The 57,671-nt window shown below is 62.7% G+C and carries 49 protein-coding genes and 2 tRNA genes (2 of these 51 only partly in view); 19 read left to right on the top strand and 32 right to left on the bottom strand.

Going from position 1 to position 57,671, the window contains the following annotated elements:
* From ABAC460_RS43035 to ABAC460_RS43025, 3 genes are all read right to left on the bottom strand, one after another.
* Positions 1-580 carry the 5' portion of a hypothetical protein gene (locus tag ABAC460_RS43035; RefSeq protein ID WP_023455032.1) on the bottom strand. 47 nt of this gene lie to the left of the window's left edge, so 580 of the gene's 627 nt are visible here — the first part of the coding sequence; it begins with the start codon at positions 578-580; its stop codon lies beyond the left edge, outside the window.
* A gap of 51 nt (positions 581-631) precedes the next feature.
* Complete coding sequence (locus ABAC460_RS43030) at positions 632-1,264, bottom strand: GyrI-like domain-containing protein (RefSeq protein WP_023455031.1); 633 nt, start codon at positions 1,262-1,264, stop codon at positions 632-634.
* Positions 1,265-1,329: 65 nt separating this feature from the next.
* Positions 1,330-2,469, bottom strand: coding sequence for a PQQ-dependent sugar dehydrogenase (locus ABAC460_RS43025; RefSeq protein WP_023455030.1), 1,140 nt, complete (start codon positions 2,467-2,469; stop codon positions 1,330-1,332).
* 263 nt (positions 2,470-2,732) lie between these two features.
* On the opposite strand from ABAC460_RS43025, the gene ileS reads away from it, so the two are divergent.
* The 5 genes from ileS (at position 2,733) to mutL (ending at position 9,869) form a co-directional block, all read left to right on the top strand.
* Positions 2,733-5,714, top strand: a complete 2,982-nt coding sequence (gene ileS / locus ABAC460_RS43020) for an isoleucine--tRNA ligase (protein WP_023455029.1) — start codon at positions 2,733-2,735, stop codon at positions 5,712-5,714.
* Positions 5,707-6,240 carry a signal peptidase II gene (gene lspA / locus ABAC460_RS43015; RefSeq protein WP_052012803.1) on the top strand — a complete coding sequence of 178 codons (534 nt, stop codon included), beginning with the start codon at positions 5,707-5,709 and terminating at the stop codon, positions 6,238-6,240. Before ileS ends, lspA begins: the two co-directional genes overlap by 8 nt.
* 95 nt (positions 6,241-6,335) lie before the next feature.
* Positions 6,336-6,893 (top strand): DUF3035 domain-containing protein, encoded by a 558-nt coding sequence (locus ABAC460_RS43010; RefSeq protein WP_023455027.1) that lies wholly within the window; start codon positions 6,336-6,338, stop codon positions 6,891-6,893.
* A gap of 85 nt (positions 6,894-6,978) precedes the next feature.
* Positions 6,979-7,743 (top strand): methyltransferase domain-containing protein, encoded by a 765-nt coding sequence (locus ABAC460_RS43005; protein ID WP_023455026.1) that lies wholly within the window; start codon positions 6,979-6,981, stop codon positions 7,741-7,743.
* Positions 7,744-8,012: 269 nt separating this feature from the next.
* Complete coding sequence (mutL, locus tag ABAC460_RS43000) at positions 8,013-9,869, top strand: DNA mismatch repair endonuclease MutL (protein WP_023455025.1); 1,857 nt, start codon at positions 8,013-8,015, stop codon at positions 9,867-9,869.
* Positions 9,870-10,180: 311 nt separating this feature from the next.
* Here mutL and ABAC460_RS50525 read toward each other — a convergent pair whose 3' ends face one another.
* The 3 genes from ABAC460_RS50525 to ABAC460_RS51230 all read right to left on the bottom strand — a co-directional run bounded on the left by ABAC460_RS50525 (position 10,181) and on the right by ABAC460_RS51230 (position 13,259).
* Positions 10,181-10,330, bottom strand: coding sequence for a hypothetical protein (locus ABAC460_RS50525; RefSeq protein ID WP_006274742.1), 150 nt, complete (start codon positions 10,328-10,330; stop codon positions 10,181-10,183).
* Between the two features lie 194 nt (positions 10,331-10,524).
* On the bottom strand, positions 10,525-11,100 hold the full coding sequence (gene rsmD, locus ABAC460_RS42995) for a 16S rRNA (guanine(966)-N(2))-methyltransferase RsmD (RefSeq protein WP_023455024.1): 576 nt from the start codon (positions 11,098-11,100) through the stop codon (positions 10,525-10,527).
* A 5-nt stretch (positions 11,101-11,105) separates the two neighbouring features.
* Entirely contained in the window at positions 11,106-13,259 is a 2,154-nt protein-coding gene (locus ABAC460_RS51230; RefSeq protein WP_369794127.1) for a pseudouridine synthase, read from the bottom strand.
* A gap of 57 nt (positions 13,260-13,316) precedes the next feature.
* On the opposite strand from ABAC460_RS51230, the gene ABAC460_RS42985 reads away from it, so the two are divergent.
* From ABAC460_RS42985 to ABAC460_RS42970, 4 genes are all read left to right on the top strand, one after another.
* The gene (locus tag ABAC460_RS42985; protein WP_023455022.1) at positions 13,317-13,781 is read left to right on the top strand and encodes a nucleoside deaminase; all 465 of its coding nucleotides are present in this window, start codon (positions 13,317-13,319) and stop codon (positions 13,779-13,781) included.
* Entirely contained in the window at positions 13,778-14,605 is an 828-nt protein-coding gene (locus ABAC460_RS42980; protein ID WP_023455021.1) for a mechanosensitive ion channel family protein, read from the top strand. Before ABAC460_RS42985 ends, ABAC460_RS42980 begins: the two co-directional genes overlap by 4 nt.
* A gap of 91 nt (positions 14,606-14,696) precedes the next feature.
* A complete protein-coding gene (locus ABAC460_RS42975) occupies positions 14,697-17,084 on the top strand; it encodes a M1 family metallopeptidase (RefSeq protein ID WP_023455020.1) in 2,388 nt (795 codons plus the stop codon).
* An 8-nt stretch (positions 17,085-17,092) separates the two neighbouring features.
* Entirely contained in the window at positions 17,093-17,569 is a 477-nt protein-coding gene (locus ABAC460_RS42970) for a DUF6702 family protein (protein ID WP_023455019.1), read from the top strand.
* 98 nt (positions 17,570-17,667) lie between these two features.
* On the opposite strand, the gene ABAC460_RS48595 is transcribed toward ABAC460_RS42970, so the two are convergent.
* From ABAC460_RS48595 to ABAC460_RS42960, 4 genes are all read right to left on the bottom strand, one after another.
* Positions 17,668-18,330 (bottom strand): hypothetical protein, encoded by a 663-nt coding sequence (locus tag ABAC460_RS48595; RefSeq protein WP_023455018.1) that lies wholly within the window; start codon positions 18,328-18,330, stop codon positions 17,668-17,670.
* Between the two features lie 98 nt (positions 18,331-18,428).
* Positions 18,429-19,037, bottom strand: a complete 609-nt coding sequence (locus ABAC460_RS48590) for a DUF4328 domain-containing protein (RefSeq protein WP_023455017.1) — start codon at positions 19,035-19,037, stop codon at positions 18,429-18,431.
* 19 nt (positions 19,038-19,056) lie between these two features.
* The gene (locus ABAC460_RS42965) at positions 19,057-20,016 is read right to left on the bottom strand and encodes an acetyl-CoA carboxylase carboxyltransferase subunit alpha (protein ID WP_155914725.1); all 960 of its coding nucleotides are present in this window, start codon (positions 20,014-20,016) and stop codon (positions 19,057-19,059) included.
* Positions 20,017-20,132: 116 nt separating this feature from the next.
* The gene (locus tag ABAC460_RS42960) at positions 20,133-21,044 is read right to left on the bottom strand and encodes a site-specific tyrosine recombinase XerD (protein ID WP_023455015.1); all 912 of its coding nucleotides are present in this window, start codon (positions 21,042-21,044) and stop codon (positions 20,133-20,135) included.
* A 101-nt stretch (positions 21,045-21,145) separates the two neighbouring features.
* Between ABAC460_RS42960 and ABAC460_RS42955 the strand changes: the two genes are divergently transcribed.
* From ABAC460_RS42955 to ABAC460_RS42940, 4 genes are read left to right on the top strand one after another with little or no spacing between them, the layout of a single operon-like run.
* Positions 21,146-21,727: a shikimate kinase gene (locus ABAC460_RS42955; protein ID WP_023455014.1), complete on the top strand. Its 582-nt coding sequence runs from the start codon at positions 21,146-21,148 to the stop codon at positions 21,725-21,727.
* A complete protein-coding gene (aroB, locus tag ABAC460_RS42950) occupies positions 21,724-22,851 on the top strand; it encodes a 3-dehydroquinate synthase (protein ID WP_023455013.1) in 1,128 nt (375 codons plus the stop codon). The genes ABAC460_RS42955 and aroB overlap by 4 nt, the downstream gene beginning before the upstream one ends.
* Before the next feature lies 1 nt (position 22,852).
* On the top strand, positions 22,853-24,136 hold the full coding sequence (locus ABAC460_RS42945; protein WP_023455012.1) for an HlyC/CorC family transporter: 1,284 nt from the start codon (positions 22,853-22,855) through the stop codon (positions 24,134-24,136).
* A gap of 48 nt (positions 24,137-24,184) precedes the next feature.
* Positions 24,185-24,688, top strand: coding sequence for a hypothetical protein (locus ABAC460_RS42940; RefSeq protein WP_023455011.1), 504 nt, complete (start codon positions 24,185-24,187; stop codon positions 24,686-24,688).
* A 52-nt stretch (positions 24,689-24,740) separates the two neighbouring features.
* Here ABAC460_RS42940 and ABAC460_RS50930 read toward each other — a convergent pair whose 3' ends face one another.
* Both ABAC460_RS50930 and ABAC460_RS42935 read right to left on the bottom strand, forming a co-directional pair.
* A complete protein-coding gene (locus ABAC460_RS50930) occupies positions 24,741-28,280 on the bottom strand; it encodes an efflux RND transporter permease subunit (RefSeq protein ID WP_023455010.1) in 3,540 nt (1,179 codons plus the stop codon).
* Between the two features lies 1 nt (position 28,281).
* Positions 28,282-29,376, bottom strand: coding sequence for an efflux RND transporter periplasmic adaptor subunit (locus ABAC460_RS42935; protein ID WP_031237311.1), 1,095 nt, complete (start codon positions 29,374-29,376; stop codon positions 28,282-28,284).
* A 292-nt stretch (positions 29,377-29,668) separates the two neighbouring features.
* Here ABAC460_RS42935 and ypfJ point away from each other — a divergent pair, with 292 nt between their 5' ends.
* Together ypfJ and ABAC460_RS42925 are read left to right on the top strand one after the other, a co-directional pair.
* Positions 29,669-30,508 carry a KPN_02809 family neutral zinc metallopeptidase gene (gene ypfJ / locus ABAC460_RS42930; RefSeq protein ID WP_031237310.1) on the top strand — a complete coding sequence of 280 codons (840 nt, stop codon included), beginning with the start codon at positions 29,669-29,671 and terminating at the stop codon, positions 30,506-30,508.
* A 233-nt stretch (positions 30,509-30,741) separates the two neighbouring features.
* Positions 30,742-31,125 carry a hypothetical protein gene (locus ABAC460_RS42925; protein WP_023455007.1) on the top strand — a complete coding sequence of 128 codons (384 nt, stop codon included), beginning with the start codon at positions 30,742-30,744 and terminating at the stop codon, positions 31,123-31,125.
* Here the strand turns inward: ABAC460_RS42925 and ABAC460_RS42920 are convergent.
* Positions 31,109-32,503: a hypothetical protein gene (locus tag ABAC460_RS42920; RefSeq protein WP_023455006.1), complete on the bottom strand. Its 1,395-nt coding sequence runs from the start codon at positions 32,501-32,503 to the stop codon at positions 31,109-31,111. The genes ABAC460_RS42925 and ABAC460_RS42920 overlap by 17 nt on opposite strands.
* A gap of 244 nt (positions 32,504-32,747) precedes the next feature.
* Here ABAC460_RS42920 and ABAC460_RS42915 point away from each other — a divergent pair, with 244 nt between their 5' ends.
* From ABAC460_RS42915 to ABAC460_RS42905, 3 genes are all read left to right on the top strand, one after another.
* Positions 32,748-33,569: a DUF2336 domain-containing protein gene (locus ABAC460_RS42915; RefSeq protein WP_023455005.1), complete on the top strand. Its 822-nt coding sequence runs from the start codon at positions 32,748-32,750 to the stop codon at positions 33,567-33,569.
* Between the two features lie 47 nt (positions 33,570-33,616).
* Entirely contained in the window at positions 33,617-34,375 is a 759-nt protein-coding gene (locus ABAC460_RS42910) for an NAD kinase (protein WP_023455004.1), read from the top strand.
* A 91-nt stretch (positions 34,376-34,466) separates the two neighbouring features.
* Positions 34,467-34,958, top strand: coding sequence for a histidine phosphotransferase (locus ABAC460_RS42905; protein ID WP_023455003.1), 492 nt, complete (start codon positions 34,467-34,469; stop codon positions 34,956-34,958).
* Between the two features lie 71 nt (positions 34,959-35,029).
* Here the strand turns inward: ABAC460_RS42905 and ABAC460_RS42900 are convergent, their stop codons facing one another.
* Positions 35,030-36,232, bottom strand: coding sequence for a DUF2336 domain-containing protein (locus tag ABAC460_RS42900; protein WP_031237309.1), 1,203 nt, complete (start codon positions 36,230-36,232; stop codon positions 35,030-35,032).
* A 184-nt stretch (positions 36,233-36,416) separates the two neighbouring features.
* Between ABAC460_RS42900 and ABAC460_RS42895 the strand changes: the two genes are divergently transcribed.
* Positions 36,417-38,219: a hybrid sensor histidine kinase/response regulator gene (locus tag ABAC460_RS42895; RefSeq protein ID WP_023455001.1), complete on the top strand. Its 1,803-nt coding sequence runs from the start codon at positions 36,417-36,419 to the stop codon at positions 38,217-38,219.
* Here ABAC460_RS42895 and ABAC460_RS42890 read toward each other — a convergent pair.
* From ABAC460_RS42890 to murA, 18 genes are all read right to left on the bottom strand, one after another.
* A complete protein-coding gene (locus ABAC460_RS42890) occupies positions 38,216-39,151 on the bottom strand; it encodes a transglycosylase SLT domain-containing protein (protein WP_023455000.1) in 936 nt (311 codons plus the stop codon). The genes ABAC460_RS42895 and ABAC460_RS42890 overlap by 4 nt on opposite strands.
* 71 nt (positions 39,152-39,222) lie before the next feature.
* Positions 39,223-40,278, bottom strand: coding sequence for an NAD(P)/FAD-dependent oxidoreductase (locus ABAC460_RS42885; RefSeq protein ID WP_023454999.1), 1,056 nt, complete (start codon positions 40,276-40,278; stop codon positions 39,223-39,225).
* A 68-nt stretch (positions 40,279-40,346) separates the two neighbouring features.
* Positions 40,347-40,422: transfer RNA gene (locus ABAC460_RS42880), tRNA-His, on the bottom strand.
* Positions 40,423-40,517: 95 nt separating this feature from the next.
* Positions 40,518-41,279 (bottom strand): M48 family metallopeptidase, encoded by a 762-nt coding sequence (locus ABAC460_RS42875; protein ID WP_023454998.1) that lies wholly within the window; start codon positions 41,277-41,279, stop codon positions 40,518-40,520.
* Between the two features lie 117 nt (positions 41,280-41,396).
* Entirely contained in the window at positions 41,397-42,104 is a 708-nt protein-coding gene (locus ABAC460_RS48580) for a hypothetical protein (RefSeq protein WP_023454997.1), read from the bottom strand.
* A gap of 282 nt (positions 42,105-42,386) precedes the next feature.
* Positions 42,387-43,079: a hypothetical protein gene (locus tag ABAC460_RS42870; RefSeq protein ID WP_031237306.1), complete on the bottom strand. Its 693-nt coding sequence runs from the start codon at positions 43,077-43,079 to the stop codon at positions 42,387-42,389.
* 18 nt (positions 43,080-43,097) lie between these two features.
* Positions 43,098-43,535 carry a biopolymer transporter ExbD gene (locus ABAC460_RS42865; protein WP_023454995.1) on the bottom strand — a complete coding sequence of 146 codons (438 nt, stop codon included), beginning with the start codon at positions 43,533-43,535 and terminating at the stop codon, positions 43,098-43,100.
* Between the two features lie 5 nt (positions 43,536-43,540).
* Positions 43,541-44,404 carry a MotA/TolQ/ExbB proton channel family protein gene (locus ABAC460_RS42860; protein WP_023454994.1) on the bottom strand — a complete coding sequence of 288 codons (864 nt, stop codon included), beginning with the start codon at positions 44,402-44,404 and terminating at the stop codon, positions 43,541-43,543.
* A gap of 932 nt (positions 44,405-45,336) precedes the next feature.
* Positions 45,337-52,011, bottom strand: coding sequence for a calcium-binding protein (locus tag ABAC460_RS51150; RefSeq protein WP_023454993.1), 6,675 nt, complete (start codon positions 52,009-52,011; stop codon positions 45,337-45,339).
* A gap of 225 nt (positions 52,012-52,236) precedes the next feature.
* Positions 52,237-52,312: transfer RNA gene (locus ABAC460_RS42850), tRNA-Phe, on the bottom strand.
* A gap of 84 nt (positions 52,313-52,396) precedes the next feature.
* Positions 52,397-52,630, bottom strand: coding sequence for a DNA gyrase inhibitor YacG (locus ABAC460_RS42845; protein ID WP_023454992.1), 234 nt, complete (start codon positions 52,628-52,630; stop codon positions 52,397-52,399).
* The gene (locus ABAC460_RS42840) at positions 52,627-53,646 is read right to left on the bottom strand and encodes a ribonuclease E/G (RefSeq protein ID WP_023454991.1); all 1,020 of its coding nucleotides are present in this window, start codon (positions 53,644-53,646) and stop codon (positions 52,627-52,629) included. Before ABAC460_RS42840 ends, ABAC460_RS42845 begins: the two co-directional genes overlap by 4 nt.
* Positions 53,640-54,248 carry a Maf family protein gene (locus ABAC460_RS42835; RefSeq protein WP_023454990.1) on the bottom strand — a complete coding sequence of 203 codons (609 nt, stop codon included), beginning with the start codon at positions 54,246-54,248 and terminating at the stop codon, positions 53,640-53,642. The genes ABAC460_RS42840 and ABAC460_RS42835 overlap by 7 nt, the downstream gene beginning before the upstream one ends.
* Positions 54,249-54,261: 13 nt before the next feature.
* Positions 54,262-54,483, bottom strand: coding sequence for a translation initiation factor IF-1 (gene infA / locus ABAC460_RS42830; protein WP_018081608.1), 222 nt, complete (start codon positions 54,481-54,483; stop codon positions 54,262-54,264).
* A 182-nt stretch (positions 54,484-54,665) separates the two neighbouring features.
* Positions 54,666-55,187, bottom strand: coding sequence for a porin family protein (locus tag ABAC460_RS42825; protein WP_023454989.1), 522 nt, complete (start codon positions 55,185-55,187; stop codon positions 54,666-54,668).
* Positions 55,188-55,682: 495 nt separating this feature from the next.
* The gene (locus ABAC460_RS42820) at positions 55,683-56,150 is read right to left on the bottom strand and encodes a UPF0262 family protein (RefSeq protein WP_023454988.1); all 468 of its coding nucleotides are present in this window, start codon (positions 56,148-56,150) and stop codon (positions 55,683-55,685) included.
* A 100-nt stretch (positions 56,151-56,250) separates the two neighbouring features.
* Positions 56,251-56,694, bottom strand: coding sequence for a DUF2948 family protein (locus ABAC460_RS42815; RefSeq protein WP_023454987.1), 444 nt, complete (start codon positions 56,692-56,694; stop codon positions 56,251-56,253).
* On the bottom strand, positions 56,694-57,671 hold the 3' portion of the coding sequence (gene murA, locus ABAC460_RS42810) for a UDP-N-acetylglucosamine 1-carboxyvinyltransferase (protein WP_023454986.1). Its footprint extends 315 nt past the window's final position; only the last 978 of its 1,293 coding nucleotides appear in the window; its start codon lies off the right edge, out of view — the gene reads right to left on this strand; it ends in the stop codon at positions 56,694-56,696. The genes ABAC460_RS42815 and murA overlap by 1 nt, the downstream gene beginning before the upstream one ends.

Genomic DNA, 57,671 nt, shown 5'->3' with positions numbered 1-57,671 from the left:
CGCTGCCGTAGTTGATATAGACCACCCGGGTCGGATCGTCCGGCATCACTTCGAAGACCTGGTTGCCGGCAAAGGCCACGCCAAGATCGCCGCAGGGCGGTGTCGGGTCTTCGCCGGTCCCGACATTTTTGTCCCAGCGTGCCTTGGCGTCGCCGGTCGGCGCCAGTTCGTAGAGCTTGCGCGACGACGGATCGGCGGTCGGGTCTTGGGCCAGCACGAGAGCACATGTCGCAGTGTCCTTGCCCGGCGACAGGGTCTGGATCTGCGGCAGGATCGACTCGATCGGCGCGTCGGCCGCCTTGGTAAAGGTGCGGATGACCGGCTGGATCACCGTGCTGCCGGATTCGCCATCCATCTTCAGGCTGAAACCCGGCAGGCTGTCATCGGCGACCAGACGGATGCCGCCGAAGCTGGGACCGCAGGCATAGGACCAGATCGACAGCGTCTTGCCTTTAACCTCCTGCCATTCGCAGCCCGTGAAGGTCTCGGCAGCCGCCTGGGAAGGTTTCGGCGCTTCCGTCTTCGGCGCGGCTGAACAACCGGCCAGGGCCGCCAAGACCAGGATGACAGGGATACGCATAAAAACCTCCGCTTTTACCGGACAGTGTCAAAGCGGAAGACTAGACGCAAGTCAGAGTTTGCGCACCGGCTGGCGCAGGATGGTCTTCAACTTGGCCGGTTCGACCTTCCGGGGATCGCTGAGGTAGATTTCGTGGTGCTTGCCGCGTTCCGTCAGGCCGTTCTGCGGCAGCCATTCGCTATGCAAACGCGCCAGGGTCGGCGCCTCGTCGGCATAGGATCCGATGTGCAATATCTGGGCGGACAAGCGCTCATCCAGGGTTTCCAGCCGTACCGTTTCTACCCCCGGCAGGCCCTTCTTCATCAGAACTTCGGCCTTGGCGGCATCGAGGTGGCCGGCCTCAATCCAGTCGGGCTGCAGGATCATCATGGTCCAACTCCACTCGTCGCGCCGGCCGGAATGGGTGTAGGCGCCGTAGTCGTCGGCCCACCACAATCCTTCCAGGGGACCGACGACATAGTCGCGGCCGAAGGCGCGTTTGCTCATGAACTTGAGCGTATAGGACAGGGAGTAGAGCGCCTCGACGGCGTGTTGATAGACGGGCGCGGTATTCGGGTCACCGCAGCCGTCGAACATCAGATAGGGCAATGGCGGCACTTCAACGAGGACAAAGTCCTTCTGGGGCGGGCCGTACAGGGTCTTGTACTCGGTTTTGAAATCGATCTTTTCAGCCGTCTGGGACATGGCGATACTCCCTACAATAGGTAAGGGAATATCGCCGGGTACTGTCAAAATATGCCAGTAGCCAATCAGCCCTTCGGCGTAAGCCGCAGCAGACGGCCGCCGGGGTCGCCGGAACCGTCTTCCAGCAACCAGATATCGCCGTCAGGCCCCTGCTCGACCTCACGGACACGCGTCTCCATATCCCAGCGGTCGACCTTGGTCGCCTTATCGCCGTCCAGGTCAACGCGGATCAGAGACTGGCCGGACAAGGCGGTGATGAACATGTCGCCCTTCCATTGCGGGAATTTCGAGCCGCTGTAGATCAACATGCTGGACGGCGAGATCGACGGGTTCCACCACAGTTTCGGGGCTTCGAACTCCGGACGAGTCGGATGATCGGGAATCTCCCGGCCGTCATAGTGGTCGCCGTTCGACACGATCGGATAGCCGTAGTTCCTGCCTTCGACGATCAGATTGACCTCATCGCCGCCTTGGGGGCCCATTTCGTGCTCCCACAGCCGGCCGTCCTTGTCGAACGCCAGGCCATAGAGGTTGCGGTGGCCGTAGCTCCAGACCTGGTCGGAATTGCCGCCTTTCCCGGCGAAGGGATTGCCCGGCGCCGGCGTGCCGTCGGGTAGCAGACGCAGGACCTTGCCCAGGTTCAGCTTCAGGTCCTGGGCGGGATCGAACTTTTGACGTTCGCCTGAGGTGACGAACAGATATTTGCCATCCGGCGAAAAGGCGAGGCGCTGCGAGAAATGGCCGTCGCCGTCGACCTTATCCTGCCGCCAGATCACATTCAGCCCTTCCAGGTGCGGCGCGCCGTCCAGTACCAGTTTGGCGCGCCCGACAACACCGCCGCTGTTGCCGCCGCTGCCGGCTTCGATCCAGCTGAGATAGACGGTGTTGGAGGCGGCGTAGTCCGGCGCCAGCACAACGTCGGCAAGCCCGCCCTGGCCGTCATCCTTTACCGCGGGGACGCCGGCGACGTCCCTGGCCGCGCCGTTCGCCCACCATTTCAGCTTGCCGGACTTTTCGGTGACCAGCAGGCTGCGGTCCGGCAAAAAGGTCATGGCCCAGGGCGAGTCGAACCGCGCCACTTCCGTGACGGTGAACGGCGCCTCGCCTTCGCTATAGGGGCCTTCGCCGCCCGGAGCGGACTGGGATTGGCAGGCGCCGGCGGCAAAGGCCATGGCGGCAACGCAGACTAAGGACATGAACTTCATGGCGATCCCTCTCTTTGTGGATGAGCCCCGGCAGCTTTAACGCGCCGGGCCAGAAAACCGTTCGCCGGGGACCGTCCTTCCGCTGCGACACACATGTGACTTAAGTCTTCCTTTCCCGCTAGGCAAGGCCGGAGCGCTCTGTTAAAGCCCTTCGCATGTCGATGTTTGGGGCCGTCATACGAATTTGACGCCCGGTGCGGAAAAGCCGCGCCGGGAGTAAGCCCCTGCCCTATTGCCGACACACTCATACCTGACGAAAAGCCATGCCCGATACCGATCCCAATCCGACACGCGATTACCGCGACACCGTCTTCCTGCCCGAGACCGAATTTCCCATGCGCGCCGGCCTGCCCAAGGCCGAGCCCGAAATGCTGAAAAAGTGGGCGGAAGCCGACCTGTATCACGCCGTCCGCAAGGCCCGCAAAGACGCCGGTGCGCCGCTGTTCGTGCTGCACGACGGCCCGCCCTATGCCAACGGCAATATCCATATCGGCCACGCGCTGAACAAGATCCTGAAGGACTTCGTCGTCCGGTCGCGCTTCCTGCTGGGCTATGATGTCGACTACGTTCCGGGTTGGGACTGCCACGGCCTGCCGATCGAATGGAAGATCGAGGAAGCCTTCCGCGCCAAGGGCCGCAAGAAAGACGAGGTCCCCGCCGCCGAGTTCCGCAAGGCGTGCCGCGAATATGCCCTGCAATGGATCGACGTCCAACGCGAGGAGTTCAAGCGCCTGGGCGTTCTGGGCGAATGGGACCAGCGTTACGCCACCATGGACTTCGACACCGAAGCCAAGGTGACCGCCGAGTTCCACAAGTTCCTGATGTCGGGCCAGCTCTATCGCGGTTCCAAGCCGGTGATGTGGTCGCCGGTCGAACGCACCGCTCTGGCCGATGCCGAGGTCGAATACCATCCGCATGTGTCGCCGACCGTGTGGGTGCGTTTCCCGGTGACCAATACCGCCACCTCCCAGGTCTTCGGCGACACGGCCGAAGAGGCCGATGAGCTCAACGAACAGCTGGCCAACGCCCATGTCGTCATCTGGACGACCACTCCGTGGACCATCCCCGCCAACCGCGCCGTCAGCTTCAACCCCAAGGTCGCCTATTCGGTCTATGAGATCACCGGCATGAAGACCGAGGCTGAGCTGGGCTTCGCGCCGTGGGCCAAGCCGGGCGACAAGCTGATCCTGGCCGACAAGCTGGCCGAAGGCGTCTTGGTCGCCGCCAACGCGTCGGCCTGGAACAAGGTCGTAGATGTCCCGGCCCATGTCATGTCGGGCTTTGTCCTGGCCCATCCGCTGGCGACGCTGGATGCCGGTTATGGTTTCGAGGTGCCGATGCTGGCCGGTGACCATGTCACCGACGACGCCGGTACGGGCTTCGTGCACACGGCGCCAGGTCACGGTACGGACGACTACCTGGTGTGGCTGAAGTCGGGCCGCTCGCTCGATTCCATCCCCGACACGGTCAATCCCGACGGCGCCTACTATCCGCACGTGCCGCTGTTCGGCGGGCTGCAGGTGCTGGAGGTCGAGGGCAAGAAGGCCGGCAAGTTCGGCCCCGCCAATGGCGCCGTCATGGACAAGCTGATCGAGGCTGGTCTGCTGCTGGCGCGCGGCCGGGTCGAGCACTCGTACCCGCATTCGTGGCGCTCCAAGGCGCCGGTCATCTTCCGCAACACCCCCCAGTGGTTTATCCGCATGGATGGTGAGGACGGTGACAGCCTGCGCACCAAGGCGTTGCGCGGCATCCATGCCACCCAGTTCTATCCCGACTCGGGCCGCAACCGCATCGGCGGCATGGTCGAAACGCGTCCGGACTGGCTGATCAGCCGTCAGCGCAACTGGGGTACGCCGCTGGCCATGTATGTCGACAAGGCGACCGGCGAGCCACTGCGCGATGAAGCCGTCAATGCCCGCATCATCAAGCTGATCGCGGCCGAAGGCGCTGACGCCTGGTTCACCCGGCCGGACGCCGACTTCCTCGGCAACGGCTACGATCCGGAGAACTTCGAAAAGGTCACCGACATCCTCGATGTCTGGTTCGACTCAGGTTCGACCCATGCCTTCACCCTGGAAGGGCGCGGCGATACCGCCTGGCCGGCCGACCTCTATCTCGAAGGCTCGGACCAGCACCGCGGCTGGTTCCAGTCGTCGCTGCTCGAATCCTGCGGCACGCGCGGGGTCGCCCCGTTCAAGGGCGTGCTGACCCATGGCTTCGTGCTCGACGAGAAGGGCATGAAGATGTCCAAGTCGCTGGGCAATGTCGTCGCGCCGCAGGACATCGCCAAAGAATCAGGCGTCGAAATCCTGCGCCTGTGGGTCGCGCTCTCCGACTATTCTGAAGACCTCCGTATCGGCAAGCAGATCATCCAGACCACGGTCGATGCCTATCGCAAGCTGCGCAACACGATGCGTTACCTGCTGGGGGCGTTGAACGGCTATGACGCCGCCGAAGCGGTCGAATACCAGGACCTGCCGTCGCTGGAGCGCTATATCCTGCACGAGGTGCACGCCCTGGATCAGAAGGTGCGCGCCGCCTACGAGGTCTATGACTTCGCGGCCGTCATCCGTCCCGTCAGCGAGTTCTGTTCGCAGACCCTGTCGACCCTGTATTTCGACGTCCGCAAGGACAGCCTCTATTGCGACCAGCCGACAGAAATCCGCCGCCGCGCCTGCCGCACCGTGCTGAACATCCTGTTCGAACGGCTGACGGCTTGGCTGGGACCGATCATGACCTTCACCGCCGAAGAGGCCTGGGCGTCGCGCTTCCCGAAGGAGACGGCCAACCTGTTCCGCGTTCTCGAAGCGGTGCCGGAACGCTGGGCCAATCCTTCGGAGGCCGTACGCTGGGGCAAGATCGAAACCGTCCTGTCGGTGGTCACCGCCGCCCTGGAGGAAAAGCGTCGCGACAAGGTCATCGGTTCGGCCCTGGAAGCCGCGCCTGTGGTCCACATCGCTGATATCGCTTTGTACGAAGCCTTTGCCGACAATTCCGGCGACTTGATCGACGCCGCCGAGGTCTTCCGCACCTCGCAGGCGACGCTGAGCCTGGAGGCGGCGCCGGACGAGGCCTTCCGCCTGGACGGCGTCAACACGGTCGCCGTGGTCTTCCAACCCGCCGAAGGGAAAAAGTGCCAGAGGTCGTGGCGTATCCTGCCCGAAGTCGGCAGCGACGCCCGGTATCCGGACCTGTCTGTACGCGATGCGGAAGCCGTCGCCGCCTGGGATGCCGCCCATGCGTGAGGATTTCGAGAAGCTGAAGAGCTATTTCCGCGAACCGGTGACCGGACTCGGCATCAAACTGGCTTGGATCGTGGTCGTCATCGTACTGATCGACCAGGCGACGAAAGAATGGGTTTTGTCAGGGCTGAAACTGGAATTGGGTCAGAGCGCCCTGAATTTGCCTTTCTTTAGAATAAGCATGGTGCACAACGAAGGGATCAGTTTCGGGCTGCTCGGCTCCGGCGGATTGATGCGCTGGGTGCTGACCCTGTTCCAACTGGTCGTGGCGGGACTTCTGACCTGGATTGTCTTCCGGGTCCGTCGGCCATTGCTGGGGGTTGCCTTCGGGCTGATCGCCGGCGGGGCTATCGGTAATGCCATCGACCGGATCCGCTTCGGCTATGTCGTCGACTTTGTGGACTTCTCACCGATTTTTCCGTGGGTCTTCAATGTTGCCGACAGCGCGATCTGCATCGGCATAGCACTTCTGGCCTGGTTTCTCTATCAGTCCGAGCGCGAGGCCAAGGCCGCTCCGCCCCAGGCGTAACCGTTCGGTTAACCCCTTGGCAGACGGCCATAAACCAAGTATCACTCCCTGTCCGGGCGGTTGCGTCCGCGACGGGGGCAAATGGAGCTTACTACATGAAGTCGCTTAAGGTCGCGGCCGGATTGGTGTTTTTGGCAGGACTGGGCCTGACGGGCTGTGAGTCCACCAAGAGTGCACTGGGCCTCAACAAGGTCGTTCCGGACGAATTCCGCGTCGTCACCAAGGCGCCCCTGGTGGTTCCGCCGGACTATGCCCTGCGTCCGCCGTCACCGGGTGAGCCCCGTCCGCAGGAACTGCAGCCGGAAAGCGCTGCCCGCCAGGCCTTGCTGGGCCAGCGCGACGCCGTGAACCGCACCCAGGGTGAACAGTTGTTCGTGGCGCAAGCCGGTGCCGAAAAGGCCGACCCGCTCGCGCGCTATGTCGTCGACGATGAGTTCGGCGACCTGACCTACAAGGATGCCAGCTTCGCCGATACGGTGCTGTTCTGGCGCAAAAAGGACACCACGGTGGCCGGTTCGAACACCGCCATCGGCGCCGAAGTCGCCCAGGTCGATGCCGTCGCCGAAGCTGAGCGCGTCAAGGCGCTGACCGGCGAGCAGCCGATCGTCATCGCCCAAAAGAAAGACAAGAAGTTCAAGCTTCCGGGCCTGTGATTGCAAAAATTCACTTGTGACATTCTGGAAAAGGGCGTTCCGTCGGGACGCCTTTTTTCATTGGTGGACCTCACAGGAGAAAACCATGGTATCGCTGCGTTCGCTGTCACTTGCCCTTATTCTTAGCCTCAGTGCGGTGCCGGCCCTGGCCAGCCCGGACTGCGCCATCGATGCCTCGCTCGATACCCGTGTCTCCGCGGCGGTGGCCCGGGCCGACCGCCCCGCCGACCAGCGTGAACGCGATGCCGTCCGCAAGGCCGAGGTCGATTTCCTGCTCGGCCATGTCAAGCCGGGCGATCATGTGCTGGATATCGGCGCCGGCCAGGGCTATGCCTCCTATCTCCTGTCGGCGGCGGTCTGCGACGGCAAGGTCGTGTCGCAGAATCCGCAGAGCTGGGTCGACTTCTACAAGATGGGCCCGGCGCGCGACGCCATGGTGGCGGCGCGGTCAAATATCAGCCTGATGACAGCGGATTTCACCGCCATGCCGGCGCCGGCGACGCCCTACGACGTCATCTTCCTGGGCATGGTCTATCACGATACCTATAACCACCAGCCGGCGGACTATAATGTCCAGACCTTCCTTGGCCTGCTGAAGTCGCAATTGAAGCCGGGTGGCGTGGTGATCATCACCGACCACGACACGGCAGCCGGGGTGGGCATCGACCAGACCAACACCCTACACCGCATCGAAAAGGCGCGTGTCCTGGCCGATTTCAAGGCAGCCGGCTTCGAACTCGCCGAGGACAGCCCGGTGCTGGAAACCGACGAAGATCACAGCAAGAACGTGTTCGATCCGACGGTTCGCGGACATACGGACCGGATGGCTCTGGTGTTCAAACGCCCTTAGCCTGAGAGGGACGGCCGTTTGTAAGGCTTTACCACGGAAGCCACTTAAACGCCGCTGCGCGGCGGCACGGAAGACGCTGAATTCCGGTTATTGAATCTCCCGCGCGAAGCGCTTTTTTGCTGTGATTGTGGTGGAAGGCGCTTCGCGCGGGTCAGCGCTGAATTTCTGTGTCTTTCCGTGTCGCCGGCCAACGGCCGGCGTTTCCGTGCCTTCCGTGGTTCCCCACTTCCTTTCTTAACAACCGCCTCGACTCCCGCTAATATGAACGGATGTCGAACATTCAGCGTCTGCCCCAGGATACCATCAACCGCATCGCCGCCGGTGAGGTGGTCGAACGCCCTGCCTCGGCGGTCAAGGAGCTGGTCGAAAACGCCATCGACGCCGGCGCGCGTCATATCGATATCCGCGCCGAACAGGGCGGCCTCAGCCGCATCCTGATCGAAGACAACGGCTCCGGCATGTCCGGCGAAGATCTGCAACTCGCCGTCGAACGCCATGCCACCTCCAAGCTGAAACCCCAGGCCGACGGATCCTGGGACCTGCTCCATATCCAGACCCTGGGTTTTCGCGGTGAAGCCCTCCCGTCCATGGGTTCGGTCGCCCGGCTCAACATCGTCTCAAAGCCCAGAGGCGGTGAGGCCTTGGCCATCCAGGTCGATGGCGGCGCCATGTCCGGCCTCAAGCCTGCCGCCTTCGGCGGTGACCACGGCACCCGCATCGACCTGCGCGACCTGTTCTACGCCACGCCGGCGCGGTTGAAGTTCATGAAATCCGAACGATCGGAAAACATGGCTATCGCCGAAGAGGTCAAGCGTCAGGCCATGGCGCACGAAGACGTCGGCTTCTCGCTGGAGCTGGATGGCAAGCGCGTGCTGAAACTCTATGCCGAACAACCGGGCTTCGAAGGCCGGCTGCGCCGGCTGGCCGCTCTGCTGGGCAGCGATTTCGGCGACAATGCCCTGCTGATCGACCAGGCCCGAGAAGGCGTGCGCCTGACAGGTTATGCCGGATTGCCGACTTTTTCGCGCGGCAATGCCATGCACCAGTACCTGTTCGTTAACAACCGGCCGGTGCGCGACAAATTGCTGTCCGGGGCGCTACGCGCCGCCTATGCCGATTTCCTGGCGCGCGATCGCCACCCGCTGGCCGCGCTGTTCGTCGAGATCGATCCGCAGGACCTCGATGTCAACGTCCATCCGGCCAAGGCCGAGGTCCGCTTCCGCGATCCCAACCTGGTGCGCGGCCTGATCATCGGCGCGTTGAAGCACGGCCTGGCCTCGGCCGGCCACCGCGCCGCCACGACGGTGGCGCAAACCGCCCTCACCGGCTTTCGGATCGAAAGCGTCCAGCCGTTGCTGAACCTCAACAGGCCGACGCCCTCGCAGATCGCTGCCGTGCGTCCCTATATTGCGCCGGAACCGTTCGCGCCGACGGCCCGTTTCGAACCGGTTACGGCCTATGATCCGCCGGCCTACGCTCAGGGCGTATCGGAAGCCCCCGTGATGGAACGCCCGCTCGACGTGACGGCGCCTCCCGTGGCCGATACCTTTCCGCTGGGCGCCGCCCGGGCGCAGATCCACGAGACTTACATCATCGCCCAGACGGCCGATGGCCTGGTCATTGTCGACCAGCATGCCGCCCATGAGCGTCTGGTCTATGAAGAGATGAAGGTGGCGATGGCTCACGGCCATGTTCAGAGCCAGAGCCTGCTGATTCCGGAAATCGTCGACCTCGAACGCGAGGAAGTTACCCGCCTGATCGCCCGGCGCGACGACCTGGCGGCCATGGGCCTCGAGGTCGAAGCCTTCGGCCCGACCAGCGTCCTGGTCCGCGATATTCCGGCCCTGATGGGCGACTGCGACATCGCCGGTCTGGTCCGCGATCTGGTCGACGACCTGACCGAGCACGGCGAGCTGCTGGCCTTGAAAGAGCGTATGGCGGAAATCTGCGGCGACCATGCCTGCCGGCACAGTGTCCGGTCGGGGCGGCGCCTGAATGCCAACGAGATGAACGCCCTGCTGCGCCAGATGGAGGCCACGCCGCATTCCGGCCAGTGCAATCACGGCCGCCCGACCTATGTCGAGCTGAAGCTCAAGGATATAGAGAAGCTCTTCGGCCGACGCTGAGAGACTGTTTGCAAATGGGTGAGGCTGGCCTGCAAAGGGCCGTTTTCTGCGCTTCCGGTGCTCACGTACTTAAGTACGCTCCGCTCCGGTTCTCGAAACCAGCACTTTTCGACTCAGCCCCACCCATTTTCATAACAGTCTCTACTTCGCGTCTTCGCAAATCGGATCGTATATGGATAGCGGATACAAAAAAGCCGCCCTGCGGCGGCGCTTGAAAAGGGATGCGGCGACCGCATCCCTTTCTTTATTTCCGACATAAGGATTTCATAAAAAAACCCGCGGACCAAACGGTGCGCAGGGCGAATACGAAATCAGTGAGTCAGGTTCAGAATGATGAGGCCCAGCCCCATCACGACACCCCAGGCCTGGACGCTAAGTCCCGCAATCAGCAGGAGTTTCAGCGCGTCCGGACGACGCTTTGATACCTTGGTCTTGACAGCATGCGCCGCTTGATAGTCCATCTCATCACCCCTAGTTTTTTAGTGATACTCTACCAGGCGTCGTAGCAAGTTTTATGCCCTGCTTATCATTTACGCCTTGTTAAGGTCATATTGTGGATAAGACGGGCGACCCGTCAATACAAAATCTGGCGCCTTGCGCCAAAAATACCACTCGCAGGCGCGATAACGATATTATTTTTATAAAATTCAATAACTTATTTAATGTAAATTTTTTGTTTAATAAACAAAACCTGTGCTGCGCCGTAGATTTTAGTGTTGATTATTTCCCACACCTCTGTGACAAAATCGTCCTCATCGGCGCCGCGCTCGAAGACGATTATGGCATTTTCGGACAGCCAGTTACCGCTAACAAGGGCGTCCAAAGCCTTTTCCCCCAAGCCTTTGTGATAGGGTGGATCGAGAAAAACGAGGTCGAAAGCTTCGCTTTTCGGACCGGGTCGCACACCCAATTGAGTGGCGTCCCGGCGATGGACACGGGTCGTGCCAAAAAGACCGAAGGTTTCGACATTGTCCCGAATCGCACCACGCGCGGCCTCGTCGGTTTCGATGAACAGGCAAAAACTCGCGCCGCGCGACAGGGCCTCAAAGCCCAGGGCGCCCGATCCAGCGAACACGTCCATCACCCGCGCGCCATCCATGTCCGGGGCCCATTCGGCATGGGCCAGGACATTGAAGATGGCCTCGCGGGCACGGTCCGAGGTCGGGCGTGTGTTACGCCCGTCCGGAGTCGTGAGGCTGCGCCCCTTGAACTCGCCGCCGACGATCCGCATGACGCCTACTGGTCGCGGGGGGGCTTACGGCCGAAGGACGGCTTACCGCCCGGGCGCGGACCACCGGGACGGGGACCATCGGAACGGGGGCCACCCGGACGCGGGCCACGAGGACCGTCCGAGCGAGGACCGCCACCCGGCTTACCGCCGAAGCCACCGGTACGTGGGCGATCGCCCCGAGGCCTATCGTCCCGAGGCCGGTCACCGAAGCTCTTGCGACCTTCGCCGCCCTCTTCACGTCCCTTATAGGCGGGACGATCGCCAGCCGGTCGAAACGGCTTGGCATAAGAACGCTCACCACCGCCCTCGCCGTCGCGCGGCGGTCCCTTGCGGACAAACGGTTTCTTATAGCCACCGCCCGCACCACCTTCACGGTCGGGACGCGGTGCAAAATCACGTTTGAAGCCACCGCCGCCTCCGGAGTCCGAACGCGCGCCATAGGGCTTCTTGTAGCCCTCTCCGGCCGGACGGTCGCCACGCGGCTTACCGTCATAAGGCTTCTTGGCGTAGGGCTTTTGGGCATCACCACCGCCACGATCCGGGCGCGGCGTGTAGCTCGAACGCGTATCGTCACCTGCCGGCCGGTCGAACCGCGGCTTGGAGCGGTCCGGGGCCCCGAATTCGCGCTTGGCGCGGTCATAGGCGCCGGCTTCGCCCTGGGCCGGACGCGGTGCATAGGACTTCTTGGCGTACGGCTTGGAAGCGTAAGGTTTTTGGGCGTCGCCCCCGCCACGATCCGGACGCGGCGTATAGCTGGAACGCGTATCGTCACCGGCCGGTCGGTCAAACCGCGGCTTAGAACGGTCTGGGGCTCCAAATTCGCGCTTGGCACGCTCGTAAGCACCGGCTTCGCCCTGGGCAGGACGATCGCCATAGGGCTTCTTGTCGAACGGCTTGCGGTCATTACCGGCGCCGCGGTCCGGGCGTGGCGTGTAGCTCGATCGGGCGTCGCCGCCGTCACGGGCGCCGTAAGGCTTGCGCTCTCCATAGGGCTTGCGCTCAAAGGGGCGTTCCGGCTTGCGGTCGCGCGCCTCGCCGTCGCCTTCGAAGCGCGGGCGCTGGTCGAAGTCGCGTTCCTTGAACTCACGCTTTTCGGTAAACTCGGGCCTTGGACGGGCCGGCTTGCGGTCGCCGCCAAAACGATCGCCACCCGGGCGGTCGCTCTTGTCGAAACGGTCGCCACCGCCACGACGGCCGGCAGGGGCGTCGCCGCGGGCCGGACGTTCGCGCGGAGCGTCGCGGGTTTGCGACGCGCCTTCCGGCGGCAGGTTCTTCAGCGGCACGACATCAGCCAGCAGTTCGCGGATGACGCGCGGACCGACTTCCTCGACCTCACCCGTTTCCAGGTTACCGAGCTGGAACGGGCCATAGGCCAGGCGGATCAGGCGATTGACCTTCAGGCCGATCGATTCCAGCACCTTACGGACTTCGCGGTTCTTGCCTTCGGTGATCGCGACCGTCAGCCAGACATTGGCGCGGCCATCGGCCTTTTCGGCCACCTTGTCGATCGTGGCTTCCATCGGGCCGTAGATGACACCGTCGACCGTGGTGCCGTCCTTCAGCGAGTCAAGGCGCGATTGGCTGGCATGGCCCAGGGCGCGGACGCGATAGCGGCGCACCCAGCCCGAAGACGGCTTTTCCAGCGACCGCGCCAGCTCACCGTCATTGGTCAGCAGCAGCAGGCCTTCGGAATTGAGGTCGAGACGGCCGACCGAGATGACGCGCGGCAGGTGACCCGGCAATTGCTCGAACAAGGTCGGACGGCCTTGCGGATCCGAATGGGTGGTGATCAGGCCGACGGGCTTGTGATAGCGCCAGACGCGGGTCGGTTCGGCCTTGCCGATGACCTGGCCCTCGACGGTGATGACGTCGACCGACGACACCAGCACGGCCGGGGTCTCCAGGATGCGGCCGTTGACGGCGATCTTGCCCAGACCGATCAGGCGCTCGACTTCGCGGCGCGACGCCAGGCCGGCACGGGCCAGGACCTTGGCAATCCGCTCGGTGGCCTTGGGCGGCGGCTTGCCATCCTTGCCACCATCCTTCTTGAAGCCGTCCTTCTTGGCAAACGGCTTCTTGGTAAAGGTCTTTTCGGGCGTTTGGGGCGCTTCGTTCGGTTGCGAAACGTCACGCTCTCCAGCGTTACTCTCGTCGGTCACGGTCATATCCTTGAATTGTACTTGACGCCGGAGCCGGACCCGTCTTTGAAAACGCTTATGCAAAGCGAAGACGAAACCTTGATGCAGGCGGCGCTGGACCTGGCCCATGAAGCGGCCCGGTCCGGTGAGGTGCCGATAGGCGCTCTAATCTTCGATCCGTCAAGTAAAACTGTTGTGGCGACGGCCAGAAATTCGCCGATTAGTCTTAACGACCCGTGCGCGCACGCTGAAATCCTGGCTTTGCGCGCCGCCGGACAGGCCATCGGCAATTATAGACTTGGCGGGTTGTGGCTCTATGTCACACTGGAACCCTGCGCCATGTGCGCCGGCGCCATTTCGCACGCCCGCATCGCGCGGGTGATCTACGGCGCCCCCGATCCCAAAGGCGGCGCGGTCGCCCATGGCCCGAAATTCTTCGCCCAGCCAACCTGTCACTGGCGCCCTGAGGTCAGCGACGGGGTCTTAGGCCAGGACAGTTCCACCCTGCTGAAAAGCTTCTTCAAGGAAAGGCGCAAGGCATGACGGCGAAACCCGCCGCCCCGGATATTCTCGACCGCGTGCTCAGCCATCCCGATATCCTGGGCAATATCGCCGTCGCCTGCATCATCTTGCTGATCACGCTGTGGGTGTCGAAATGGCTGGCCGACGCCGCCAAGAAGCTGTTCCGCCGCTTCGTACAGAACGATGCCGACCGCACCCTGCCGGAATTCCTGTCGCAGGTGATCCGCTGGTTGCTGCTGACGGTCGGCCTGGTGGCGGCGTTGAACCGGCTGGGGGTCGAAACCACCTCATTCATCGCCGTGCTGGGCGCGGCCTCCCTGGCCATCGGCCTGGCGCTGCAGGGCACCTTGGGGAATGTCGCCGCCGGGCTGATGATCCTGTTCAACCGGCCCTACCGTATCGGCGACAGCGTCAAGATCGGCGAGGTCGCGGGCAATGTCCATCGCCTGGGGCTGTTCGCCACCGAGATCAATACGGGCGAGAATATCCGCGTCTTCGTGCCCAATACCAAGATTTTCTCCAACGAGATCAGCAACCTGACCACGAATGGCGCTGTCAGGGTTGAGGTCAGGTTCGATGTCGGCATGGCGACCGACCTGCCCGCCTGCCTGGCCTTGTTGCTGCAGGTCGCCAAGGACCAGCCCGGGCGTATGGAGGCGCCCGAACCCTGGGTCGCCCTGCAGGACTTCGCCCAGAGCGGCATGACCGTCCGCGTGGCCATCTTCGTGCCGTCCGGCGCCACTCAGGGCGCGCGGACGCGCCTCGTGCTGGACATCAAATCGGCGCTGGATGCGGCGGGCATCGATATTCCCTATCCCCATCAGGTCTCCGTCGACGCGGGTTAATAAATCAGGCTGAATTGTGACGTTTTCGCTTGCGTCCGGGGCGCCGGTTGGTTTCAATACATACCAGTTACACGAAGCCTAAGGAGCGACCGTGAAGCGTTTTGTATTGGGAATAGCGCTGCTGGTAGTACCGGCCGTGGCCTGTGCCGACCCTGTCGATCAGAGCAAGGGCAAGTTCGAGGACAAGTTTCGTCAGTTGGAAGGTGAAGCCTGGCCGACCCCGACCGATTACCGCAACGCCGCCGGCGAACCCGGCTATCGCTACTGGCAGCAAAAGGTCGACTACCGGATTCGCGCCAGCCTGGATGAGGCCGGCCGTTCCCTGACCGGTAGCGAGACCATCACCTATGCCAACAACTCGCCCGACAGCCTGCGCTATCTGTGGCTGGCGCTGGACCACAACAATTACAAGCGCAACTCGGCCGCCGAGCTGACCCGTACGACGGCGGGCAAGGACCTGTCGGTCGGCGGCATACGCCGCGCCAAGCGCATGCAGACCTGGGAAGGCGGCTTCAACGACCTGCGCGTCACCGACGCCAATGGCGCCCCCCTGCCCTTCACCGTGGTCGACAGCCTGTTGCGCGTCGACCTTCCCCAACCTCTGAAGAGTGGCGAGGCGCTGGATTTCTCGATCAGCTGGAGCCTTCCGATCCCGGAGACGAAGGTGGTCGGCGGCCGTTCCGGCTATGAATGTTTCACCAAGCCCGGCGAGGATGGCAACTGCATCTTCCTGGGAGCGCAATGGTTTCCGCGCCTGGCAGTCTACTCCGATTACGAAGGCTGGCACAACAAGGCCTTCCTCGGCGCCGGCGAATTCACCCTCGAATTCGGCGACTATGATGTCGAACTGACCGTACCGGCCGACCACGTCGTCTCGGCGACTGGCGCCTTGCAGAACCCGCAGGCCGTGCTGACGGCGACGCAGCAGGATCGTTTTACCCAGGCGAAGACGGCGGCGCAGCCGGTCTATATCGTCACGCCGCAGGAGGCTGCGGCCGCGGAGGGCGGCAAGCCGGCTGGCACCAAGACCTGGCATTTTTCGGCGACCAATGTCCGCGACTTTGCCTTTGCCTCGTCGCGCAAATTCATCTGGGACGCCCAGGGCGTGAAGAATGCCGACCCGGCCCAGCCGGTCGTCATGGCCATGTCCTTTTATCCCAAGGAGGCCCGCCCCCTGTGGGATGCCTATTCGACCAAGTCGATCGCCCATACGCTGAAGGTCTACGGCCAGTTCGCCTTTCCGTATCCCTACCCGACCGCGCAATCGGTCAACGGGCCGGTCGGCGGTATGGAATACCCGATGATCACCTTCAACGGTCCGCGCCCGATCAAGGACAAGAAGACCGGAGAACTGACCTATACGGAACGCGCCAAGTACGGCCTGATCGGCGTGGTCATCCATGAGGTTGGCCACATCTGGTTCCCGATGACCGTGAATTCCGACGAAAAGCAGTGGACCTGGATGGACGAAGGCATCAACTCCTTTATCCAGTTCGAAGCTCAGCGGCAATGGGACGAGAAGTTTCCGCGCGGCCGTGGTGAACCGCGCGAAATCCGCGAATATATGCTGAGCGAAAACCAGGTTCCGATCATGACCAACTCGGAATCGATCATGCAGTTCGGCAATAATGCCTATGGCAAACCGGCGACGGCACTGGTGATCCTGCGCGAAACCATACTGGGCCGTGAAACCTTCGACTTCGCCTTCAAGGAATATTCCCGCCGCTGGGCCTTCAAGCGCCCGACGCCCTACGACTTCTTCCGCACCATGGAAGAAGCCTCGGGCACGGACCTGGACTGGTTCTGGCGCGGCTGGTTCTATTCCACCGACCACGTCGACCTGGAACTGGCCGACATCAAGAAGGCGCGCATTAATACCCGCGACCCCGAGGTCGAAAAGCCGTGGGAAAAGCTTCAGGACGATGAAAAGCCGGAGTCGCTGACCTCGGTACGCAACACCGATCCGACCGTGGTTGAGACCGATCCGGCAACGCGCGACTTCTACGATACGACCGACGACTTCACCCCGACGGTCAAGGCCAAAAAGAAGTATGCCGACGCCATGAAGGATGCCGATCCGGAGCTGAAGGAAGCCCTGGCGGTCAAGGACAGCTTCTATAATTTCACTTTCCGCAACAAGGGCGGTCTGGTCATGCCGGTCATCCTGAAGCTGGACTTCACTGACGGCACCTCCGACACCGTGCGTATCCCGGCGGAAATCTGGCGCATGAACCCGGCAGAGGCCATCTGGCAATATGTCACGCCCAAGACGTTGAAGCAGGCGGAAATCGATCCCCTGTGGGAAACGGCGGACACCGATATTGCCAACAACGCCTTCCCGCGCCGCATCGATCCCGTCACCCTGAACATCACCGATGATGAAGAAGGCGCCAACCGGATGAAGGACATGGAAATGGTGGTGACACCTGACGGCGTGAAGACTCAGCCCCAGGCCAAGAAGGCGGAGGAAAAGAAGTGAGATCCTGGTTGCTGCTTCTTTTCTCGGCCGGGCTGATTGCGGCAGGCTCGGCCCAGGCCCACCGCGGCCACCACACCCTGTCGGTCGTGGAAATCGGCAAGGACGGCGAGGTTACTGTCACCCACACTCTGTCGGCGCACGATACCGAACCGGAGCTGGTGGAACTGGCGCCCGAAGCCGCCCCGAGTGTCGACGATCCGGAAGCCCTCGCGGCGCTGGAAGCGCATCTGGGCGAAGCCTTTACCGTTAATGGCCAGGCGCTAAGCCTGGCAGTTACGGATTTTGGCGGCGACGACCTGACCTTCGTCTATCTGGGGCGGTTGCCATCACGGCCCGTGACGGTGGTCATCGACTACCGCCTGTTCCCGGCCTCCGACCACGCCCCGGAAGGCGTGGTCAATGTGCGGCTGGACGGAATTACCCGCACCCTGCACTTTCATGGCGGCGACGCCCCGAAGAGCGTCACCTTTCCGGCCAAACCCTAGAGCGCGTTTCGATCCGGAAGAATCGGATCCGCGCTCTAAGTTTTTGTTTTTACGCGCATCTTAATCCAAAAAGTGCGTCACACTTTTTGGGATGCGCTCTAGAAGCGGATCCCGACGGCCAGGGAAACAACGGGCCAGGTCTTGGTCTTGTCCAGGTCTTCCTCGATCGAGCGGCGCTCATTCTCAAGCGATTGCTGATAGGCCGGGTTGCTGGAGAAGCTGCCGTCCGAAGTCAGGGTGACCTTCGGCTCGCCCTGCAGGAAGGCACCGGCTTCGAGGCTGATGACCGCAGGATACAGGCTCCATTCAGCGCCGACACCGAGATAGGGTGCGGTGGACTTGTAGCGCGCCTTGGCCGTCAGGGTGCCGATCTGGTCCGGCGTATAGGTAACCCCGCCGATCTCGGTATTGCCCGTCGGACGGGCGCTGGCGTCGATCTTGTTGCCGTTGGAGAAAATCCCGGCGGAGACAAACACCGGACCTTCGTTGAACGGGAAGAAGTCAGCCGTGACGCCGGCCGAGCCCAGCTTGAACTTGCCGTTGTACTGAATGTCATCGATCTCATCGTCGTAATCGACATTGAGGCCCTGAACAATGCCGCGGACGCGGAAGAAGGGCGCCACCTTGACCCCGCCTTCGACGCCGAGGCCGAGCGTGCTGGCGCGGGCGGCGATATAGGGATCTTCGATGGCGTGGGCTGTGGCCGGCAGCAGGACGGCCGATGCGGCCAGGGCCGCCGAGGTGAGAAGAAGAGTGCGCATGGGGAGGCTCCGCGAACAGTGAATCGTCGCAAGCCTAGGAATGCGCCCATTCGGTTACAAAGAGGTTAGCCACCAGAAATTGTAAGGAGAGTATAAGGTCAGAACTGGTCGGCGACTTTTGTGTCGCTGTTCAATTGGTTATGGTGAAGTTCGCGAATAAGGTTGAGGAATATCCAGGTCGAGACGATGGTGGAAATAGCCCCGACGACTTGCAGGATATCGCCGGGTGTCATGCCAAACGTTTCAGCGTCAGAAATTCTGGATCCAATCGACATGGTGATGTTGCCGATAATGTTTAACCACCACCAGGCCGCGATAGGCATGGCACTGGCCGGCTTGGTACCGGGCGCACGGCTGGCGTCCCAGATCAGGCAAAGGGTCGTAAAGGGCTTGAACAGGTTAGCTATGGGAATGAAATACCAGCCGACCGCCCAGCCCGGCGTGAGATCGAGATTGGGTTTCATGCTGCGCGCATTTCTGGCCGCGCCGTAGAGCCAGATCAGCGTCACAATGCCTGCGGCAAAGTAAAACAGCATGAACGCCAGGGCCGCCAGACCCAGCCCAAGGAAAAATACGTCACTGGACATGCCGACCATAGCCAGGGCCATTGCGCCGGTATAGGCCGTCAAGGACACCATAAAGGCGGTGATGAGACCAAACGTCCAGGCGCTCAGGCTCTTCATTGGCTTAAAAACATAGCGCTGCATTATTCCCCCCGCTTTACAGTCAGCTCAGTCCGACGCGCCCGATATCATAGAAGCGCTTGGCACGCTGTTCGACCAGTTGCTCCGGCGACAGGAAGCTGAGCGCCTTCAGTTCCTCTTCCAGGACGTCGCCGAGCGTCTCGATCATGGCTTCCCGGTCGGAATGGGCACCGCCGGCGGGTTCACCGACGATGCGGTCGACAATCCCCAGTTTTAAGAGGTCGGGCGCGGTGATCTTCATGCGATCGGCGGCATCCTTGGCGCGGGCGCCGTCCTTCCACAGGATCGAAGCGGCGCCTTCGGGCGAAATCACGCTGTAGATCGAATGTTCCAGGATCAGGACGCGGTTGGCCGCGGCCAGGGCAATGGCGCCGCCGGAACCGCCTTCGCCGGTCACAGTGGCAATCATGGGCGTTTTCAGGGTCAAGCCGCGCTCGGTCGAGCGGGCAATGGCCTCGGCCTGGCCGCGTTCTTCGGCGCCAATGCCGGGCCAGGCGCCGGCGGTGTCGACAAAGGTCAGGACCGGCAGGCCATACTGTTCAGCCATGTCCATCAGGCGGACCGCCTTGCGGTAGCCTTCCGGGCGGGCCATGCCGAAATTGTGCTTGAGGCGGCTGGCTGTGTCGGAGCCCTTTTCGTGGCCCATGACCACGACGGGCTGGCCGCGGAATCGGCCGAGGCCGCCGACGATAGCCTGGTCGTCGCCGAACTTGCGGTCACCGCGCAGCTCGACGAATTCGGTGATCAGGCCGCCGATATAGTCGACCAGGTGGGGGCGCTCCGGGTGGCGGGCGACCATGGTCTTCTGCCACGGTTCCAGGCGGGCATAGGTTTCCTTGCGCAGGACCTCGGTACGGTCGCGCAGGGCCTGGAGCTCGTATTCGAGATTGGCGCCGCCGGATTGCGACAGGGCGGACAGCTCCTCGATCTTGGCTTCGAGGTCGGCGATCGGACGTTCGAAATCGAGGTAATGTCGCATCAGGTCGCTCTGTGAAGGGCCCAGTTGTTCGCGCAGGGCGTAAAATTACAATGCACTTTTAGGAAAGGTCGCCTTTATCAGCAACCGTCCCCGCGTCAAAGGGGATTTTTTAGAACGGCTTATCGCGCCTTGGCCAGCGGGTGGTGGGTTTCGACCACTTCGCGCAGGCGTTCGCCGGCGACATGGGTGTAGATCTGGGTGGTCGAAATGTCGGCATGGCCCAGCAGGGTCTGCACCACCCGCAGGTCGGCGCCGCCTTCCAGCAGGTGGGTGGCAAAAGCGTGGCGCAGGACGTGCGGAGAAACCCGCGCCGGATCGATGCCGGCGTCGATCGCCGCCTGGTCCAGCAACTGCCCGACCCGGCGGCGGGTCAGGTGGCCTTCCTTGGCGCGAGACGAGAAAAGATAAGGGTTTGCCTTGTCGCCGGCCGGCAAGAAGGTATGGCGGATTTCGAGATATTCCTTGATGGCGGGACGCGCCGACGGGTTCAGCGGGACCAGTCGCTCCACCCCGCCCTTGCCTTTGACGATCAGGAAGGCCGGGTCGCGGGCGACCGCATCCAGCTTCAGGCCAACCAGTTCGGAGATGCGCATGCCCGAGGCATAGGCCATCTCGATCAGGCATTCGAGGCGGACGGCCTGGTTGGGGGCTATGGCGTCGGCCGCGGCAATGAGCGAATCCACCTCTTCGCGGCTCAAAATCCTGGGTAATTTCAACCCCTTCTTGGCGGCGGCGACCTTGCGGGACGGGTCATGGTCCATCAGGTTTTCGGAGACGCAGAAGCGGTAGAATTGTCGTACCGCCGAGCGTTTACGTTGCAGCGACGAGGAGGCCAAACCGCGCCCGGCCAACACTTCGAAATAACTGGATATGTCGCCGTCGGACAGGCCCAGCAGGCCCTGGGCGGTGACCTTGCGCGTCGCCATCAGGTCGTCGAGATCGCGGCCATAGGCGTCCAGAGTCGGTCGGGCGGCATTGCGCTCGACAGCCATCATCTGGAGGAATTGTCGTACCGGATCGAAACGGGACATGACGCCTTTCGGGTTTTTTCCGGGAGACTCTGGCAAAGCCCCCCTAACATCGTGTAAAAGTTCCGCATTATGACTCTTTTCCCTTTCTCGCGGCACTGAACATGACCGCGACACCTTCCGCGGCGCCGGCTCCCGAGCCGGAACGCCCCAGCTTCATCCTGCCCAAAACCGTCGCCCTGGTTGGCCTGATGGGGGTCGGCAAGACCACCATCGGCAAGCGTCTGGCCGAGCACTTCGCCTTGCCCTTCGTCGATGCCGACGAGGAGATCGAAAAGGCGGCCGGCCAGAGCATAGCCGATATCTTCGCCCATTATGGCGAAAAAGGCTTCCGCGAGGGTGAGGAACGGGTGATTTCGCGCCTGCTCGATTCGCCGGCTCACATCCTGGCCACCGGCGGTGGCGCCCTGACGTCGGCGAAGACACGCGACAACCTGAAGGCCAAGGCCATCACGGTGTGGCTGAAGACCGACCTGAAGGTATTGGCGCGCCGCGTCGCCAACAAGCCGCACCGGCCGCTGCTCAAGGACCGGTCGCCGATGGATGTCCTGCGTGAACACGCCAAAAATCGCTATCCGCTTTATCAAATCGCCGATGTCGTCGTCGACACCGGCGACCAGTCGCATTCCAAGTCGATGGACATGGTCCTGAACGCCTTAAAAGCCCATGTGGAGAGCCTGGCATGACCACCACCCGTATCCCGGTCGCCGGTGAAGGCTTCAAGGCCTATGAGGTGGTGGTCGGTCAGGGCCTGTTGCAGGACGCCGTCGGCCATATCGCGCCGTTCCTGAAAAATCGCCGCGTCTTCATCGTGACCGACGCCAACGTCGCGCCGCTGCATCTGGGGCCGCTGGAAGCGCAGTTCACGGCCGCCGGTTACGCCGTCGAGACCCTGGTGGTCGAGGCCGGCGAGCAGACCAAGTCGTGGGAGGGCCTGACCCAGGTCACCGACGCCTTCGTGGCGGCCGGCCTGGATCGCAAGGATATCGTCCTGGCCTTCGGCGGCGGGGTTATCGGCGACCTGACCGGCTTTGCCTGCGCCATCTATATGCGCGGCATCGACTTCATCCAGATCCCGACCACCGTCCTGGCCCAGGTCGACAGCTCGGTCGGCGGAAAAACCGCCATCGACCACCCCCAAGGCAAAAACCTGATCGGCGCCTTCCATCAACCGCGCCTGGTGCTGTGCGACCTGGATGTGCTGACCACCCTGCCCGCCCGCCAGATCCGCTGCGGCTATGCCGAAATCATCAAGTACGGCCTGCTGGGCGACCGGACGTTCTTCGACTGGCTGGAAACCAACGATGCCGCCGTGCTGGCGCTGGAGCCCGAGGCCATCCGCCACGCCGTGGCGCGCTCGGTAGAGATGAAGGCCGAGATCGTCGCCCAGGATGAACGCGAAGGCGGAGCGCGCGCCCTGCTCAATCTGGGTCACACCTTCGGCCACGCCCTGGAGGCCGAGGTCGGTTTCGGCGACCTGCTGCTGCACGGTGAAGCCGTCGCCATCGGCATGGCCCAGGCCTTCCGCTATTCGTCGTCGACCGGCGGATGTGCGGCGGCCGAGGCCGACCGCGCCATCGCCGCCGTCCGCCATGCCGGCCTGCCGACCGCCATGTCGGATATTCGCAACTCTCCCTTCGATCCCGAAAAACTTCTGGTTCATATGGGCCACGATAAGAAGGCCGAGGGCGGAACCCTCACCTTCGTTCTGGTCGAGAGCATCGGCAAGGCGTTCGTCGCCAAGAAGGTCGACCGTCAGTCGATTCACGATTTCCTGGTGCGCGACGGCGCTCAGTTGCAGGACGCCTGACATGCTTATCGCCACGATCCTGTTTCTGGCGCCCTCTCTGATCGCTCTCCTGTTCGTCTCGGCGCTGTTCTCTGCGGGTGAGACCTCGCTGACGGCGGCCTCACGCGGGCGGATGCACCAACTGGAGCGCGACGGCGACAAGGCCGCCAAACGGGTCAATATCCTGCTGGGCGACCAGGAGAAGATGATCGGCGCCATCCTTCTGGCCAACAACGTTCTGAACATCGGCGCCTCGGCCCTGACGACCAGCGTCCTGGGCGGGCTGTTCCCCGGCTACTGGGGCGTGGCGATTTCCACCGCCGTCATGACCGTGCTGATCCTGGTCTTCGGCGAGGTCCTGCCCAAGACCCTGGCCATCCTGAAGCCGGACGATGTCGCCCGCGGTATGTCGCGGCTGGTCATGTGGACAGTGTTCATCTTCGGCCCTATCGTCCAGGCGGTCCAGTGGTTCGTGCGCGGCACCCTTCGGCTGTTCGGGGTCAAGCTGTCGATGGAGATCGACGTCCTGGCAGCGCATGAGGAGATTCGCGGCGCCGTCGAATATCACCACGACGAAGGCGCCGTCGAAGCCGAGGACCGCAACATGTTCCGCGGCGTGCTGGACCTGCAGGACCTGGATGTCAGCCAGATCATGGTGCACCGCAAGTCGATCGACATGATCGACGCCGACCTGCCCATGGCCGATATCATCGAGGCGGCGCTGAACTTCAGCCATACCCGAATCCCGATGTATCGCGAAAATCCGGAAAACATCATCGGCATCCTGCACGCTCGCGACCTGATGGCGGCGGTGACGCGGGCCCGCGGCGATGTCGCCGCCGTCGACGTCATGGCCATTACGCGCACGCCGTGGTTCATCCCCGACACCACCAACCTCAAAGACCAGTTGGCGGCCTTCCTGAAGCAGAAGCAGCACTTCGCCCTGGTGGTCGACGAGTACGGCGCTTTGCAAGGCCTGGTGACGCTGGAGGACATCCTGGAGGAGATCGTCGGCGAGATCGACGACGAACACGACGCCGTCTTCACCGCCATCCGCAAGCAGTCGGATGGCTCGATCCACGTCGACGGCGACATGCCGATCCGCGACCTGAACCGCGCCATGGACTGGGATCTGCCCGACGATGTGGCGGTGACGGTGGCCGGCCTGGTCATCCATGAGGCGCGGACGATTCCGGAGCCCGGCCAGACCTTCCTGTTCTATGGCCGGCGCTTCCAGATCATGCGTCGCCAGCGCAACCAGATCACGGCTTTGAAGATCACGCCGGTGCCCGTGACGCCAGCTTGACAGGCCGATGATTTCGGCGCTGCTTTCCGGCTATCGAGGAGGGAAAACATGTTTCGACCGATCGCGCTTGCCGCTGCGTTGTGCGCCTTTGTCGTTACACCAGCCATGGCTGACTGCACTGTCGACGATCCGAAGGTCAAAGCTTATCTGTCCACCTTGCCGGGCTGGCACGTTATCACAAATGCCGACTTGTACGCCGATGACGCGGCGCTTTGGAAGGAACACCGTGGCAATGCCTGTCCCGGCCTTGCGCGCGTCGATCTGCAAGGCGAAGGCCGCACCTCCTACGGTTTGGTTATCCTCAGCAAGGACCGGATGCGTATGGTCGTCCTGGTGGATGCCAAGTCAGGTTTCACCGAACATATCCTTTTTGACGGACCGCTCGACCATATGGTCGTTCATACAGAAGCACCGGGGCCAGCCTACGAATTCGAAACCCGCGAAAAAATACAAATACCCAACCAATCGCTGGTCTTTGAGAAACTTGAGGTCGGGGCGGTTCTATACTACTGGCGCAACGGAAAACTGGAAGAGATCATCGTCTCGGGTTGACCACATCCCAAAAATGAAAAACCCCTCCAGATCGTTCCGGAGGGGTTTTCAATCAGTAGCGCCACTCGTCCTGAGGCGGGGGCGTGGGCTCGGGTTCCGGCGCCGGTTCATCCTTGCCCTGGGCGTGGAAGGCCGGCGAGATCAGCTTACCGAAGAAGTGCGAGATCTGGTCGATGACCGTGTAGGTGGCCGGCACGAACAACAGCGACAGCAGGGTCGAAGTGATCAGACCGCCAATCACCGTCACGGCCATCGGCTGACGGAAGGCGTCTTCGCCCACGGCGACGGGGATCATGCCGGCGCCCATGGCAATGGTCGTCATCACGATAGGACGGGCGCGCTTCTTGGCGGCTTCCGTCAGGGCCTCGGTCCGCGTCATGCCTTCCTTGATCGCCACCATGGCGTACTCGACCAGCAGGATCGAGTTCTTGGCGGCGATGCCAACCAGCATGATCAGACCGATATAGGTCGGCATGCTGAGACTCATTCTGAACATCAGCAGCGCAATGAAGGCGCCGCCAAAGCACAGGGGCAAGGCGAAGATGATGGTGAAAGGGTGAGAGAATGATCCGAACAGCAGCACCAGAACGACATACATCAGGGCGATGCCGGTCAAGATGGCAATCATAAAGTTGATCGCCATCTGGGCAAAGTCCTCGGTATCCGGGTTGAGGACCGTACGGACGCCCGGAATCTGGTTGGTGGCGATCTTCTTCATGGTCGGCGTATTGGCGACGGCAATGTCGGCCGGGCCAGTCGGCACACCGTTGAGGTCGGCCCGAATGGTCGCCGTCCGCGTCCGGTCGAGACGGTTGATCTGGATCGGCCCCGCGCCGAAGCTGATGTCAGCCACCGCTGACAGCGGCACGGACGTGCCGAACCGTGTCGGGACCATCAGGTTGTTGAGGTTGCTGACGTCGAGACGGGCGTCTTCCTTCAGCAGGACCCGGATCGGCACCTGGCGGTCGCCCTGGTTGAACTTGGCCAGGATCTGATCGATGTCGCCAACGGTCGCCACACGGGCCACCGAGCTGATGTCCTGGGTCGAAACCCCCATCAGCGCCGCCTGGTCAGGCTTGGGCGTGATGACAATTTCCGGCCGGGTCAGGTTGTCCTCGGAACGGACATTGGTCAGTTCCGGAAGCGCCACCATCTCGCGCTGAAGCTGCGCCACGGTCGACATCAGGACCTTTTCGTCCTCGCCCACCAGGATATAGGCCACGCCCGTGCCGCCGCCGCCGCCCTGGCCGAAGCTGGCCCGGACGCCCGGATAGGCTGCCAGCTTCTTGGAAAAGGCCTGCTCGAACTGGACCTGAGTGACCTTGCGATCGTGGCGGGGCACCAGATTGACGATAATCGTCGCACTGTTCATGTTGGTCGTGGCGTAGCTGGACTTATACTCCGGCTGCGTCTTCAGGTCGGCCACGATGCGCTGGACGACATCATCGGTCTGGTTGAGCGGTGTTCCTGGCGGCAGCGATATGCTCATAACCGACATGGAAGCATCGTCGGCAGGGAAGTTGTCGCTGGGGATCAATTGCAGCAGGACGATCGAGCCGATGAAGAAGGCGATACCACCGATAATCACCGCCCAACGGGCGCCGAGCAGCGACTTCTTCATCTTGACGACCAGGAAGATGGTTCCGATCAGCAGCAACAGGCCGATGACGCCGAAGATGACCGCGCCGACGATAGGATTGCCCTGGGCCGCAGCCTGCCCGGCCTCGGCGGTTGCCTGAGCGGCTGCCGCGCCGCCGGGAGGGGGCGGTTTGGGCAGGCCCATGGCGATGATGGCCAACGAGAACAGTCCGCCGAATTCCAGCGCCGCCCAGCGGGCCTTCATATAGTTATTGTGGAAGAGGACGAACAGAAGAACGGTGAAAAGGAATATCCCTACGCCGATCCCGGCCAGCAGATAGTTCTTGCCTGTGACCCCCATGATACCGAGAACCAGCAGGACAATGGCGCCGTGGAACAGGATGTACCAGCGCCACTTGAGATGACCTTCCAGGGTCCATTTCAGCATCTTCTGATAGGTGCCCATCCAGAAGGGGACGTCGTGGTCGTGTTTGGGGTTGGCGCGCAGCAGATAGGCGCCCATCAGCGGGGTCAGGGTCCGCGCCACAACCAGCGAGAAGAAGACGCTGACGCAGGTGGCGATGGCAAAGCTTTCGAAAAACTGGCCGACAATCCCCGGCATGAAGCCTGTCGGCGCGAACACCGCAATCAGGGTCGCCGTGGTGGCCACGACGGCCAGGCCAATTTCGTCGGCGGCTTCGATGGCGGCCGGATAGGGTTTTTTACCCTCGCGAATGTGCCGGACGATGTTCTCGATTTCCACGATGGCATCATCGACCAATATCCCCACCGTCAACGACAGGGCCAGCAAGGTGACCACGTTGAACGACTGGTTGAACAGGTACATGACATAGAAGGTCGGCAGCAGCGACATGGGCATGGCGATCGCTGACACCAGGGTCGCCCGCCAGTCACGCAGGAACAGAAACACCACGAACACAGCCAGAGCCGCCCCGATCACCAGGGCCTCCATGGAGACGTTGAAGCTGCGGTCGACCTCGGTGACACTGGAGGCCACTTCTTCAATCTGGACGTTCGGGTTCTGTTTCTTCAGCTGTTCGACGGCTGCCCGCACGGCCTTGGCGACATGGTGTTCGGAGGTGCCGCGGGTCCGCTGGACGTTAAAGCCGACAACTTCGTTGCCGTCAAAGCGTGCCCGGGTCCGGGGTTCAGACCATGTATCGGTTACGGTACCGAGGTCACCCAACCGGACCGTGCCGCCGTTATTCAGTGTGATACGCGTTTGCGCCAGTTGTTCCACCGTGTCGGCGCCGCCAATGGTGCGGATGGTCTGTTCCGAAGTGCCGGCATTGAAGCGGCCACCTGGCATGTTGACATTGAACGACGTCAGCTGACGCGAAATATCGCCGGCGGACACGCCCTGGGCGGCCAGCTTGGCCGGATCCAGCTCGATACGGATTTCCCGGCTGACGCCGCCGTCGCGGTTCAGTTGTGACACACCTTTCACGCCCAGGACCTTCTTGGCAACGTCGTTGTCGACGTACCAACTCAGTTGGTCAGGACTCATATTGGCGGCACGTATGGTGTAGCTGACCAGGGCCTGGCCCTGGGCGTTCTCGACGCGGGAAACAATCGGATCCTGGACGTCGCCGGGCAGGTTGCCCCGAACACCCGCCACGGCGTTTCGAACGTCGTTGGTCGCCTTTTCCAGATCGGTTTCGAGCTGGAAGGTGATGACCGTCGTAGACGCGCCTTCGTTGACATAGGACTGAATGTGACGCACGCCGCCGAGGCCGGAGACCGAGTCTTCGACGATGCGGGTGACCTGGTTCTGCAGTTCGGTCGGCGCCGCGCCCGAGCGCACCACGGTCACCACGACGATCGGAAAATCGATGTCGGGCCAGTTGTTGATGCGCAGGCTGTTGAAGCCGATAATGCCGGCCACGGTCATGACGATAAAGAAGACGATGACCGGGATGGGATTGCGGATCGACCAGGACGATATCTGGAAGCCCGTGGGGGGCGTCTTGGCAGTCGGTTTTTCGGTCGACATCTTACTCACCGGCCGCTTGTGGATTGCCGGCCAGTTTGACCGTGTCGCCGCCGTTCAGGAAACCCGAACCGGTGGTGACGATACGTTCGCCGGCGGCCAGGCCGTCACGGACGATGATGTTCTTGCCCTGCTGGCCGCCGAGCGTGACATTGCGGAAGGCGACCTTGTTCGCCGGGCCGATGACATAGACGCCCGGCTTGTTTTCGGTATAGGCCACGGCCGACTGCGGTATGACCAGGGCCGGCTGGCTGCCGGCGTCGATCGAGCCCTGGGCGAACATGCCCGGGCGAAGGCCCGATTCCCACGGCACCGAGATGCGGGCATAGCCCAGACGGGTGGCGGCATCGACCTGCGGGGTCACGATGCGCACTGTGCCGGTCACCGGACCGGTCGATTGCGATGTCACGGTCGCCGCCATGTTCGGCCGCACCAGGGCCAGTTCGGTTTCGACGACTTCCATGTTCAGTTCCACGCGGCCATCGCGGACCATACGGAACAGTTCGGCGCCCGGCGACACCACCTGGCCCAGCACTGCGGTACGTTTGGTGATGATGCCCGACACCGGCGCTTTGACCGTGGCCAGCGACACTTGCGTCTGGGCGGTTTCCATGGCTGCCTGGGTGGTCAGCATCGAAGCCTGGGCATTGTCCAGCGCCGCCGCCGACAGGTAGCCCTGCTTGAACAGGGTGTTGGCGCGGTCATAGGCCTTATTGGCCTGATCGTAGCTGGCCTTGGCCTGCTTGAGCTGGGCCTGCAGCAGGACGTCATTCATTTTCAGCAGGGGCTGGCCCTGTTTGACGAAGGCGCCTTCGTCGACCAGCAGGGCAACCGCGGTCAGGCCGCCGGTTTCCGCCGCGACGGGCACTTCCTGCCACGCGCTGACCGTGCCGGAGCCGGTAATGGTGATCGGTGCGCTAACCTGGCCGACCACGGCGTAGTTGACGGTCGAAGCATGTACGGCGGATTTTTTCTCCTCCGTCTTCTTCTCGTCCTTCTTTTCAGAGCACGCCTGAAGGCCGAATGCCATCACCAATGCCGCCGCCAGACCAGCTGCTACCCGCAGCGGCCGCGAACCCATGCCAAGCCCCATAAACATGCTTTCAGAATCCTGTGTTTCTCTCCACCACCCATGATGATGGCGGCCTCTCACCGAGTCAACGAGACGCTGCAAAAGTTTCGCAAGTGCAGTATCGCGATGACAACCCTGTCATAACGGCATTTCGAATTACCGGCCACCTGAAACTGTCAGTATTGAGTACCGGCGAGGTTAAAAATTCTTCACGTGGCACGCCCGGCACACCTCCTCTTGAAAACAGAGTTAAGATGTGACTGACTCCGGCACAAGATGACAGATCTGGCACATCAGGTGCGATAACGGAGGGCTTGGCATGAGGTGGGAAGGCGGACGCAGAAGCGGCGTTGAGGACCGGCGCGGCATGGGCGGGCCCGGCATGATCGGTGGCGGCGGCATCGTCGTAGTGCTGATCGCCCTGGCCGGATATTACTTTTTCGGCATAGACCCACAGGCGGTCATGAGCGGCCTGGAATCGGTCCAGGGCGGCCAGCAGCAGGAGGCGTCGGTCGGTAATCCGCAGGACGAGGCCGGCGCCTTCGTCGACGTCATCCATACCTCGGCCAACGATACCTGGGCCGAGATGTTCCAGGCCCAGGGCAAGCGCTATGAGCCGTCGAAGGTCGTTCTGTACGACAACGCCACGGGTACCGGCTGCGGCACCGGCCAGGCGGCCATGGGCCCCTTCTACTGTCCGGCCGACAACCGGGTCTATCTCGACCTGAACTTCTGGAGCACCCTGGACCAGCAACTGGGCGCCAAGGGTGACTATGCCCGGGCCTATGTCATCGCCCATGAGGTCGGCCACCACGTCCAGAACCAGCTCGGCATTTCCGACTATGTCGAGCAGCAAAGCCGCCAGGTCAGCAAGAGCGCGGCCAATGCTCTGTCGGTCAAGCTGGAACTCCAGGCCGATTGCTATGCCGGCGTCTGGGCCAATCGCTCGAACACGAAGATGAACTGGCTGGAGGCCGGCGATATCGAGGAGGCCATCGGCGCCGCCTCGGCCGTCGGTGACGATACGCTTCAGCAGGCGTCGCAGGGCCGGGTGGTGCCGGACAGCTTTACCCACGGTAGTTCGGCCGACCGTATCAAGTGGTTCCGGACCGGGTTTGCGCGTGGGAACCCGCAGGATTGCGACACGTTCGGGGTGTAGTTGGGTTGGTGCTTCATTGGCTAGCGGTTTGCGCGAAGCCACCGAATTGGAAAGTAAGATACCCCTCCACCCCTTCGGGGTCCCCCTCCCCACTTCGTGGAGAGGAGGGAGAGTGCGAACTCATTCTGCGCCAACCTGGAAGTCCGCCCCAAGCCGCCGGGTGACAGGATTTGTAAGTAGGTCGCGGCGGTCGCAGCGGTTACATCGGAGGCATCATCCCCTCCGAGGCCGCCATGCTCCGTTATGCTCTCGCGCTTGCGCTACTTATCTCGCCCGCCGTTGCGACGGCAGCCGACAAGACCGCCTACGACACCGCCATCGAACATGCCGAACTGTTTGACCAGTTGGGCGACACCCTGCTGACCGGTGTCTCGGCGCTTCTGGATACCGGAAGCGATGCGGCAGATGTATGCCCTGACCTTGAATCGGCCGCCCTCGACTGGAACAAGGCGGCGGGCTTCTACGACCAGGCCATCGCCGCGCCCAAGGATGCGAAGGATACGGCGCGGGCGTCAGACGCGGTCCTGACCGATGCGCGTGATTTTTCGTTGAAAAAGGCATCCGAGGGCCAACGCCTCTTCGACACCTACTGCAAGGGCGTTAAAGCCCCTGGCTGAGACTCGGCAAGGGCACGTCGCTGTCACGCAACCCCTCCGCGGCGCGTGACGCCAGGTGCGCGGCGCCCTTGGGCGACATGAGCGCCGCCGTCTTCATACTGGCATGGGTCACCCCAGCCAGGCGGGCCACCGCCATCTGGCGATAGTTGTCGAAGCCCTGGACCATGCAGGCCCCCGCCGACAGCTTCGCCGCCGCGGCCAGGGCAGACAAATGGTCCTGCAGGGCGGCCTCGTCACGCTTGACGCCGTCATATTCGATACAGACGCCCGACAGGCCACACTTGTTCAGCGTGGCGATCGTCTTGCGATCGGCGTTCACCGATCCCACCGCCGTCATACAGAACGGCTTGATCATCGAGACGATTTCCAGAATACGATGCGGCGGAACCCCGTCCAGGCCACGCACTTCGAAAAGGACCTTCAGGCCCATCTCAGCCGCCGCCTTGGCGACCTCAACCGTAATCTTCTGGCGTGCCCGCGCCGACGCAAAGGTCGAAAATGCCGCCGGCACCACCATCATCATCTTGCGCTGTTCCGGCGTGCGCATCCGCAACAGCTTCAGTCCCTGGTCGATATTGACCAGGTCGACCTGCTCGCGCAGGTTCCAGTCGAGATTGGCCAGGTGTTTGCGATCCAGCAACGCATTGTCGAGGTTTTCCATCACCATGGCTTCGAGGCGATGGCCGATCATGACCATCTTCTTCATCTCGAACAGAGGCTCAATGGCGCTGGCCACCTTCAAGGTACGGCCGGCGTAGTTCACCGACGCGGCGACAATCACCGGACGCTGGATCGGCACGGCATTGGCCATGCCGCCGGTCGCCGGGCCGTGATCGCTGGCTTCGTCCTGGAACCGGCCATGACGGGCCTTTAATGGGGCATCGCTTTCGCCGGGACCGACATAGGTATTCAGATCTATCTTGCCGATGGACAGGCGGTCGACGTCTTCGACCAGGACGTCGTAAATCGGCACCTCCACGTCAGACATGTCGCCGACGAAAAAGCCGCACAGTTCGCGCCAGACATCGGAAACCGCCAGGGCACCCTTGCGCGGGCTCAATTGCGGGAGCATCACCAGCCAGGCGTCGCCGTTAAGGCCGATACACCAGTTTGGCTCAGGGTAGGCCTTTTCGAAATTGGTCTTCAGGTGGTCGAACACCAGATCGCATTTGGCCGCCCATCGCGCCCCCATACGCACAATCATGGTGTCGAGTTGAAGCAGAAAGGCATGACCATCGACATCGACATGGGTTTCACGCAGGCGTTCCACAATGTTGACAGCGTCCTCACGCTGTAACACCAGTCGTTCGCGCGCAGGGCCGCGCGGCGCCCCACCAGCCGCAAACCCCCGCGATGTTTCCTGATCATTTCCGGACATGAACTGCCCTTGTGTGGGTACTGTTACAAACTGCCACCGTAACCACCTGAAATTGAAACAAGATTAACATCGGCAAATTTAAGCCAGGCCATTCTTAGCGCTCAAGCGCCGCGAGGCTCGCCGCATCAGCCGCGGCGTGCAGTCGCACGCTGCGGTGCTGTGTTGAGTAAACTTCAACACAGCATGGAATTAAGCAACTGTTCACCCTGTCACGGCACACTCATCGCGAATCGTGGAGTGTGCCGTGGCGGCCCTGAAGTTTGTCCTGCCTGATGTCGAACCGGTTGAGCCGGCCGCCAAGCCACGACCGGACTTTCATGCCGTCTGCTTTCATGCCCCGCATTGCGAGACCCGCGCCGTCGCCCATGCCCCGGAGCCACTGCGCAACGACCACGACTTGATCGTCAGGTTGTGCCGCATGCCGATCGACCTGGCGGCGCCGCTGCTGCGTTCGTCCCTGCCCTCGCTTGATACTCCTGCCCTGCTGGCGCTTATTGCCGCGACCGGCGAGGCCCACCACCTCCTCATTGCGCAACGCCCGGCTCTCGACTGGAAGGTCGTCCGCGCGTTGCTGCGCGGCGGCCACGACAGCGTGCTCGTCGCCCTGGTCCGCAACCCCGCCGCCGAACTGGACGAAGACGACCAGGGCCGGTTGGAACGGCTGGCCCAGGACCGGCCGGATTTGCGCCAGGCCTTGTCCGAACGCTTCCGCCGTGCCGTGCCGTCGCCCGATCCCGCCACCTGGGACAGCCACAGCAATCTGAAACTGCTGAAATTCATGCGCTCGGGCGAAACCGACGGCTTCGTCCGCGAAGCGTCACGGCGCCTGAAACTGGATACCGCCGCCCTGGATCGCCTGCTCGCCGCGGGGTCCGCGGTGCCGCTGGCCCTGGCCTGCTGCGCGCTGGAGCTCGACAAGGCGGTGTTCCTGCATTTGCTGTCGTTCTGGCAGAGCCGCCACGACGGCCAGCCCCAGGTCAATGAGCGTCACCGCCCCGTGGTCCTCTCGGTTTTCGCGCTTACGCCGCCCGAGGCGCGGCAAAAATTGACGGCGCTTCTGGACTAAACCACGGTCCCGGTTGAATTTCTTCCGCAAACGGCTACAACCCTGCCATGTCCCTGCGCCTCGACTTCACCGCCTCCGACCGCCCCGAAGCCCAGGCCGCCTGTGTACGCCTGAAGGCGCTGTATGGTTCATCGCCAAATCCGGACGTGGTGGTCGCCCTGGGCGGCGACGGATTCTTGCTGCAAAGCCTGCACAAGCACCTGCATGACCGGGTGCCGATCTTCGGCATGAACCGCGGATCGGTGGGCTTTCTGCTCAACGACTTCTCGGAAGACAATCTGGTGGAGCGGATCATCAAGAGCGAAAGCACCCTGATCAGTCCGCTCAGCATGACCGCGCTCAGCCGCGACGGCAAGGAACACCGGGCGTTGGCGTTCAACGAGGTGTCATTGTTGCGCCAGTCGCACCAGGGGGCGAAACTGCGCATCCTGATCGACGGCAAGGAACGTATGGACGAACTGATCTGCGACGGTGCCATGGTGGCGACGCCGGCCGGATCCACCGCCTACAACCTGTCGGCCCACGGTCCGATTATCCCCCTCACCGCCAAGGCTCTGGCGCTGACGCCGATCAGCGCCTTTCGCCCCAGGCGGTGGCGCGGCGCCGTCCTGCCGCACACCGCCAAGGTCCGCTTTGAGGCGCTGGAGGTCGACAAGCGTCCGATCAGCGCCGCTGCCGATACCTATGAGGTGCGCAATGTGATCCGCGTCGATATCGCCGAGGCCGAGGATCTGAAGGCCACCCTGCTGTTCGACGCCGGCAAGGGGTATGATGAGCGCGTCATGGCCGAACAATTCATCGTTTGATACTTTGTGCGGCGGCACTAACCCTTATTAAACATCCTTGGGTTACTCTGGCAGGACAAGATCGCGTCAAGTCCGCCTGCCAGGAGTAACCATGCCGGAGAAAGCCCAGATCATCCAGGTTCCCAACACCCTGCGCGCCAAGGTGGGCGGGCGTCTGGGCGCGCTCGACGCGGAATCGATCGCCAAGGCCGAAGCTGCCCTGGCCGACCTGTCGACGCAGTTCGACTCGTGGCTTCTGGAAGAGGTCAAGAAACTCGAAGATGTCCAGGCGGTCATCAAGGTCGAAGGCCTGAATGAAGTCAATGTCGAGCAGTTGTTCTACCGCGCCCACGACCTGAAGGGGCTGGGCACGACCTACGGCTATCCGCTGATCACCCGTATCTGCGGTTCGCTGTGCAAGATGATGGACGACGAAACCAAGCGCGCCCAGGCCCCGCGCCTGCTGGTCGATGCACATATGGATGCCGTCCGCGCCATCGTCCGCGACCAGATCAAGGAAGAAAACCACCCGATGGGACGTGTCCTGGCTGAAGCGCTGGAAGCGCGGGTCAAGGAACACCTCGACAACGCCGACAAGGCGTAACAGCGAACGGACCCGGAGACGAAAAAGGCGGCCTTTGCGGGCCGCCTTTTTTTATTGGGTTAGTGTGCGGATCAGGCCGCGGCCTTCGGCGCGATGGTCATCCCGGGACCGGCCGTTTCCTGGATCTTGTTCCAGCGCCGGCCCTTCGAATCCCGGTCCAGGCGCTCATACAGATAAACCAGGTCCTCACGCGGGGCGAACGGCACCTGCGTCAGGAAACGCTCGATCAACTTCTCCTGGAAGCGCATCGGGTCCAGGTGACCGGCTTCGGCCATCAGGGACTGGTAGGTGTCGACGGCGATGCGGAAGGTCTGGAACATGCGGCCCGGCAGGCCGGCACGGTCATAGACCGCCCGCAGGCCCAGCGAACCGGCGTCATGCACCATCAGCCAGGTGCGCTCATGCGGCACGCCCGACAGCTCGGCCAGAGCATGTTCGAAGAAACCCATGTGACCGCGCGCCAGGGCCCGCAGCATCAGGGACGGCGTCAGCCGGTTGGTCGACATCAGGTGCTTGGCCAGCCCCTTGGGGTCCATGCTGGCGCCGGTCTGGTCGGCCATGTCCAGGGTCGCCCGTTCCTGGGTCGCCTGGACCAGCTCGACGGCGGTCTCCGGCTTGATGGCGTGACGGGTGATCAGTTGCTCACGCAGGGCGGTCGAGACGATATGGACCAGGCGCTCGCTGACCGACACCGGCAGCAGTTTACGGTTGATCAGGACGCTGTGGACGACTTCGGAGGTGCCGAAACGGTCCATGACGCGGTTCATGCCGCCGTCGCTGAACTTGGCATTGTCATTGGCGCAGGCGATGACCACCGCTTCTTCGACGCCGGTTTCGGCCAGGGTGGTCGTCACGGCTTCGGACAGGGCGTCGCGCTTGGCGATGGCGATCTGGCGGGTCGGGCCGCCGGTGCGGATGATTTCGCGCAGGTCCTGGTCGGTAAAAAGCGGCGAATGGGTCAGGACCGGCACAGCCACCGTCGTCACATCCTGGGCCAGCTTCATGGCGACGTCGTGCGGCAGCAGGTCCGAGGTGCGCAGGGTGACGGCCAGGGCGCGGCGCACCAGTTCGGCCGCATCCTGAGACAGCATGCGGATGATTTCCTGGGCGGCTTCGCGGTCGCCGTCGGCCATATCGCTGCGTTCCATGACGCGGCAGATCTTATGCGTGGCGACGGCGCGGTCGTCGGCATTCTCGCTCCGGACCAGACGCTTGATGTCGGCGTCGGAGAGAACGGTACGCTGGGACAACAGACTGAGGGCGGACATGGTCATGTTCCTTGGGAGTTCGGGCGCACTACGCCTTAAGTCTCCAAGTTTCGCGCCTAAGACCTAACAACTCCTTTATTCGCGACCTTAAGTTCGGGTTTACTATAAAAATAAGCGGTTTGGTTGCGCACATGCGCGTGATGCACCGGGAAGTAACGGCATGGCAATCTGTCTTTGTTAGGGTGGCGGCATGCGTACCCTGCTCCCTGCCCCCGCCTCGTCACCCTTTCCCTCTGGTCAGGACGTCGTCGTCACCGATTTCGGCCTGCGGGCGCAATCGCGCCTGTCGCCGTACGTCATGGGCTTTTTCGGGATCGGCGTGCCGGTCTTCGTGTGGAGCGCCCAACTGGGCCTGTCGACCTGGCTGTTCGCCTCTTACCTGATCCTGTTCGTTATAAACTGGACCGCCTTCATGGTGCTGAAAGGCCAGGCGGAAAAGCGCCAAGCTATCGAGCCGGCCGATCTGGAGCAACGCAGAGCCCTGGCCCGCGCCCGTCTTTGGCGTCAGGGTGTCGGCGGCGCCATCTGGGCGGTCAGCCTGGTCGTCATATCGCTGTCGGCGGCGACGGCCGGACCGGGCGCCCAGATGTTCCTGATGGTCTGCGCCGGCGCCGCCGTCGGTATCATCTTCTTCTCCGCCCCGGTGCTCCTGCACCTGCTGGTGTTGGGGCCCATCGCCATTGCCGGCCCGATCCTGGGCATGCAGTCCCTGCACGAAGGGCCGCAACTAAGCCAACTGATGACCGGTGGCCTGGTTCTGGCCCTGGCCATGGGGGTGGTCCTTAACCGCCATATGCGCGACCTTTACCTGTTGCAGCATCGCCAGGAAGAGATCGCCGCCGAACGCGAGGCCGCCCGTGCTGCCACCGACGACGTCAAGGAAGCGCGCATGGCGCTGATGGAAACGCTGCAGCGCGAGGTCCAGACGTCTTTGAAAGGTCTGGAGCAACACCTGGCCCAGGGCCTGACGCATTTGAGCCGCGCCCCGGCGCCGCGTCATCATATCGAAGCCGCCCTCACCGAGGTGGCGCACCTGCAATCCATTCTGGTGACCACGGTCGACAATGACGGCGCCGCCGCCGGCCAGATCGAGGTTGTCGCCGAACCGCTGGACATCGACCTGCTGTGCCAGAAGGTCATGGCCCAGCACGCCCACCTGGCCCAGGGCAAGGAGCTGAGCTTCACCTACAACGCCCAGGCCCTCCCCGACCATGGCGCCGCCATCGGCGATGCCCATAGAGTCGAGCAGGTACTGACCCATCTGGTCTCCAATGCCCTGCTCTATACCCAGCAGGGCCGGGTCGAAATCAAGCTGATGCCGGTGGACGACTATCTGCGCCTGGAGGTGGTCGATTCTGGTCCCGGCCTCAGCGAGGACGAACTGGACCACGCCTTCCAGCCCCACAGCCGCATCCAGCGCACCTCTTCGGGCCATTCCGGCGCCGGGCTGGGTTTAAGCCTGTCGCGGTCACTGGCCGAACTGATGGGCGGACGAATTGGTGGCCAGAGCACGCTGGATGTCGGTTCGAAATTCTGGCTGGATTTGCCCTTCGACAAGACCGCCACGCCGCCGGCACGGCCCGAAGAGGCTTTGGACGGTGTCGAAGAGACCTCCGACCACTCCTTGCGCGTCCTGCTGTTGTCGAACGATTCCCTGCGGGCGGCGCAACTTCGCGATTCTCTGGAGCGGATGGGCCACAAGTGTCTGACCTCGACCTCGCGCGAACGCGCGGTGGCTCTGGCGCGCAAGGCGCCGGTCGATGCCTGCCTGATCAGCACCGGGGCGTTCGAGAATCTGGATGAGCCGGAAAGCCGCGTGAAGCTGGCGACCTTCCTGGACAGCCTGCGCGCGACCCAGGCCGAGGCCAGCCTGAACATCTTGGCCCTGGTGCCGGGCGGCGACCAGGTCGATGACCTTCAGGCCATGGGTGTGCGCCCCTTGCTGTTGCCGCAGAACCGCGAAAGCCTGGCGCGAGCCCTGGCCGCGGTTTAACCCAGCGAGTTGTCGCCCAGGCCAAAGGCCTTGCCCAGCCCCTGCTGGTAGCCGTCGACGCCGTCGCGGCGGTCGCGGGTTTCTTCTTTCTCCGGTCCGAAGGCCGACATCAACTGCGTGTTGAACAACATGCCGGCCTGGCCGTCCTGGCTGCTACCGAAGACCAGGTTGATGATTGCCTGCTCCGACTGGACCTTGTCCCAGCGCGCGATCGTCACGCGCTCGGTGTCCATCTGCGGCGCCGGATCGCCCATCGGCATGGGCGCGCTGCCCCCGGTCTTCGTCAGGTTGGCCATGACCTCAGTCACCGTCCGTGAGCGGCCGTGGCTGTAGAAGATGGTCGGATTGGCCCGCGCTGCCGACGGGAACAACGCGGCCGCCGAAGCGCCCGGCCGGTTCTGCGCCGCCGTGATCAGGTTGGCCGCGCCTTCCGGCCCCAGGAAGTGCGCCGCGTAGAGCTCACCCTGGGTGACGTCACGGCCGATGCGGCCCTTCAGATAGGCGGCGTGACCGGCAGTCAGTTCGGCCCCCATGACCGCAGACGCGTCCGGATCGTAGCGCAGATTGAGAATGTCGCGCCGGGCCGCCGGATTGGTGACGTGATAGCGGCCGTCACGCCCGCGCGTGATCTGGTCGGCATAGGCGCCGTAGCCATGCTTGGCGCCGGCCGACTTCATCGTGCCGAGCCAGGTCTGCTCGATGAACTGAAACAGCCCCGCCGCCGAGGATGTCGGCGCTTTGGCCCGCGGGTTGAGAGAGCTTTCCCTTTGGGCGGTGCGCAATAGATAGTCGAAATTGACCCCGGTGGCGCTGGCGGCGCGTTGCAGCGAACCCATGACTCCGTCCGCGCCGCGGTGAACGGTGCGGCCGACATTGTCGGCGATGCCGGAAAGAAACTGGCCCGGATTGGGGGCCTGGGTGAACAAACGCATGGGGCACTATCCTTAGGGCCATTATCCTCGAGGACAGGCAAATTTTGCCGCATGTGTGGTTAATATGGCGTTTAGAACCGGTTGGGGTCGTAAAGCACCAGTTCCGGTGGAGTTTGTCCGGCCAGCATATCGAGGATCATCCGCGCCGCCAGCGGCGCAAAGATATAGCCGTTGCGGCGCATGGCGGTGGCGACATAGACCCCCGACGACGCGTCGCGGCCGATCATCGGCCAACTGTCCGGCGCGGCCGCACGGATACCGGCGCGAGGCGTCGCCTGGCTCAGGTCAAGCCCCGGAAGAATCTCGTGCGCCCTGGCCTTCAACGCCGCCACGACGGCCGGATCGACCGTCACATCCTCGATGCCGAATTCCATGGTGGCCCCGAACCGGGCGCTGGCGCCGTAATCGGCGAGATAGCCTACCGGTGAGCGGATCACGCCGAAGCCGCCCTGCCCCGGCGCCGCCAGGATATGGCCCTTGATGGCGCTCAAGGCATGGAGCGACGGCACGGCAGCGGCCAGGCCTCGCGAGGCGAAGCCACCGGCGACGACAACCGCATCCGCGCTCAGCACCTCGCCCGATTCGCAGGTTACCGAGGTGGCGGTAACGGCGACGGCATTTCCCATCCGCACCGGCACAGCCTGGGCCAGCGCGGCGAGAAAGCCGCCGGCTTCCAGCAGCATTTCGCCGGCAACCCGCACGCCATTGCAGTCAGCCGCCACAGCGTCGAGATCCTCGTCGATCAGGGCTTCGTAGTCGACGCCCATGGCTTTCAGGCGCGGCGTCACATGGTCGGAGGTATTGTCGCTCTGAGGCCAGACATATCGGCTGCATGCCTGCTGCGCTGCCCGCAGGGTGCCACGGATGGCTTCGGGCCAAGACTCGAACAGGTCGAACCAAGCCTGCTGGGCCGCCCTGAGGCGGCCGAAACTTTCCGGCGATTCGGGATCGTTGAGAGCTTCCAGGGCCGGAGCGATCATCCCGGCCGCGATACCGGAGGCCGTGTCGCCCGTTGCGTCGCGGGCGATGACGGTGACGGCATGGCCACGCGCCTGGGCGGCAACGGCCACGGTCAGGCCAACGATACCGCCGCCGACAATAATGAGAGATGAAGGGAACTGGGCCATGCACCGGCTCTAAGCGATTCCGCCGGTAACGGCCATGCGGCAGATGGGCCGAAAAGCAAAACTCGCGATGGTACCGCCTGCAGGTTTCGAACCGGCTACCTCCAGAGCCACAATCTGGCGCTCTACCAAGTGAGCTAAGGCGGCATATCCATCGTAAGGACGGCGTATCTAACGCGGGACGCCGGGATGATCAAGGCCTTAAGATAAAAAACCTTGGCTCACCCGCGGCGCCTCGCGGCCTACTTATAGCCCTTGGACGCGATATAGGCCTGCAGGCCCTTGATACGGGTCGTGTCCGAGGGGTGGGTCGACATGAATTCCGGCGGCTTGTTGCCACCCAAGGCCATCATGTTCTGCCACAGGGTCACCGATTCGGAGGCCTTGTAGCCCGCCTTCACCATCAGGTCGACGCCGATATAGTCGGCTTCGGATTCCTGCTTGCGCGAATAGGGCAAGAGGATGCCCAACTGGGCACCGAGGCCGCCATAGTTGGCTACGACTTGCTGGACGCGGCCCTTGGTCACGCCGGTCGCCACTTCCAGGCCGACCTGGGTGGCGGCGTTCTGCGAAGCCCGTTCGGCGGCGTGGCGGGCAATGACGTGGCCGGTTTCGTGGCCCAGGACCGCTGCAAGCTGATCGTCGTTCTTGACCACCTTGAACAGGCCGGTATTGACCCCGACCTTGTTACCCGGCAGCACGAAGGCGTTCGGTTGGTCGTTGTCAAACACGACATATTCCCAAGGCTGACCGCCCATCCCGGCCGCGGCGACGATTCGCGCCCCGACTTTCTGGACACGGGCGTTCATGCTGGCGTCCTTGGAAATCTTGGCACTCTTGAGTTGTTCCTGCCAGGCGGCGGCTGCCGCCTGCTGCATCGACGATTCGTCGACCAGAATCAGCTGCGACCGTCCCAGGGCCTCGTTGGTCTCGCAGCCGCTCAGGGCGCCGCCGGCCGCCGCCAAAACGGCAAGGGCCAGGGTGGTCTTCAAGATTTTGCGCATGGCTTCCTCCCTCTCACAGGATAATTGAAGGCCACCTTAGCGCGCCGTTTGCAAAAAAAACATCCTTAATGCGGTTCTTGGCTTAATGCGGTTTTTCGCTCAGGGCCTGAAGTGGGCTTAATCCAGCGTCCATTTCACCGTGGTCCGTAGCTTCGATCCGACGCGGACGTCGCCCTGACTGGTATCGACGCGGCCTTCCTTCTGGACCATGGCCACCGTCGCCTTGCCGAAGCCATAGCCCTTCGGGTTTTCGGACGCCACGACACAGGTCACCCGGCCTTTGGTGTCGGCAACGGTGCATTCCACGGTCGCAGCGCCGATGACCTCGTCGGTTTCGGCCTTGGGAGGATAGTAGCTGACCAGGGCGTCGCTGTCGGGAAAACGCGTCCACCGGGCCGTGACATAGACCGGTCCCGGCGGCGCCGGATCCGCAGCCGGTCCGGTTGAGGGCTCCGGGCCAATGACCGGCGGCGTCTTGCCGTCCCCCTCCACCACGGTATCGGACGGCGGGATGGGAGATGTTTCGACATCGGTCGGGATCACCGTGTCCACCGGGTGAGGCTTGACCGTGGTCGGTGGCGGTTCAGTGGTCTTGATGGGCTTCGGTGGCTCTTCCTTCACCGGCGGCCGTTCCATGATGATGGTGGTCGGCGGCACCGGCTCAACTTGCGGAACAGGAATAGCAAACCTTTGACTGATCATATAGGCCGCCAATGCACCGTGAAGCACAACAGCGATAGACAATCCCAGCCAGAAGGATGGTTTGAGTTTTTTGTCGTTGCGATCGTCGAATATGGCGGAATGAGAACTGTGAACAGCTTCCATGATACTTATATCTCCTGCACATTGTGGAAAAGACAAAAGTGTACCGATGCCATACGAGGTCAAAACCCGTCCGGCTTACTAATCGACCTTAGCCGATAGTACGATATGACTTTTGCTTTACTGCATCAGGATACGCCCATCATGACGCTCGCGCAAATGCGGGAAACCCTTGCAGAATAGGGCTTTGAAAAACGAACACCCCGAAGTCGCCTTCGGGGTGTTCGTTTCCGCACATGAAAAACCCGGAACCTTGCGGTTCCGGGTTTGACGTCTTGGTTCCGGTTAGAACTTGAAGCTGAAGGTCTGTCTCAGCTTTTGTCCCGGTTGAACGAGACCGCCACCGGTATCGACCCGGCCCTTGGATTCAACGGCCCGCTTGGCAGCGGCGCCGAAACCATAGCCCTTGGGCTTTTCGTCGAGAACGTTACAGCGAACCTTACCATCTGCGCTCAGGATTTCGCACTCGATGGTGGCCTGACCTTCGACTTCGTCTTCCGCAGCACGCTCCGGATAGTACTCGTCGAGTTTCGGGAACTTGGCCCACTTTGCGTTCACGTATGTCGGCGCCGGCGGTGCCGGCGGAGGCGGAGGCGAATCAGCGATCTTCACGGGTGGGCGAGGATCTTCGACACGCTCTTCCTTCTTAACCGGTTTTGCCTCGTAGGTTTCCGTCGGGATATTGGTGACGACGGGTTCGCGCGGCTGAATTTGCGGCGGAGGCGGCGCATTCGGCGGCGGAGGCGGAGGTGGAGGTGGAGGCGGAGGCGGCGGAGGTGCCTCCACAATGTCCACATTCACCTTCTCGTCTTGAAACGCGTGTTCCTTGATTTCAAACTTCGCCTTGAGGAAGTAGAAAAGGATGCCCGCGTGGATAACAGCGGCGACCCCGACGGCGATCGCCAAAGACCCTTTGTTGGTCTTGGGGGCGTCGTCGAGAATTGGGTCCCGTTTTCTAATGGGTGCTTCGTCAGCCATATGATTCAAGACCCTCTACTACTGTGCATCATCTTCGCCGACGAGCGCGACGGAGTAGAATCCATTGTCCTGAAGCGCATTCATGACTTTCATGAAATCGGCATAACGGGTCTTCTGATCGCAACGGATATAGATCCGTTCCTGATCCGGGTCGCGTGCACCAATGTTTTTCTTAATGTCGTCACCCAGAGTTTCGAGCGACGTCGGAAAGTCACTGATAAACACGCTACCATCCGTTTGAACCGAAATATAGACCGGCTTCGGCGGGGAAGGTTGCGGCTTGGCAACGGCTTTGGGCAATACCACTTCGATCGACACAGTGGCGAGCGGCGCCGCCACCATGAAGATAATGAGGAGAACCAGCATAACGTCCACGAACGGGGTAACGTTGATTTCCGCGTTCTGATCGACATGCAGTTTCGAGCCACCGCCACCACCTGATAGCTTAGCTCCCATGGTGCTTACGCCCCCTTGTCGAGCTGACGCGACAGCGAGTTCATCAGTTCAGACACGAACTGTTCCGAGCGGATGCCGTAATTGGAGATGGCCGTGTTGAAGATGTTGTACATGACAACGGCCGGGATAGCGGCGATCAGGCCGATACCGGTAGCCATAAGGGCTTCGGCGATACCCGGGGCGACGACGGCCAGGTTGGTCGTGTTCGAGTTGGCGATACCGATGAAGGAGTTCATGATGCCGTAAACGGTACCGAACAGACCGATGAACGGCGAAGTCGAACCCGTGGTAGCCAGGAAGGACAGACCGCCCGACAGACGCTTGGCCAGACCGGCCTGAACGGCGTGGATCGAGGCTTCGGCGCGGGTCAGGGTCGAGTCGCGGTGTTCACCCGAGACCTGCAGGCCGGCTTGCTTGGACAGCTGGACTTCTTCGGTGCCCACGGCGGCCATGTCGGCCAGCGGGTTACCGGCGAACTCGTCCGAGACGGCGATGCGGTTGATGTCGGCGATCGAGCGAGCGCCGCGATAGGCTTCCAGGAAGTTGCTGGAGACGCGGTTCAGCGACGAGAAGTCCAGCATCTTCATGATCAGCAGGATCCAGGAGAAGAGGGACATCAGGACCAGCAGACACATGACGACCTTAACGACGATCGTCGCGCCCAGGAACATGGAGGCAAAGTTGACATCGCCACCGTGCTTTTCTTCGGCAGCGGGGGCGTCGGCGGCCGGAGCGGCGGCCGGAGCGGCGGCTTCCGAAGTGGCGGCGGCCGGAGCCGCGGCCGTAGCGGCCATCGCGGGAGCGCTCATCAGCAGCGCAGCGGCGCCAAGCAGAGCAATGAGCGGATTAGATTTCTTGTGTTCGAGCATTTTTCGCCAATTCCTGATTATGGACCGTACCCGGAGGGGGGCTGACCAAGGACTAAAGGGGGGAAGCGTTACCCCGTGTTGAAAACTAAGAACCGCAAGGAACAACGGGCGCACCCGAAATCCCTGAGCAATCCTTTCGTGTCTGAGCGCGGGCACGTACAGAATTCTGACGGTCCGTATCACGCCATGGCCAGAGCACAAACCCTGCCATTATGAACCATTCCGGTTCAAAAGGCGACCGATTTGTTAACGGTTTGTAACCCGCTACAAATCGGTTTGTGGCTAAATGATCCGGCAAAGCCTTAAACGTCAAGGTGTCAGTTACAGACTTTTCTTGACCGGAACCTCGGTAAGGCCAAACCCTTAGAAAAGGATGAATTAAAAAGCCATATCTGTCCGAGAGTTATTCGCTACATACGTAATAAGACGTGATCCGTCGCCCTGTGAAAAAAATTTTTACGGTGTGGATGAAAATCATCCTCACAGCGCTTCACAGGCGAAATCCGCAGGCGTGGTACAACCCTATGGAGGGGGGCGGGCCTACGAGTCGTTGTGACCGCTAACATACCAACTTAAACAAGGAACTGTCCGGAAACGGACGATCTTCCCCCTTCGCCGGTGCAGGGCGTTGAGGGCGGCGTTACGCTATGTGAAACGCACCTGGATAGTCAGGGGTGAGGCCCCCGCGCCGTTGCGTGCATGCACCCGTGAGGGGGCATGCGGATACCCGCCCGGAGCACCACCTGTGGCGGTGCGACGTCCATACGCTTCAGGACAAGCGTGGGGCGCGTTGAGACGGAGACGCTTAGCGGAACGCAACCCGCTCTAATTTTACATTTATACGCTCCGCACGTTCACACGGTGATGCCGTGGGAACGTGCTTGGCTCCTGGCCAGCGATACGACAGGGTGCCGGCGCGAAGCCGGCGCGCTTTACCACACAATATGGCTGAGCACATCGGCCTGGGTCGCCCCCAGGACCGTAACCGTATTGCCGCCGCCCAGATTGATCAGCACATCCGATCCCATCTGCGTAACGATGGCGCTGTTGACCACGCCGTTCGTGACGGCATGGATATCGATTCTGTCGTTCTGGGAGGCCGAGAAGTCCGTCACTGCGTCCTTCCAGGTGCCACCCAGGAAAACGAACACGTCAGCACCGTCGCCCCCGGTCAGGGTATCGTTGCCAATCCCCCCATCCAGGCGGTTGTTGCCGCTGTTGCCGGTCAAGGTGTTGTTCAGCGAGTTGCCGGTGGCGTTGATATTTGCTGCCCCGGTCAACGTCATGACTTCAACCGCGCGTCCGATCAGCGAATAGGTCACCGAGCTTAACACCGTGTCGGTACCTCCGAAATGGAGTTCCTGAACGTTATCGCCGGCATGGTCGACATAGTAGGTGTCGTCACCCAGCCCCCCGACAAGCCTGTCCGCGCCGGCGCCACCATCCAGCACGTTGTTGCCGGCATTGCCGGTCAGCGTGTTGTTTAGCGAATTGCCGGTGCCGTTCAGGTTGCCTGGGCCCGTCAGGGTCAGGACCTCGACCGCGCGACCGAACAGTGAGTAGCTGACCGATGAGATGATGGTGTCGGTGCCCTCCAGGTGGTTCTCTCCGACGCTATCAGCGGCATTGTCGACGTAATAGGTGTCGTCACCCAGCCCGCCCAGAAGGCGATCGATGCCCGCTCCACCGTCCAGCACGTCGTTGCCGGCCCCGCCATCCAGCGTGTTGTTGCCAGCATTGCCGGTCATCACGTTGTTGAGAGAGTTGCCGGTGCCGGCCAGGTTGCCCGCCCCGGTCAGGGTCAGGACCTCCACCGCGCGACCGAACAGAGAATAGCTCACCGACGAGATGATGGTGTCGGTGCCCTCCAGGTGGTTCTCGCCGACGCTGTCGGCGGCGTTATCGACATAGTATGTATCGTCGCCCAACCCGCCGACCATGCGGTCGCCACCGGCGCCACCGTCCAGCAGGTTATTGCCGGCATTGCCCGTCAGGGTGTTGTTCAGACCGTTACCCGTGCCGTTTACGTGATCAGACCCGGTCAGGACGAGGTGCTCCAGATTGGCGCCGAGGACAAAGCCCACGGAGGACCGCACCGAGTCGATGCCTTGCGACGCGCCTTCGGTCACCACATCACCAAGGGCATCAACGACGTAGGTGTCGTTACCCAGGCCGCCCTGCATCGAGTCGGCGCCGGCAAGACCGTCCAGCCAGTTATTTCCGGCGTTACCGGTCAGCAGGTTGTTGAGAAGATTGCCCGTGGCGGCGAAATGGCCGCTGCCCGACAGAATGAGATTTTCGACATCGGCGCCCAGCGTATAGCTGAGCGAGGCCATCACCCAGTCCGTCCCCTCGCCGGCCGCTTCGGTCACGGTATCGTCGCCATCGACGACGAAGGTGTCGTCGCCGGCTCCGCCGACCAGCGTATCGTTGCCAATACCGCCATCCAGCCGGTTGTTGCCGCCATTGCCGATCAGAGTGTTGGCGCCGGCGTTGCCGGTGCCGACAAGGTCTGCGATTCCCGTGAGGGTCAGATGTTCAAGCTCGCCGCCGAGAGTGAAACTGATGGCGGACCGCACCGTATCGACACCTTCACCGGCGATTTCCGTCACGACATCGCCCTGCGCATTGACGACATAGGTATCGTCCCCTGCCCCGCCGGCCATGGTATCGTTGCCAATGCCGCCGTCGATGAGATTGGCGCCGCTGTTACCGGTCAGCTGATTCGACAGGTTGTTCCCGGTGGCGTTGATGTTCCCGGCACCGCCCAGTCTGAGATTTTCAGCATAGATTCCGGCCAGGGAATAGCTCACGGTCGCCACAATCAGGTCCTTGCCCTCACCAGAGGCTTCGATCACCTTGTCACCCGCCGCATTCACATAATAGGTGTCATTGCCCAGGCCACCGGTCAGGGTGTCGTTGCCGGCGCCGCCGTCCAGAAGATTGTCCCCGGAACTTCCGTTCAGCTTGTCGCCGCGCGACGAACCGGTGAGGTTTTCGAAGCCGGTCAGGGTGTCGTTGCCGGCGCCGCCCGTGGCCTGGCCAGTCGCCAGGGACACAGTCACGGCGACCGTCGCACCGGTATAGCTCACGGTATCTATGCCGGCGCCACCACTCAGGACATCATTGCCCGCACCGCCATTGATGACATCGTCACCCGCGCCGCCGTCCAGAATGTCATAGCCGCCCTTGCCCGTTACGGTGTCGTTGCCGCCGTCGCCGTACAGGGTCACCGACATATCGCCGATCGCCTTGATGTCGTCGTTGCCGTCTTCGCCGTGGGTCGCCGTGGAGTAATAGCTGCCCGTCATCTCGATGGTATCGTTACCGGCGCCGCCGAAGACGTCGCGATAAGCGTAGATGACGTCATCGCCGTCGCCGCCATAGGCCGTCGCCCAGCTGTTGCTGCCCGTATACACAGTGTCGTTGCCGGCACCGCCGTCGGCACGATTCAGATATTGCGAGCCGCGTCCGTCGACGACATCGTTGCCGGCGTCACCATAGAGTTCGTAGGTATAGTAACCGACCGTCAGGCTGTCATTCCCGCCCATGCCATGGAGGCTGGGGACATCGCCATGCCAGGTGCTGCCCGCCCCCTTGATAACGTCGTCGAATTCGCTGCCTTCGATGGCCAGGGCGCCTTCGATGTTCTGGATCGTTCCGCCGCCGATAGTCTGGCTGGTTTTCGCCAGGTCGAAGGTGATGCCCGAGTTCGCCCCCTGGAAGCTGATGTACAGGTAGTCCTCGCCGACGCCGCCGTCGACATTGTCGCCATAGCCGGCCGAGATCGTATCGCCGCCCGCACCGCCATTCAGGGTATCGGTGGCGGCGTCGCGGTCGAGGGTCGCGCCGTCGACGCCCGTAGCCGCCGCCGCATAGAGAACATCGTCGCCGATCCCGCCGTTCAGCAGGTCGCTGCCGCTGTCGCCCTGCAGGGCGTCAGTGCCGCCATTGCCATTGAACGTATCGTTACCGCCCTTACCTACCGCGGTGTTGATGTCCTCGCTGCCGGTATAGCTGTTGTCGCCATCGTCACCGACGAAGTTGAGCACACCGAGGCCGACACCGGCCAGAACCGCATCGATCAGATAGGTCCCGTTCGAGAATCGCATCGCCTCGACGGTGCGGTCCAGCGTATCGGTGCCATCGGGCGAACCCGAACGCAGGTCGACCACCGTAATCAGGTGCGTGACCGCGTCTTCCGTCACCTGATAGTCGCCGACCGCGCCGCTGTAGACCGCGATATCGCCGGTGGTGCCCGTTTCGTTGCCGCCGCCGGTCAGGGTGTCATCCCCGGCGCCGCCCGTCAGCACATCATCTCCGGCATCGCCGGTCAGGCTGTCGTGGCCGGAACCGCCATCCAGCGCATCGGCGGCCGAGTTGCCCGTCAGGCTGTCGTTGCCTGCGTCACCATACATGTACGCCGACATGCCGTTCGTCGCCTTGATGTCGTCGTTACCGTCGTCACCATGGGTCCCGTTGGAATAGTAGCTGCCCGCCATCTCAATGGTATCATTACCGGCGCCGCCGAAGACACCCTGGTACGCATAGATAAGGTCGTCGCCATCACCGCCGTAGGCCGTCGCCCAGCTGTTGCTGTAGGTGTATATCGTGTCGTTACCGGCACCGCCGTCGGCACGATTCAGGTATTGCGAGGCGCGCCCGTCGACCACGTCGTCACCGGCGTCGCCGTACAGTTCCGAGGTGTAGTAACCGACGGTCAGCGTGTCGTTACCGCCCATGCCGTGCAGGACCGGCACATCGCCAGACCCGCCGCTGCCGTTACCGTTGATGAGGTCATCGAATTCCCCACCTTCAATGGCGAGAGCGCCTTCGATGTTCTGAATCGTCGCGCCGCCGATGGTCTGGGTGGCCAGCGACAGGTCAAAGGCGACGCCCGACGTCGCTCCCTGGAAGCTGATGTACAGGTAGTCCTCGCCGGCACCGCCGTCGACATTGTCGCCATAGCCGGCCGAGATGACATCATTGCCGTCACCGCCGTTCAGCGTGTCGGCCGTCGCATCGCGGTCGGGAGCCGGAGGCGTTCCGTACCCGGATGCCGGCCGGTCAATGGAATAGAGGTAATCATTGCCCGTCCCGCCGATCAGCAGATCGCCGCCGGCATTACCTTCCAGGGTATCGTTGCCGCCGTTGCCGTTGAACGTATCGTTGCCGGCCTTGCCGACCGCGGTGTTGTTGTCCTCACCGCCGCCGTAGTTGTTGTCGCCGTCGTCGCCGACAAAGTTCAACACCCCCAGCCCGCCGGCCAGAACCGCATCAAGCAGGTAGGTGCCGTTCGAGAACCGCAGGGCCTCGACCGTTCGATCCAGCGTATCGGTACCGTCCGGAGAACCGGTTCGAAGATCGACCACCGTAATGAGGTGTGTTTCCGTGTCTTCGGTGACCTGGTAGTCGCTGGCGGCACCGCTGTAGACCACGACATCACCGGTCGTGCCCGTCGCGTTGGCGCCTCCCGTGAGGCTGTCATTGCCGGCACCACCGGTCAATTCGTCGTCGCCGGCGCCCCCGTTCAGGGTGTCGTTGCCATCGCCGCCGATAAGGACGTCGTAACCGCCGCTGCCGCGCAGGATGTCGTTCCCCGCCTCGCCATGCAGAATCGCCGCCAGGCCTTCCGCCGCCGAGACATCGTCGTTACCATCGCCGCCATAGGCCGCTTCGCCGTAATAGCTCCACACGATCTGGATGGTGTCATTGCCGGCCCCACCGCGGATGGCGCCATGCGCATAAATCATGTCGTCGCCGTCGCCGCCGTCCGCCGCGGCAAACGTATTGGTGGCAGTGTACAGCGTATCGTTGCCGGCGCCACCGTCGACGAGCTGAAGATATTGCGAGTTGCGTCCGTCGACGACGTCGTTGCCGTCCCCCCCATACAGACCGTCCGTATAGTAGCCGGCGGCGAGACTGTCGTCGCCGCCCATGCCGAAGACCACCGGAGCACTGCCGCTCCAGCCGGAACCTTCGCCCAGGATGGTGTCGTTGAATTCACCGCCTTCGATCCACCCGGCGCCTTCGATATTCCGGATCGTGCCGCCGCCGATGGTCTGGCTCGCCAGGGACAGGTCGAAGTTTACCCCCGTCGTGGCGCCCTGGAAGCTGATGAACAGGGTGTCGAAGCCTTCGCCGCCGTCGACATTGTCGCCGTAGCCGGCGGAAAGCCTGTCGCCGCCATCGCCACCGGCCAGGGTGTCGGCCACGGCATCGCGGTCAAGCGTCGGCGCGACATAAGGGATGTAGTAGTAGGGTTCCTGGTAAGTGCCGATCGGCGCCGCCGAATAGAGCGTGTCTTCACCGATGCCGCCGTTCAGCGCGTCGCCGCCGGCGTCGCCCTGCAGGAGGTCGTTGCCGCCATTGCCGTTGAGCGTGTCGTTACCGCCCTTACCGACCGCGGTGTTGGCGTCCTCGCTGCCGGTGTAGCTGTTGTCTGCGTCGTCACCGACGAAGTTGAGCACGCCCAGACCGACACCGGCCAGAACCGCGTCAACCAGATAGGTTCCGTTCGAGAACCGCAGAGCTTCGACGCTGCGGTCCAGCGTATCCGTCCCATCGGGCGAACCCGAACGCAGATCCACCACGGTGATGAGGTGGGTGACCGCGTCTTCCGTGACCTGATAGTCGCCGACGGCGCCGGTGTAGACGGCGATATCGCCGGTCGTGCTGGCCAGGTTGGCGCCTCCGGTCAGGGTGTCGTTGCCGGCGCCACCGGTCAGCGTATCATTGCCGTCGCCGCCGCTCAGGCTGTCATGGTCCACACCGCCATCCAGTACGTCGTTGGCGTAGTTGCCGGTCAGGGTGTCGGCGCCCGCATCGCCATACAGGATCGCCGCAGAGCCGGTCGTCGCCGTGATCCGGTCGTTACCGTCCCCGCCATAGGTCGAGTTGGAGTAATAGCTGCCGAGGGCTTCGATGGTGTCGTTGCCCGCGCCGCCGTAAACGTCACGATAGGCGTAGATCATGTCGTCACCGGCGCCGCCATAGGCCGTCGCCCAGCTGTTGCCGCCGGTGTACACCGTATCGTTGCCGGCACCACCATCCGCGACGTTCAGGTATTGGGAGCCACGACCATCCACGACGTCGTTGCCGGCGTCGCCATACAGTTCAGAGGTGTAGTAGCCGACCGCCAGGGTGTCGTTACCCCCCATGCCATGCAGGATCGGCACGTCGCCAAACCACGCGATGCCGGCGCCCTTGATATCATCATCGAATTTGCTGCCTTCGATGGCGTAGGCGCCTTCGATGTTCTGGATCGTGGCGCCACCGACCGTCTGACTGGTCAGCGACAGATCGAAGGTGACACCCGCGGTCGCCCCCTGGAAGCTGATATACAGGTAGTCCTCACCGGCGCCGCCGTCGATATTGTCGCCATAGCCGGCCGACAGGACATCGCCGCCATCACCACCGTTCAGTGTATCGGCCGTCGCATCGCGGTCCAGGATGTTGCCATCCGTACCCGGTGCTGCCGCGGCATAGAGATAGTCGCTGCCCGCGTCTCCGTTCAAGACGTCGCTGCCACCGTTGCCTGTGGCCGTGTCATTGCCGGCGCCACCCGTGAAGGATTCGTCGCCCGGACCACCGATGAAATTCGCCATTTGGATTTCCCCTCAAATGGCCGCATATATATGGCTTCCCGCCCCGCGGCCTGCCTCAGTCATGACCAATGTCTGTGACAAGTTCAACGCAAAAATAACGGCGGAATGCGAGCCCGGCCCCATATTCCCCGCAGAGGAGACCTGCCGGCATCGCCGTACACCTCAGGCGGCGTACGCCTGTTGTTTCAAAAACAGCCGGCTCGACAACGATGCAAAGGGAGGAGATGGTGCCTGGAGCCGGAATCGAACCAGCGACACGCGGATTTTCAATCCGCTGCTCTACCAACTGAGCTATCCAGGCCCCTGAACCCGGCGCCTTCGCGCCCGAGGGAGGCAGGTCTATAGGCGAGCCGTTTGCGCTTGGCAAGCCGGAAAGTGAAGTTTTTCAGGCTTCTTCTTCATCAGCCGGACGCGACCGTGGCGGCGGCGCCTCGGTCTCCTCGGCCAGGCTCAGATCGCCATCATCGCCGATCACGTACTCGCCCTTCAGCCAATGGACCAGGTCGACATCGGCGCAGCGTTTCGAACAGAACGGGGCGTAGGTGCGCGCCGCATTGACGACGCCTTCGACGGCTTCGCCATAGGGCTTGCGGCAACGGGTGCAGTAACGGACGGTCACAGGGCAAAAACCTCGGATTTGGGCGCGACTTCCAGGCGCAGCATGGGGGCAAGCGGATCCAGAGATCCCGCAAGCAGCGGGCGCAGCCCGTCGATGACCCCGGCCTGGTGGCGGATGACGATAACACGGCTACGGTCCTGCTCCGACAGGCGGATGGCTTGCCACAGACTATATATAGCGGCGGTCAAGAGATGAAAATCCCCGGCGGGGCGTGCCCCCCACGGCCGGGTGAATTCCAGGGTGCCGAACTTGCCGATCGGGGCGACGACCAGACGCGGCGCCTCAGCGGCAAAGCCCTGCATTAGCAGGGTGCGCAGGCGATCGCCATCATGGCGCTTGCCGATCAGGTCAACCACGACCAGTCCCGCCCGGCCCGACAGGCGCAGGCGACGGCCCAGATCGCGGACGGCGGCTTCGTTGCAGACGCGACCGGCCACGGGCGCAGCGGCGAGGCCGCCTTCGGTACCGCCCGACGAATCGACATCGCAGGCGATCAGGGCGCTGGTGGGCTCTATATGGAGATAGCCGCCGCCGGCCAGGTCGCCGGAAGGCCGGACCGCTTCGTCCTGCGCCAGGTCGATAACGTCGCGATCGAAAACCTCTTCGACGGGCCGGTCGCCGATCAGGCTCACGGCCTGCGCAAGCAGACGCGCCTTCAGGCTTAGGACCGGCGAGAGGCGGCGAAGCTCACCCGTCGCCGGCGCTACATACCGGGCGCGCGCCAGTTTTGCGCCGGCGTTGCGCGATTCGGCGATGATCTCGACCTCGACCGTGGCGCCTTCGTTCAGCCTGGTCAGAACCTCGTTCGGTCCTTCCAGCACGGCATCCTCGCCATCGGCCAGTTTCAGGAACAGCAGATTGCCCGCTTTGGCGCGCAGGCGCGCGACCGAACGCGTCCCCAGCACGCCCAGCGAAGGGTCGTATTCATAGCCCTGGGCGAACAGGTGCGGCTTGCCCTGCCACCAGACCGCGCCGCGGGCCAGGCCGAAGCGGGCCTCGTAATGCAGGGTCAGCATGAATAGCCCGCTCCCTCCAGCAGGCAGCGGGTCTCATACAGTGGCAAACCGACGACGGCGGTGAAACTGCCGACCAGGTGGGTAACGAAGCCCCCTGCCCGCCCCTGGATGCCGTAGCCGCCGGCCTTGCCCAGGCCTTCGTCCGAGGCGGCATAGGCGGCGATCTCGGCCGGGGTCAGCACCTTGAAGGTGATACGGGTTTCGACCACGCGTGAGGACAGTTTGCCCGACGGGGCGATGACCGCGATGCCGGTGTAGATGCGGTGACCACGGCCCGACATAAGCTCCAGGCAGCGGGCGACGTCGGCCGCGTCATGGGCCTTGTCGAGCACGCGGCGGCCGACACAGACCACCGTATCGGCGGCCAGGACGAAGCCGGTGTGAGTTGTAGCGACGGCGCGCGCCTTGTCCTGGGCCAGACGCAGGGCCAGGTTGCGGGGCGTTTCGTCCTTGCGAGGGGATTCGTCGAGATCGGCGGCGGCAATGATGTCCGGCGCGATGCCGATCTGCGCCAGCAGGTCGCGGCGGCGCGGGCTGGCGCTGGCCAAAATAAGCTGTGCCTGCATCAGGGGGCTGCAGTTTTCAGGGACTTTGGCAGCCATGCCTGATCCGGGCTTACTTGAAGCGGTAGGTGATACGGCCCTTGGTCAGGTCATAGGGCGTCATTTCGACCAGGATACGGTCGCCGGCCAGGACGCGGATGCGGTTCTTGCGCATCTTGCCCGCCGTGTGGGCGATGATCTCGTGCCCGCTCTCTTCCAGCTTGACGCGGAAGGTCGCATTGGGGAGCAGTTCGATCACCGTACCCGGAAACTCAAGGAGTTCTTCTTTTGCCATTCGGTCTCTCAAATCGTGAAACGGACGCGCCTGCCCGCTGCGGGACTCGATGGGGCGCCGGTCGTGAGTGCGCCCGTTTATACCGAAAGGCCTCAAAGGGAAAGCTTTAGTTTCTGCGCCCATAAGGCAAAACGCCCCTCGCCGGCTGGCGAGGGGCGTTTTGGGATCAAACTGCCAAAAGCCTAGAACTTCTTGACCAGATTGATCGAGGTAGTGCCGGCTTCACCCTTGTCGCCGCTGAAGTCCGACTTGGTGTAGTCGGCGCGCAGGGCAAAGTCGTTATCCAGGTGATACTGGGCGCCGACGCCGTATTCCAGGGCCGTGCCCTGTTCCAGCTTGCCGGCAACGGCCGGGGCCTTGAGGTTGGTGTCGGAGACGCCGACGCGGCCGATCAGGTCGAAGCGCGGCGATACCGGCACGAAGCCGACGCCATAGGCGGCTACCTTGTTGGTCAGCTTGTAGTCGCCGCCCGGACCATTGTCCTTGTTGGTGCCGAAGGCGGCTTCACCTTCAACGCCGAAGTGCGGGGTCAGCTTGGTACCGACGCGGGCATTGATGCCGTTGACGTTGGTGTCCGTGGTGTCGTTCTTGGTGCCCTGATAGCCGATCGAGCCGTAAACCTGACCGACGTCCTGGGCATTGGCGGCAGCGGCGCCCGACAGGGCAATGGCGGTCGCGGCGGTAGCGATAAGAAGGGTCTTCATAATATGTGCTCCATAGTCTTTTTTTGACGCCTCATGCTTATCCAAAAAGTGGCAGTCCACTTTTTGGCATGAGGCTCTAACGGCAGCGATCATGTCGCCGCCTGCCAAGTAATATGGCGATCGGAGCGGGCTCTCGTGGGGCCATTTGCAGGTCTTTTCAGGGTATTTGCGGCCAACTATGGCGAGACGGTCATGCCAGGGCCTTTTATGTGGCCGGATGTCCGGTTTAAGCCTTGTTCCGGCCGTGTTGATGAACGCCGGATAAATGACAAAAATGTAAGAAAATCATAAGGATAGGAAATTTTTGCCGAGTCGCAAAGATCGTAGAGTCCGCCCTTCCTGTTGTTCACGGGGAAAGGTGAGGCGCAGGGCGGCGAGCCTGAGGGGCACACGGACAATTCAGGTGAGCAAATGTCTTCGGAAGGCCCCTCACCCGATCGCCTTCGTTACACTCGGCTCTCGTCCTCTCCCCGCGCGCGGGGAGAGGTAATTTAATCAAAGCCGCAGATGTAGGGCGTTGATCAGGGTGAATAGACGCCGTGACGTCTCGTGATCGATCTCGACCTTGCCCTTCAGCCGCTCGGTCAGCAGCTCGGCGCCTTCGTTGTGAACGCCGCGGCGGCCCATGTCGATCGACTCGATCTGTGACGGCGTGGCGTTCTTCAGCGCCTCGTAATAGCTTTCGCAGATCATCTGGTAGTCGCGCATCATCGTCTTGAACGGCGACATGGACAGCATGATCTTGCGCGCGAAGTTCGGACCGGTGATGTCGAACACCAGACGGTTGTCCTCGAACGCCAGACGCAGGTCGAACGGCCCGTCCGATCCGGCTTCGGCCGCGCCTTCCGGGGTAAAGCTGTTGCGCTCGACAAGGTCGAACATGGCAACCTTGCGCTCGTGCTCGATCTGGTCGGTCGGTGCCGACAGGCTGGCTTCGTCGATGTCGATGCGGGCAAGTTTCATAGTGTGACCCTTTCAGGTTCTCCAAATCACGACTCTCTGTGATTTGGCAAGGGCGACTGCCCGCCCGAGCCTCTGCGAGGAGCCTCGCGGCGCTTGAGCGCTAAGTATGGTTAGGAGTCGACTTTGCCCGGTGCGGGGCGGCCAGGTCCAGCAATAAGACATCGACGCATTCGGTTTCGATACGGATGTCGCGCGTCCCCTCGCCGGCAAATCGCAGGATCAATACTGCCGCCGGCGCTTCCAGCGGTTCAACGGAAATATCCAGCAGGCTGAGGATCTGCTTGGTATTCCTGGCATCCAGGCCGCGAACCTGCACCTTGTCAACGCCGGAAATGCGCAGCACCGACGGCGCCCGCAGCGGTTGGCGGCCACCGGCTTCGTGGCAGAACCGGTTCATGCGCAGGGTAAAGTGGCGGCCCGCCCGGTCATAGGCCATGTCGCCAAAACGCAGGGCGGCGTCCTGGACCAGGGCCGAGATCGGCGGCAGGTCGGAGGCCTCTTCCGCGATCAGTCGTATCGGTTTGGGTGGCGGCTTGCCGAACATCACTCGTCTTCCAGAATCGGCTCCGTACCCTTGAGCCGCTTGATATTGGCGCCACAGGCCGACAGCTTGCCTTCCAGGTTCTCGAAACCACGGTCGAGGTGATAGACGCGGTTGATAATGGTCTCACCCCGCGCCGCCAGGCCGGCAATGACCAAGCAGGCCGAGGCGCGCAAGTCGGTCGCCATCACCTGGGCGCCACGCAGTTCGGAGACACCCCGCACCCGCGCCTCACCGCCGGAGACCGAGATATCGGCGCCCAGACGGCCCAGTTCGGGCACGTGCATGAAGCGGTTTTCGAAGATGGTTTCGCGGATGACACTCTCGCCATCAGCCAGGGTCATCAGCGCCATGAACTGGGCCTGCAGGTCGGTGGCAAAGCCGGGATAGACCTGGGTTTCGAGATCGACCGGCTTAAGCTTGCCGTCTTTACGGGTAATGGTGACCGTGTCGACGCCGCGATGGATTCCGCAGCCGGCCTGGGCCAGCTTGTCCAGCAGGATGGAGATCAGCTCCGGCCGCACGCCGGTCAGACGGACTTCGCCCCCGGCCATGGCGGCGGCGGCGGCGTAGGTACCGGCTTCGATGCGGTCGCAGATGACGGCCCAGTCGGTACCGTGCAGGCTGGTCACGCCTTCGACCACGATGGTGGTGGTGCCGGCGCCGCCGACCTTCGCGCCCATGGCGTTCAGGCATTCGGCCAGGTCGACGATTTCCGGCTCGCAGGCGCAGTTGGTCATGACCGTCGTGCCTTGGGCCAGAACAGCCGCCATCAGGGCATGTTCGGTCGCGCCAACCGAGACGAAGGGAAACTCGATTTCCGCGCCCCGCAGGCCGCGCGGCGCCTGGGCGAAGACATAGCCTTCGTGCATGTCGATATGGGCGCCCAAAGCTTCGAGCGCCTTCAGGTGCAGATCGACCGGACGCGCGCCGATGGTGCAGCCGCCGGGCAGCGAGACCTTGGCGTGGCCGGTGCGGGC

This window comes from Asticcacaulis sp. AC460, assembly GCF_000495795.1.
GTDB lineage: Bacteria > Pseudomonadota > Alphaproteobacteria > Caulobacterales > Caulobacteraceae > Asticcacaulis.
Note: the sequence above shows the minus strand (reverse complement) of the source record. Positions and strands in the feature narration are given on the sequence as shown.

Excerpts from the sequence above, each read along its gene's own strand:
- ABAC460_RS43030 (WP_023455031.1), bottom strand. The coding sequence starts at position 1,264 with ATGTCCCAGACGGCTGAAAAGATCGATTTCAAAACCGAGTACAAGACC.
- ABAC460_RS43025 (WP_023455030.1), bottom strand. The coding sequence starts at position 2,469 with ATGAAGTTCATGTCCTTAGTCTGCGTTGCCGCCATGGCCTTTGCCGCC.
- ileS (WP_023455029.1), top strand. The coding sequence starts at position 2,733 with ATGCCCGATACCGATCCCAATCCGACACGCGATTACCGCGACACCGTC.
- lspA (WP_052012803.1), top strand. The coding sequence starts at position 5,707 with ATGCGTGAGGATTTCGAGAAGCTGAAGAGCTATTTCCGCGAACCGGTG.
- ABAC460_RS43010 (WP_023455027.1), top strand. The coding sequence starts at position 6,336 with ATGAAGTCGCTTAAGGTCGCGGCCGGATTGGTGTTTTTGGCAGGACTG.
- ABAC460_RS43005 (WP_023455026.1), top strand. The coding sequence starts at position 6,979 with ATGGTATCGCTGCGTTCGCTGTCACTTGCCCTTATTCTTAGCCTCAGT.
- mutL (WP_023455025.1), top strand. The coding sequence starts at position 8,013 with ATGTCGAACATTCAGCGTCTGCCCCAGGATACCATCAACCGCATCGCC.
- ABAC460_RS50525 (WP_006274742.1), bottom strand. The coding sequence starts at position 10,330 with ATGGACTATCAAGCGGCGCATGCTGTCAAGACCAAGGTATCAAAGCGT.
- rsmD (WP_023455024.1), bottom strand. The coding sequence starts at position 11,100 with ATGCGGATCGTCGGCGGCGAGTTCAAGGGGCGCAGCCTCACGACTCCG.
- ABAC460_RS42985 (WP_023455022.1), top strand. The coding sequence starts at position 13,317 with ATGCAAAGCGAAGACGAAACCTTGATGCAGGCGGCGCTGGACCTGGCC.
- ABAC460_RS42980 (WP_023455021.1), top strand. The coding sequence starts at position 13,778 with ATGACGGCGAAACCCGCCGCCCCGGATATTCTCGACCGCGTGCTCAGC.
- ABAC460_RS48595 (WP_023455018.1), bottom strand. The coding sequence starts at position 18,330 with ATGCGCACTCTTCTTCTCACCTCGGCGGCCCTGGCCGCATCGGCCGTC.
- ABAC460_RS48590 (WP_023455017.1), bottom strand. The coding sequence starts at position 19,037 with ATGCAGCGCTATGTTTTTAAGCCAATGAAGAGCCTGAGCGCCTGGACG.
- ABAC460_RS42960 (WP_023455015.1), bottom strand. The coding sequence starts at position 21,044 with ATGTCCCGTTTCGATCCGGTACGACAATTCCTCCAGATGATGGCTGTC.
- ABAC460_RS42955 (WP_023455014.1), top strand. The coding sequence starts at position 21,146 with ATGACCGCGACACCTTCCGCGGCGCCGGCTCCCGAGCCGGAACGCCCC.
- aroB (WP_023455013.1), top strand. The coding sequence starts at position 21,724 with ATGACCACCACCCGTATCCCGGTCGCCGGTGAAGGCTTCAAGGCCTAT.
- ABAC460_RS42945 (WP_023455012.1), top strand. The coding sequence starts at position 22,853 with ATGCTTATCGCCACGATCCTGTTTCTGGCGCCCTCTCTGATCGCTCTC.
- ABAC460_RS42940 (WP_023455011.1), top strand. The coding sequence starts at position 24,185 with ATGTTTCGACCGATCGCGCTTGCCGCTGCGTTGTGCGCCTTTGTCGTT.
- ABAC460_RS50930 (WP_023455010.1), bottom strand. The coding sequence starts at position 28,280 with ATGTCGACCGAAAAACCGACTGCCAAGACGCCCCCCACGGGCTTCCAG.
- ABAC460_RS42935 (WP_031237311.1), bottom strand. The coding sequence starts at position 29,376 with ATGTTTATGGGGCTTGGCATGGGTTCGCGGCCGCTGCGGGTAGCAGCT.
- ypfJ (WP_031237310.1), top strand. The coding sequence starts at position 29,669 with ATGAGGTGGGAAGGCGGACGCAGAAGCGGCGTTGAGGACCGGCGCGGC.
- ABAC460_RS42925 (WP_023455007.1), top strand. The coding sequence starts at position 30,742 with ATGCTCCGTTATGCTCTCGCGCTTGCGCTACTTATCTCGCCCGCCGTT.
- ABAC460_RS42920 (WP_023455006.1), bottom strand. The coding sequence starts at position 32,503 with ATGTCCGGAAATGATCAGGAAACATCGCGGGGGTTTGCGGCTGGTGGG.
- ABAC460_RS42910 (WP_023455004.1), top strand. The coding sequence starts at position 33,617 with ATGTCCCTGCGCCTCGACTTCACCGCCTCCGACCGCCCCGAAGCCCAG.
- ABAC460_RS42905 (WP_023455003.1), top strand. The coding sequence starts at position 34,467 with ATGCCGGAGAAAGCCCAGATCATCCAGGTTCCCAACACCCTGCGCGCC.
- ABAC460_RS42900 (WP_031237309.1), bottom strand. The coding sequence starts at position 36,232 with ATGACCATGTCCGCCCTCAGTCTGTTGTCCCAGCGTACCGTTCTCTCC.
- ABAC460_RS42895 (WP_023455001.1), top strand. The coding sequence starts at position 36,417 with ATGCGTACCCTGCTCCCTGCCCCCGCCTCGTCACCCTTTCCCTCTGGT.
- ABAC460_RS42890 (WP_023455000.1), bottom strand. The coding sequence starts at position 39,151 with ATGCGTTTGTTCACCCAGGCCCCCAATCCGGGCCAGTTTCTTTCCGGC.
- ABAC460_RS42885 (WP_023454999.1), bottom strand. The coding sequence starts at position 40,278 with ATGGCCCAGTTCCCTTCATCTCTCATTATTGTCGGCGGCGGTATCGTT.
- ABAC460_RS42875 (WP_023454998.1), bottom strand. The coding sequence starts at position 41,279 with ATGCGCAAAATCTTGAAGACCACCCTGGCCCTTGCCGTTTTGGCGGCG.
- ABAC460_RS48580 (WP_023454997.1), bottom strand. The coding sequence starts at position 42,104 with ATGGAAGCTGTTCACAGTTCTCATTCCGCCATATTCGACGATCGCAAC.
- ABAC460_RS42870 (WP_031237306.1), bottom strand. The coding sequence starts at position 43,079 with ATGGCTGACGAAGCACCCATTAGAAAACGGGACCCAATTCTCGACGAC.
- ABAC460_RS42865 (WP_023454995.1), bottom strand. The coding sequence starts at position 43,535 with ATGGGAGCTAAGCTATCAGGTGGTGGCGGTGGCTCGAAACTGCATGTC.
- ABAC460_RS42860 (WP_023454994.1), bottom strand. The coding sequence starts at position 44,404 with ATGCTCGAACACAAGAAATCTAATCCGCTCATTGCTCTGCTTGGCGCC.
- ABAC460_RS51150 (WP_023454993.1), bottom strand. The coding sequence starts at position 52,011 with ATGGCGAATTTCATCGGTGGTCCGGGCGACGAATCCTTCACGGGTGGC.
- ABAC460_RS42840 (WP_023454991.1), bottom strand. The coding sequence starts at position 53,646 with ATGCTGACCCTGCATTACGAGGCCCGCTTCGGCCTGGCCCGCGGCGCG.
- ABAC460_RS42835 (WP_023454990.1), bottom strand. The coding sequence starts at position 54,248 with ATGGCTGCCAAAGTCCCTGAAAACTGCAGCCCCCTGATGCAGGCACAG.
- infA (WP_018081608.1), bottom strand. The coding sequence starts at position 54,483 with ATGGCAAAAGAAGAACTCCTTGAGTTTCCGGGTACGGTGATCGAACTG.
- ABAC460_RS42825 (WP_023454989.1), bottom strand. The coding sequence starts at position 55,187 with ATGAAGACCCTTCTTATCGCTACCGCCGCGACCGCCATTGCCCTGTCG.
- ABAC460_RS42820 (WP_023454988.1), bottom strand. The coding sequence starts at position 56,150 with ATGAAACTTGCCCGCATCGACATCGACGAAGCCAGCCTGTCGGCACCG.
- ABAC460_RS42815 (WP_023454987.1), bottom strand. The coding sequence starts at position 56,694 with ATGTTCGGCAAGCCGCCACCCAAACCGATACGACTGATCGCGGAAGAG.